Here is a 57,671-nt window from a genome sequence, read left to right on the forward strand (position 1 = left end):
CGCACTCGAAGCCTGGATCAAGACCTGGAACACCGACGCCCGGCCCTTCCACTGGACCAAGACCGCCGACCAGATCATCGACCGCATCTGCCACTACTGCACACGAATCTCCGGACCAGCTCACTAGTCGAACCGCTCCAGATCCCGCAACCACGCCCGCGCGGAGCCGTCGCTCGGTGCCCGCCAGTCGCCGCGCGGCGACAGCGAGCCGCCCGCCGAGACCTTCGGTCCGTTCGGCATCGCCGAGCGCTTGAACTGGGCGAACCCGAAGAAGCGGCGGCAGAACACCTCCAGCCAGCGCCGGATCTCGGGCAGGTCGTACGCCACGCGCTTGGCCTCCGGGAAGCCCGGCGGCCAGGCGCCCGCCGCCGCGGAGTTCCAGGTGTGCCACGCCAGGAACGCGATCTTCGACGGCCGGAAGCCGTACCGCAGCACATGGAAGAGCGTGAAGTCGTGCAGCGCGTACGGCCCGATCTTCGACTCGGTGGACTGCATCTCCTCGCCCGGCACCAGCTCCGGACTGATCTCGGTGTCGAGGATCGCGGTGAGGATCTCCCCGGTCTCCGCGTCGAACTGCCCGCTGCTGACCACCCACCGGATCAGATGCTGGATCAGCGTCTTCGGCACCCCGGAGTTGACGTTGTAGTGGCTCATCTGGTCGCCGACGCCGTACGTCGACCAGCCGAGCGCCAGCTCCGAGAGGTCGCCCGTGCCGAGCACGATGCCGTCGCGCTGGTTGGCGAGCCGGAACAGGTAGTCGGTGCGCAGCCCGGCCTGGACGTTCTCGAAGGTGACGTCGTAGACCGGCTCGCCGGAGGCGAAGGGGTGGCCCATCTCCTTCAGCATCAGCCGCGCGGTCGGCGTGATGTCCAGCTCGGCCGCGGTCACCCCGAGGGCCCGCATCAGCCGGTGGGCGTTGTCCTTGGTGTGGTCGCTGGTGGCGAAGCCGGGCAGGGTCCAGGCCAGGATGTCGCTGCGCGGCCGTCCCGCCCGGTCCATCGCGCGGGCGGCGACGATCAGCGCGTGCGTGGAGTCGAGGCCCCCGGACACCCCGATGACCACCTTCGGCCCACCGATCGCCGCGAGCCGCTGCTGGAGCCCGGCGACCTGGATGTTGTACGCCTCGTAGCAGTCCAGGGCGAGCCGGTCGGGGTCGGCCGGCACGAACGGGAACCGCTCGACCCGGCGCCGGAGCCCGAGGTCGGTCACCGGGGGGTCGAGCTCGAACGACACCGTCCGGAAGTCCGACGTACGGGCCGTGTGGGTACGGCGGTTGTCGTCGAAGGTGCCCATCCGGTGCCGCTCCTGCCGCAGCAGGTCGAGGTCGACGTCGGCCACCGCGAACTGGTCGTCGAGCGGGAAGCGGTCCGACTCGGCCAGCAGCACGCCGTTCTCGTAGATCAGGGTCTGGCCGTCCCAGGACAGGTCCGTGGTCGACTCGCCGAGACCGGCCGCCGAGTAGACGTACGCGGCGAGACAGCGCGAGGACGCCGAGCGGCACAGCAGCTTGCGGTCCTCGGCGCGGCCGACCGTGATCGGGCTGCCGGAGAGATTGGCGAGGACCGTCGCGCCGGCCAGGGCCGCCTCCGCGCTGGGCGGCACCGGCACCCACATGTCCTCGCAGATCTCCGCGTGGAGGACCAGCCCGGGCACGTCCCGCGCGGCGAACAGCAGGTCCACGCCGAACGGCACGCTGACGCCGTCGACCCGGATGCTCCCGCCGCGCTCGCCGGCGCCCGGGGTGATCTGCCGGCGCTCGTAGAACTCCCGGTAGTTCGGGGGGTACGACTTCGGCACGACCCCGAGGACACGGCCGCGGTGCACGATCACCGCGCAGTTGTGGATCCGGTCGCCGTGGCGCAGCGGGGCGCCGACGACCAGCACCGGCAGCAGGTCGGCCGATCCGGCGACCACGGTCCGCAGCGCCTCCTCGACCCCGTCGAGCAGCGCGTCCTGGAGCAGCAGGTCCTCGATGGAGTAGCCGCACAGCCCCATCTCAGGGAAGACCGCGACGGCGACCCCTTCCTCGGCGCACCGGCGCGCGTGGCGCAGGACCGCTTCGGCGTTGGCGGGCGGGTCCGCGATGACGGTGTGACCCGTGCAGGCGGCTACGCGTGCGAACCCGTGCTGATAGATGGACCAGAAGTTCGACTGAGGCACGGGATCAGTGTAATCGTCAGAGCGACACTATGGGCTCCGGGGTGTGAGCGACTCAACCCGCGCGGTCCGTTGCCGGATTGTCATGACCTTGCCTTCAATGGGAGGTATGACGGGCATGGGTGACGACCGTACGGACCGTACGGCGGGATGGGGCCGGTTCCTGGCCTGGCTCCTGGTGGGGGCGTGCGCCGGCATCGGTCTGGCGGCGATCCTGACGGTGGGGGCGCTGTTCCTCGTACTCGCCGCGGCGGCCTCGGTGTTCCTGCTCCGCAAGGGACCCCGAGGCGCCCTCGCGGGAGCCGTGGCGGGTGTGGCGCTGCCGCTGTTCTACCTCGCGTACCTGAACCGGGGCGGCCCGGGAGAGGTGTGCCACGCGGTGTCGGGCGGCCAGACCTGCACCGACGAGTACACGCCGGTTCCGTTCCTCGTGATCGGGGCGCTGCTGCTGGTCGCGGGTCTCGTGACCCACGTGATCGCGGGGCGCCGTACGCGATAGCCCGGCGGGACATGCGCGAGGGCCCGGTGGTGCATGCGCGAGGGCCCGGCCCCGAAGGTTCTCGGGACCGGACCCTGTGGACGCGTGTCCGTGTCAGTGCTTGCCGTACGACTGCACGTAGCCGTTCGCGGGCGTGCCCACGCCCGTCACGTCGTCGTATCCCTTGACCGCGGACAGCGAGCTGTCCTTGCCGAGGGAGCGGACCGAGGTGAGCAGACCGCCCGAGGCGTCATAGCCGTTGGTGAAGTCGATGCGGGCCACGGCGAGTCCGGACCCCGTGGGGTTGTCCGTGACGTCGTGGAACACCTTCGACCCGTACTTGGCGTAGATCGACGGGTTGGCGAAGCCGATCGCCTTGCCGCCGCGCGCCTCCTGCGCCAGCGCCTGTACGGCCGCGATCACCGGCGAGGCCAGAGAGGTGCCGCCGATGCGGTACTCGCTGTACTGCTGCGAGCCGTCGGGGAAGGTCTGCGTCTGACCCACCAGGAAACCGGTGTTGGGGTCGGCGATCGCGGAGATGTCCGGGACCACGCGGTTGCCGGCGGCGTTGTTGGCCGTGGCGAGCGCGTTCGGGACGACACCCTTCTGGTAGAAGGGCTCGGCGACCGTCTTGCTGGTGCCGCCGCCCGCACCGGAGGTGAACGCGCCGGGGAAGTCCGTCCAGCTCTTGCCGTCGGCCGACAGGCTCGCCTTGTCGGTGCCCCAGCCGGTCTCCCACAGGTACTTGTCGCCCTTGCCGACCGCCAGCGAGGTACCGCCGACCGCCGTCACCCACGCCGAGTTGGCCGGGGTGTCGACCTGCTTCGTACCGGTGTTGGCGACCTCGTCGCCGTTGTCGCCGGAGGAGAAGTAGAAGCCGATGCCCTCGACCGCGCCGAACTGGAAGACCTGGTCGTAGGCGGCCGCGAGGTCCGGCGTCTGGTTGGCCTCGATGTCGCCCCACGAGTTGGAGACGATGTCGGCCAGGTGGTTGTCGACGACCTTGTTGAGCGAGTCGAGCAGATCGTCGTCGTAGCAGGACGCGGCGCCCACGTACGTGATGTTCGCGTCCGGCGCGACCGCGTGCACGGCCTCGACGTCCAGCGTCTCCTCGCCGTACCAGCCGGCGGCGCTGCACTCGTCGGCGCCGGTGTGCGTGTAGCCGTCGGGCAGGACCTGCTTCAGCTGGCTGGTCCGGTAGGCCGCGTCGCCGTTCTTCTTCGCGTAGTTGGCCGCGTCGAAGGCGATGGTCGGGGAGGCGTACGCGTCGGTGATCGCGACCCGCACCCCCTTGCCGGTGTACTTGCCGGCGCCGTAGGCGGAGCGCAGCTGCTTGCCCGTGTAGCCCTTGATCGCGTACGGGATCTTCTTGCCGTAGGCCTTGGGCAGGGTGCTCGCGGTGTTCGAGCCGTAGTACGAGGAGAACGGCCCGGCGTTCTTGAACACGGCGTCCGGCGGCGGCAGTTGGTCCTTGCTGCTGGCCTTGTGCGGCGCGTTGTCCAGACCGGTCACGGTCAGCACGGCGCCGTCGAGGGCGGCCGGCGCGGACGCGGTCTTCGACGGGGCGCGGTAAGTCCGCGAGCCCTTGGCGTAGTTGTGCAGCTGGGTCCCGAACGCCTTCTCGGCGGCGGCCACATCACCGGTGACGGAGACGTAGTGCGCGGTGGTGCCCGTGACCTTCAGACCGGCCGCGGTCAGCCAGGACTTCACCGCGGCGACCTGAGCCTTCGTCGCACCGAAGCGGGACTGCGCCTGCTCGGCGCTCAGGTACTTGCCGTACGACGCGGACGTCGGGTCGGCGACGGCCTTGGCGTACGCGGCGAGGCCGGCGGCGTCCTTGCCGGCCAGGTAGACCCGGGCCGAGACCTGCGAACTGTCGGACGTCGCACCCTTGTCGGCCTTGGCCGTGGCCCACGCGGGCTTGGTCCCGGCCAGCGTGTCACGGCTCGGGCTGTCCGCGGCGTGGGCCGCGGGTATACCGAGCGCCAGCGCGCCCGCGAGCATCGGCAGTGTCGCCGCCATGCTCGCCGCGGCACGGAGTTTGGCGCGGTTGGATCTCATGGAACCCCCTGAATGCGGTTCATCGCGAGTGATCACTCGACGGTGTGGCCACTCTTGCGACGAACTCTTCATGCAAGGGGAATGCGCATGCCAAGAAGAGCCCAATTAACCTAATGAAAAAGGCTGGTTCGAGGGTTAACCCTCTATGATCGCGGCTTCGCGCCCCGCTCCTTCAGCATGCCCGCCATCAGGTCGATCTCCGACTGCTGCGCCTCGACCATGCCCTGCGCGAGCCGCTTCTCCACCTTCACCGTGCAGCGCTGCGCACAGCCCTTGGCCATGTGGACGCCGCCCTGGTGATGCTCCGTCATCAGCTGGAGATAGAAGATCTCCGCCTGTTTGCCGTTGAGGGTGGCGAGCTTCTTCATCTCGCTGTCGGTGGCCATGCCCGGCATCAGCGAACCGTCCCCCGCGGAGGGCATGTCGCCCATGTCCATCCACGTCATCGGCGGATCGGCGGACACCTTCGGCAGCCCCCACAGATCCAGCCAGCCCAGCAGCATGCCGCGCTGGTTGGCCTGGGTCTGCGCGATGTCGTAGGCCAGCCGCCGCACCTCGACGTCCTTGGTGCGGTCGCGCACGATGTACGACATCTCGACGGCCTGCTGGTGGTGCACGGCCATGTCCCGCGCGAAGCCCGCGTCCGCCGAATCGGCCGCGGGCGTGTCCGCCGAACCGCCGTCCTCGGCCACCGCGTAGGTGACGGCACCGGCCGCGACGAGCACCCCCGCCACGGCCACCGCCACCCCGGCGAACCTCACTGCGACAGACCGTTCGTGCACGCCGCGCCGGGCTCGGGCGTCTGCTCGCCCTGCACGAACTTCTCGAAGAACTTGTCGACGTTCGGGTCGTCCGCCCCGGTCACCGTCCGCTGGTGGCCCCACGCCGTCAGCATGATCGGGTCCGCCTGCTTGTCGTCCGGGCTCATCAGCGTGTACGGCGTCTTCTTCACCTTGGCCGCGAGCGCGTCGACGTCCGCCTTCTTCGCCTTGCTCGTGTACGTCACCCAGACCGCGCCGTGCTCCAGCGAGTGCACGGCGTTCATGTTGTTGAGCGCCTTGGTGTAGACGTCGCCGTTGCAGTTCATCCAGACCTGGTTGTGGTCGCCGCCGACCGGGGGCTCCATCGGGTAGTTCACGGTCTTGACCACATGGGTGCGGCCCAGGGTGCCCTTCCAGGTCTTCACGCCGTCCGAGCCGGTCACGAAGTGCCCCGACCCCTTGGAGTCGGCTGCCGTGGCGGAGTCGTCGGACTGCGACTGCACCAGGACGACGGCGCCGGCGACGAGGCCGGCCACGGCCACCACGCTCGCGGCGATGATCGCGATCCGGTTGCGGCGCTCACGGGCCTGTTCGGCGCGGCGCATCTCCTCTATGCGCGCCTTGCGGGCCGTGCTGCTGCTCTTGTTGGCGGAACCCATGAGGTGTGTCCTTCTGGGGGAAAGGGGCCGGATGACAGGGACGGGCGGTGCACTGATCGTAGTGGCAGCGGGCCGGGCATTACGTATGTCAGTCCGAGCAGGCAAGATGGGCGGCGGAGCAGTACATCCGCCGGACGTGAGGCGTTCACCCCCGGGTCGCCCGGACGATCATGGTCGGCAACGCGCATGAAATGGTGTTGTGGTGTGATGCTCAGGTGCCCGACCGCCTCCTGCGGGATCCGGAGACAGGCGGCCTGACCAGCAAGGATGGGGAAGCGGAAGATGGACAAGCAGCAGGAGTTCGTGCTCCGGACCTTGGAGGAGCGCGACATCCGGTTCGTACGCCTGTGGTTCACGGACGTGCTGGGCTTCCTCAAGTCCGTCGCCGTGGCCCCGGCGGAGCTGGAACAGGCCTTCGACGAGGGCATCGGCTTCGACGGCTCCGCGATCGAGGGATTCGCTCGTGTGTACGAGTCCGACATGATCGCCAAGCCGGACCCGTCGACGTTCCAGATCCTGCCCTGGCGCGCCGAGGCCCCCGGCACCGCCCGGATGTTCTGCGACATCCTCATGCCGGACGGCTCCCCGTCCTTCGCGGACCCCCGCTACGTCCTGAAGCGGGCCCTGGCCCGCACCTCGGACCTGGGCTTCACCTTCTACACCCACCCGGAGATCGAGTTCTTCCTCCTGAAGGACCGCCCGCTGGACGGCTCGCGCCCGACCCCGGCCGACAACTCCGGCTACTTCGACCACACCCCGCAGAACATCGGCATGGACTTCCGCCGCCAGGCGATCACCATGCTGGAGTCGATGGGCATCTCGGTCGAGTTCTCCCACCACGAGGGCGCCCCGGGCCAGCAGGAGATCGACCTCCGCTACGCCGACGCCCTCTCGACGGCCGACAACATCATGACGTTCCGCCTGGTCATGAAGCAGGTGGCGCTGGAGCAGGGCGTCCAGGCGACCTTCATGCCGAAGCCGTTCTCGGAACACCCCGGCTCGGGCATGCACACGCACCTCTCCCTCTTCGAGGGCGACCGGAACGCGTTCTACGAGTCGGGCGCCGAGTACCAGCTCTCGAAGGTCGGCCGCTCCTTCATCGCGGGCCTGCTCAAGCACGCGGCGGAGATCGCCGCGGTCACCAACCAGTGGGTCAACTCCTACAAGCGCATCTGGGGCGGCTCCGAGCGCACCGCAGGCGCCGGCGGCGAGGCCCCCTCCTACATCTGCTGGGGCCACAACAACCGCTCCGCCCTGGTCCGCGTCCCCATGTACAAGCCCGGCAAGACCGGCTCGGCCCGCATCGAGGTCCGCTCCCTGGACTCCGGCGCCAACCCGTACCTCGCCTACGCCCTCCTCCTGGCCGCGGGCCTCAAGGGCATCGAAGAGGGCTACGAACTCCCCCCGGGCGCCGAGGACGACGTCTGGGCCCTCTCCAACTCCGAGCGCCGCGCGATGGGCATCGAACCCCTGCCCCAGAACCTCGGCGAGGCCCTCACCCTCATGGAACGCAGCGACCTGGTCGCCGAGACCCTGGGCGAACACGTCTTCGACTTCTTCCTCCGCAACAAGCGGCAGGAGTGGGAGGAGTACCGGTCCGAGGTCACGGCGTTCGAGCTGCGGAAGAATCTGCCGGTGTTGTAAGAGCAGGTCAGAGCCGGTTTCCTGCTGTTTTGGCGTGTGGGGCCGACGGTCACGGACCGTCGGCCCCACGGCGTCTCATCCCTCCTGGGCCGTCTCTGGGCCGTCCGGCGCAGGATCGGTGCCGTCGTACAGGCTGTCCACGGCGTTCCGGGCCCGCGCGTCGCTGCTCGGCATGAGGTGCGTGTACACCCGGAGCGTGAAGCCAGGGTGGGTCTGCCGCACGATCGGGTGTCATTCGGGTTGTTCTGCGTCGGGAACTTCTTCGCACCGCTATCAGCACGCGCGTCAGCGTGGTGTCCGGCTCGACGTGGTCAGCGTGCTCGCGGTGTGCCCAGACGTCCCGCCCCGGTCTGCTCATGCTCTCTTCGTGCCAGAGGTGAACTGCGTCGTCAGGAACGGTGATCAGCTCGTCGCAGTAGCGGCAGAAGCCTTGGGTTCATGCCACACCCGCGATGCGCGCGTGACAAGGACAGTCGCAGCGTCGTACCAGGATCAGGCCCGCTCCGTGGGGCAGCGGGATGTCCTTGGTCTGGCGGCATTCGTCGTGCAGTCCCTCGTAGCCGTCCCGCGAAGCCAACGCGCACTCAGCGGAGCGCATCGAAATGTCGTCCATGGCCGTGGTCACGGGCGCTCGCCGAGGTTCTCGTAGTGGTCGCACAACGCGTTCAAAGTGCGTGCCAGACGTCGGGCATGGCCGACTTCTGCGCCGAATCTGCGGCTCGGCTCGGCTCGAAGCTTTCCCCGAGCCTCGCCCACGCAGGCGAGTGCGCAGTACCGGTGGATGCTGTCCTTCTTCAGCAGTCTGACGGACTGCTCGACCTCGGGGATGAGTAGCTCCAGGTGACCCCGAATCGTCTGTGTCAGCGTCTCCAGTTCGTCAGCCGCCGGGGGCAGCACCACGGCATCCGGGTCCAGCAGAATCTGCACGGTCTCGCGCATGACGGTGATGTCCGGGCGAGGGGCTTGCCGTCGCTCAGTACCTTCGGATGCCGCTGTGATGCGGTTCGCCATGTCGCCCCCTGCCCAGTCGGCCACGCCCCGGGGCCGTTCGCATGGTCGCCGGGTCTCCTTGTGCCCCTCGAAGCTAGGGATGCGATAGACACCTACGCCAGTGATGTGCAGATCTTTGCATCCATGCCAACCTGCCGTGGTTCTGTCGAGTTCGGCCTCTTGACCAACTACGCCGTCTGCCGGAGCGTGTCGCAAAGAACTGCACATCTCATGGATGGAGTAGGTCATGTCGCTACGGTTCATTGGGATCGACCCCGACACCAAGACCGGGGACTCACCGACCGTGTGGGTCGACCAGGAGAAGGGCGAACTCGTCTTCCAGGGATGGAAGCCCGATCCTCAACTCGAAGCAGAGTGCGCCGCGTTCGAAGTGCCGGGCCATGCCGTCGGCATCCCGGCGGACGAGGCCGTCATCCGCATCCCTGCCAGGATGGTGCACATGATCAGGGAGGCGTGCGATGTCCTCGATCGTTCCGACGATCGCTGAACTCATGGGCAGGTGCACACACTCCGCTGTGCACCTTGAGATGCGAGATCACTACGGGGTGGCCGCAGAGGCCGACGACTTCCGGACGTGGCTGGAGACCGGCCGTCTCGACAACGACCCCGGATCGCCCGACTGGGCACCCTGGGTGGACCTGGTCTCCCGTGCCGTGGCGCGTGGTGTCGCGGTGCGGCGCGCCCGGATCGTGTCTGAACCCGTTTCGGACTACATCCGCTACGAACACGCCTCCACCGGCGTCAACGTGCGCGCCGGCGAACAGGTGCGCTGGTTGCCCCGCCGTCGCGCTTCGGACATCGCCTTGCCCGGCAATGACTTCTGGCTCTTCGACGACCAGGTGATCCGGTGGGGCTACTTCTCAGGCGACGGGGCCATGATCGGCCACGAAGTCTCTGAGGACCCTGCCGCCGCGAAGCTGTGCGCCGAGTCCTTCGAGGCCGTATGGGCGCGTGCGGTTCCCCACGACCAGTACCAGATCCACTGACCAGAAAGCACCGGCAGCCAACCCATGCCCGCCTCGCCCTCCTCGTCTGCCCAGGCCGCACGTGAAGCCGTCGCCCACCGGCTGCGCGACCTCCGCAAGGAAGCCGGCCTGACGGTCGTCCAGTTGGCGGCCGCGTGCGGCTGGCACTACTCCAAGACCTCGCGCATCGAGAACGCCCTCACCGGGCCGTCAGCGAACGACATCCGACGCTGGTGCACCGCAACTGGTTCGGACGGGCATGCTCAGGATCTCGTCGTACAGTCCATCAGCGCCGAGTCGATGTACCGGCAGTGGCGTGACCAGGTCCGTGCCGGCCTGCGGCACATCCAGGACAGCCGGGTGCAGGCGTCCCGCGAGACCGAGACCTTCCGGATCTACTCGTCCAGCATTGTCCCCGGACTGTTGCAGACAGAGGGCTACGCGCTCGCCGTCCTCGGTATGGCCGCGGGCATCCACGACTTGGACATCGACGACAGCGCGGAGGCCGCGCGTGCTCGGCTCGAACGCTCCCGAATCATCCACGAACAGGGACACCGGTTCGTCGTGGTCGTCGAGGAGTCGGTCCTCCACTCCCAGGTAGCTGACACCGACGCGATGGCAGCACAACTCGGCTACCTCCTCACCGCTGGCGCCCTACAGGCCGTCTCCCTGGGCGTCATCCCGATGAACATCCGCCGGACACACTGGCCCGAGGAGACCTTTCACATCTACGACGACAAGCACGTCTCGGTCGAGCTGGTGTCGGCGGAAGTAAATGTCACCCAGCCCTCCGAGATCGCCCTGTACATGAAGACGTTCGAGCAGCTGCGCAGCATGGCCGTCTACGGCGCGGACGCCCGAACCCTGATCGTGAAGGCGATCGAAGCCCTGCGCCAAGCCCGATAGAACTTTCCTTACGCCATCAAGGCGGCTCGCTCCGCTCCCCGCGCGCGGCACGGGCGCCGGCCGGGCCTGCGCTCCTGTCTCCGCCCCGCTCCAGCCCGGCCGGCGCCCGTGCCGCGCACACAGCATGCAGCCGCTTGCCGTCAGAGAAGGGTGCATCGTGGCTGGGGCGGTCGGCTCCACGGCTTTACGGAGCCGCTTTGGGGGGAGCCTCGAAGATCATGGCCCCAACGTCGTGCTTTACCGGGCAGGTCCACAGACTGCCCGACGCGCCGGAAGCTTACGGGGCCATGATCACTCGCGCCAAAGTAGCGCCACCCCAAAGCCGCTCCGCCGACCTTGTGAATCTCCCTCACAAAGCGCGGTCACCGGTAGTCATGCAGCCCAATATGATCCACAATAAACCTGAAATTCACTCCATCGATAGCAAAGTAGATTCGCCCACAATGGGAAGGATCCTTCGCGTCGTCGACCTTTACATGGGGGATAGCCTTCAGCCCTTCTAGGGTACGGCCGTCAACCACGACGTCACTCGGAGAAAGCTTTGCATCAAAAAGAGCTATCTCAATTTCGCATTGAGTCATGGAAAAATCTGCCAAGGCTGCACCCAACCGTCCCTTAAGGGTGAAATAGGAGTCAGCCACACGTTCGAGCTTGGTAACAAATTTAAGCATTCGGGCGGGGTTCGGGTAGGGGTTACCGGGCAACATCTTGAGCGCTCGATCCGTCAGCACGAAATGAGGGCCAACTAGATTACTGATTCGATCGGCAGCATCAGCCCAATTCACAACATCGGAAACCCGGGAGTCGTCCTCCTCTATGGGAGAAATCTCGACCAAATGCATCGACAACTCCGCGAGATGTTCATCGAACGACATCTCGGCACTTCTTGTACCAAGAAGGTCCGCCTTAGCACCCGGCTTCGCCGCCAAATAGGGCGCAGTGAATACCTCAGGATTTGCGACCCAGTCAACCCAAACGAGCAGGGCGCTAGGGGGCCGACTCTTCAACTCTTTCACAACCTGCGAGATGGAAGATTCGGGATTCGGCCTAATATCCAAATCAATCTCACGCAGACCGGCCACGAGTCTCATTTCTCGTTTCCAATGGGCCCGTGGGGAATTTTCGTCCTTAGATCCCCCGAGGAGGGCAACCACCTTCTTCCAAGGCTTCCCGCCAGGCTCCGCTTGCGCTTGAAAACCAATAGCGGCTACTTTGAACAGTTGAACAATTTCAGATTCCGCCTCCTCTAGACTCTCGAACCACTTATCCGAGAGTGACAGAAGTTGCGTACTTCCAAACCTCAAGCCATGTTCAACTGCAACAAGTCTCGCGACTCCAAAGATCGTCGAACCGGTGGGATGCTTAACTCCAACAGCAAGGCCGAGGGCTCGCGGGTTCTCGCGACGAAACTTTTCCGGCTGACTACCAAGTTCTACGAGTTCTCCATCGTCAGGCCGCTGCATAGGAAACACCATCGCCGGACTTCCAAGGAGGAGCGCGCGGCGCCCACGTGATTCCACGCCGCAGCCCGGTAGGCTATCGATATCGTCGTAGGCCCGCCTTAGTCCCTCCATATCGCCGGGGAGAACCAGCGGACTCTCACCCGGCACATGCAGCTTCTTTTTGGGAACTACGACTCTCGGCCACTCGTTCGGATCGGCTGGAGCAGGCGCATAAATCTGCTTACGCTCAATGAGATCCCTTAGCGTATGCACAACACACCACTACTCTTCGAAGAGGTAGCCGACCGGAATGCAAATTTTGCGGAGTTCGGACTCCGGCATACGTTCAATAGCTTCATGTAGCCGTTGGCGTAGCGTCGCCGCTGAATACACTGCGCTCTTCGATGCCTGCCCGGTGAAGAACTGCACAACGTCGCGATCATGCGTGTGCTTTAGTGGACTCTCTGCTACGCGCCTATTAGCCCCCTTGACAGGAGCCACTGCCTCTTCGGGCTGTTGTGACATTGCAGGTTGAGCAGAGGAAGGAACTTGGTTGATCTGTACTGACGTAAGACGGCTATCGGAGTCCCGCCACTTGAGCGCCTCCGTATAAACCCTTTCACGCAGGGTGTTGTGCCACCGGTTCAACAGATTAGGGAAGCTGCGAAGAACAACCACGAAGTACCTAGCAGGGTGTTCACTTTTTAGCGCCTCGGTGAGAACACGACTCACTTCTGGGTCTGTCACGAGGAGGGCAAAATCCCTCATCCAATCCAGTTGTTGCTGGCGCGAGATTGGCTTGATCTCAACAAAACCCGATGGATTATCGGAAATCTTTGTTCGCGCTTCCGCGTACCGAGTCGGTTCAAGTGGCGCAGGTTCTGTTGGCAGCGTTACGACTCGATCCTCATTCAGGACATAGAACCGCGAAGTCCGCGGGTTCCAATCCGAAAATGCTTTCCAGAGGTCGGGGCGCATCCTTGCAGTAGAGCCAGCTTCAGCAGTCGCTCCAGGAATCGCCACCGATACGTCGCCGGGACGGTCACGATCAATCTCAACGTAGCCGCGCGCCTCGGCGTCATCCAAAAAATCTCGAAATCGCTTGTATCCCACGCGTTTTGGATCGAACCCCCCGTAGGTGCGTCGGCCCATCTCCAGCCGCACCGCACTACCGGTCGCCGATGACGCGCCGGCTTGAGACAGGGATGCAATCGCGTCAGCGAGAACATTGAAGGCTGCGGCTTTTTCCTCGGCCTGAACGTCACTCGGCGCGTTAGAAGCAGACGTAGACGTCTGCGGGACAGAGTGAGAACTCGTCGTCATCAGCTACTCCAGCAGTGAGCTAGGCCGTGGTCCCACAAAGTGGGACCACGGCCTAAGCCAACATTTATGGATGTAGCACCGGCGACAGCTAGTAACCGACCACGCTTCCCCGCAGGGGCCTCACTTCGCCTATGGGACACCTACTGTGCGTCAGTGACCCGGCGTCATGAAGCTGATCGTCTACTCACGCCCGGTCTCCTTGGGCCTTATGCCAAGTTAACCAAGCTCCAGCACTCTCCAATGGCAGTGTCAGGGGCCTGGCTCTCCAAGTCAAGTGGGACAAGCTGTCCAGGCCCTGACCGGCCACGGGCGGCCGTCACCGAGCACAGCACTGACGTGCGCTCATGACGGGTAGTAGCGAGCTGCGGGCCTGGTTAGGCTGTCGTGCGCTACCCTCCGTCGCTACGCTGATCTACGATCACGGAGGGTAGCGCACGACAGCCGAGATGAACTCATTTCTTTGCTTAAAATTTACCAAACTAGCCACTGAGAAAAGGGGTGTCAGCACAGATCTCGGCACCCTACGCCGGGCGTCGCGTGCCTTGGTGTCGGTGCGAATCACGTTGGCAGCCGTCGCGACGGCATCGATCCCATCCGTGTGCCTGGCCCGTGCAGCGTCCGAGCAAGACGACCTGCGGATCTTGATAGACGCTCCTGGCCGAGTTGCGCAGCAGGGAAGTCATGGCGCAGCGGTGAGTGTCTAACTGCGGGACAACGCAAGCGGACAACGGCGAACAACCGCGGACGCCTGCGGACCCTCCGCGCAGGTGAGAACCCCATGCCCTGAAGGCGCCACCCCCACCCAAGTTGCTTCGGGACGAAGAGGTCCTCGGTGCTGCTGCGGGCATCAACGACGCTGACTGACCCGTCCCTTTTGCGGGAACTGCTACATCTAGGGGCGTGACGTCGGGGGGCTGATGATCGATCAAGTGCTGATCTGGTTACTGCTGGCAGTAGCGGGCGCCGCCGTCCAACGTGTCAGTGACCTCATCTTTGGCGAGCCCATCGAAAAGCTCGTGTACTCCCTTCTCGTCCGACGCCACACTGCGGAGGTCTCACTCGCAGGTCAGTGGCACAGCTCCTTTGAGTGGATCTCCGATGACGACGGAAGCGCACTCATCGATCGCAGGACCCTGCGCGCAACGAAGCGCGGTCGACGAATAACCATGAGTGACCCAGGGGGCCCCGACCGCTCCCGCCTCAAGCTCCAGGGAACAGTCACGGCTGGAGGCGTCTTCTCCGGAGAATGGGAGGAGTGGGCCATGTCGGGGCGTCACTACCGCGGCGTATTCCAGTTCCTCCTGGCACGGCCCGGGAGCGAGCTACGCGGGCAGTGGGTTGGATTCAACCGATACGACACTGTCCAGAACGGTAGTTGGGTCCTCAGCAGAAGCTGATGACACGGCGCCGGGGACTCAAGCAAGGGCCGCACCACGGGCGCACCAGATGGGGCGGGGAACAGCGGGGAATCACGGGGAACGGGGGCGGTGCCGTCTAAACCGCAAGGCCACCGTTCGCCCAGCTCAGCACCCCGACCGGCCCCAAAATGCCTCAGCTTCCCAAGCTGATGTCCAGAGCCGAACTGGGGATTGATGGGCGGCCTCGCCGGGCCGTCTCTGGGCCGTCGAAGGGGGACCCACAGCGACCAACAACGGCCAATGACAACCCCTCGGCCGCAGGTCAGCGAGGCGCCAACGTCTATCGCCCAAGGTCGCTCCGGGCCAACGTCACTTCCTGCGCAACAAGCGCCAGGAGTGGGAGGAGTACCGCTCCGAGGTCACGGCGTTCGAGCTGCGGAAGAACCTGCCGGTGCTGTAGTGCCGTAGTGCCGTAGGGAAGCGCCGAAGGGCGCGGGGTATGCCCCCGCGCCCCTGGCCTCGACCACTACTGCTGCTGCTGCCCCGCCTGCTTCGCCAGGACCTCGTGCAGCGGTTCCGTCTCCCTGCGCTTGTACTCCTGGATCGCCCAGCCGTTGCCGTCCGGGTCCTTGAAGTACATGAAGGTGGCGCCGTCCTGCGGGGCGAACTGCACCGGCTCGGAGACGTCCAGGCCCCGGGAGATCAGGTCGTCGTAGGCGGCCTTCGCGTCGGTGACGCAGAGCTGCATGCCGTGGTAGGTGCCGGGCTGGGGGGCTCCCGTGGGGATCTGGAGGCCGTCCACCAGGGCGATCGAGCAGCCTGAGCCGGGAGGCGTGAGCTGGACGATGCGGACTCCCTCCATCACCTCGCCGTCGAGGTCCACGTGGAAGCCGACCTTGTCGCGGTAGAACTCCTTGGCCCGGTCCACGTCCGTGACCGGCAGCGTGATCACTTCGAGGCTCATGTCCATGGCGTGACTCCCTTGTCGACGTCAGTACGGCCGTCCTCAGAAGCGCCACCGCGTCTGGCTGAACGGCTGTCCCTTACCGAAGCCGAAAACCGTGCGCGGCGCCACCGCAAAAACCACCGCGTGTCCCGCGCCGTGGTGGAAGCGGCCCTCGCGCACCTCGAAACGCCAGAAGTCGCCGTACTTCGCCTCCCACGCGGCGGCCAGCTCCCGGAGCCGGGCGTCGTCGGACACCCGCACCGCCTCGCCCTCCACCACCAGGTCGTAGCCCTTGTCCCAGATGTTGGTGCCGGTGGTGAGGCTGACATGCGGGTTGTGCGCGAGGTTCCGCGCCTTGCGCTCCTCCGGGCCCGTGCAGAAGTGCAGCGCGCCGTGCGCCCACACCCCGGGCAACGGCGTGACGTGCGGGCGTCCGTCGGGTCGTACCGTCGAGATCCAGAACAGCTCGGCCGAGGCCAGCAGCGACTCGGCGTCGGCCCAGGCGGTCGCCCTGGCCTCGGCGTCGCTGTAACGGGGGTCGAGGTGGGTCTCGGGTTCCTTCTCGGTCATCACGGACTCTCCGGCTCGGGGAACACCCGGGCCACCGCGGCGGTCCGGCTCGACACTCCCAGTCTGCCGAAGGCGTTCTCCAGATGCTTGCGAACGGTACTGGTGGAGACCACCAGCTGCTCGGCGATCTGCGCGGTGCTCATGCCGAGGGCGACACAGCGCAGGACGTCCAGTTCACGGTGGGTCAGCCGGACGGGACTCCGGCGGCGGCGGGCGGCCTCCTTGTAGAGGTCGTACAGATGCGGGGCCAGCATGCGCAGCGTGGTCATCTCGTGCTCGGTGAACGACCGCGCGCCGGTCCGGAAGAACAGGAAGACCCGGGTGCGGTTCGGTGCAGTGGGCAGGGCGACGGACGCGATGGTCGGGTGCGGGGCCAGGAACTCCGTGTAGATCGGGAGGTTCCGCAGCTCACGGACCGGCATGAAGTCCGTCATCTGTGTCGTCTCGGGGGAGTCGTGCGGCCGGCAGACCTGCCGGCACTGGTGGTACTGGTGCCGCCAGCGCCAGTACCCCTCCATGCCGCAGTCCTCTTCCTCCTCGTACATCTCCTGCGCGTTCAGGATCCGCCGGGTCGGGATGTCCAGCTCGGAGAAGCTGGCGGAGTCGCACGGGACCAGCCGCTGGAGCCCGGGCAGCAGGGACGTGGGAGGCACGCCGCTCGTGAGGTCCTGCCGGGCCTCCGCCAGCACGTCCGCCATCCGCCGCAGATGCGTCTGGGCGGTGGTGCGGGGTGGGGTCATGTCGGCCTCCCCGGGCCGGTTCCGGTGCCTGTACCGACGCTACGCCGGGCCTGTGCCCGTCGCCGCGGGATTCGCCAAATGACGAATGGGCCCGGGCCGTCGGAGCGCGCACGCTCGTCCGTGAGTGACCGGCCCGGTCACCGACGGACACGGAGACCTCCCATGCGTTCACATCCACGCCGCCGTCCCATCCGTACGCGCCACCCCGCGGCCCTCGTCGCGGGCGCCGCCGCCCTCCTGGCCACCGGCTGCCACACCACGTCCACGGCGGAGGCCACCGACACACCCTTCTCCGTACGGTTCACACTGGGCGCCCGCGGTGACGTCCAGGTCGGCGGCCCCGGTCGTACGGCGGTCCGCGCGGCCGGCGACCGTGCGGTGACCGGGGGCCGCGCGTACCCCTTCGACCGTCCCGCAGGCCAGGTCCTCGTGGTGCTGCGGCACTGGCGGCAGGAGGAGCGTGCCGCACGGGGCGCGGTACGCCGGATGCCGCCGCCGGAGGAGGCCGCGATCGAGAGCGCGTACCTCGTCGACACCGGGGGCTGGGCACTGGCCGAGCTGGACGGACACCCGGTGCGGTGGCTGCGCCGCGACACGATCCGCGTCGACGCGACGCGGGCGGGCGCCGGGCAGCGCGTGAGCCTCACCCTGTCCGGGCCGCACGGGGGTCGGCCCGGACAGGTGACGCCGCCGCTGGAGGCCCGCGGGTGCGCCGCCGTCGAGCCCGGCGTGAACCGGCCCCTGGTCCTCCCCGAGGTGGAGCCGGGTGCCGCCGTGACCGACGTGCTCACCCGCCTGCGCGAGCGGTGCCTCGACGTGCAGTACGTGTCCATGCCGGGCGGGGTGTACCGGGGCACGGTGTGGTGGGTCGAGATCCCGGTCGCGGGCCACGCGGCCCCGGTGGCCACGCTCCCGCCCACCGACGGCGACCGCACCGAGGGCCCGCGTCCGGGCGACACGATCCTCACGGATCCGTCCCGGCCCACGACGGTGGTGCTGGTCCGCTGAGACACAGAGGTGAGACACAGAGGTGAGACACGGAGGTGAGGAGCAGAGGTGACACGCAGAGGTGAGGCGCAGCTCTGACACCCGCCTCCGACGCGCACTCCCAGGACACCGCCCCCCACCCCACCGAAACCACCCACCCGCACCCCAGCGCTTCTCTCCCGCTCTCCGGTTACGCTCAATCGACACGACCTTGATCGGACGGGAGGCCGGGGATGACGTCGGCGCCGGGGCGCAGGAGCAGTACCTTCACGCGGCTGCTGCGGCACGGTTTCACCGATCCGTCGGCCGCCGAGCGGCTGTTGGAGAGCGCGGAGCTGAGCGCCGTACGCGACGATCCGGTGCTGCTGGAGGCGCTCGGGGCCACCGCCGACCCCGATCTGGCGCTGCTCGGACTCGTCCGGCTCCTGGAGGCGCAGTCCGACCGGGAGCTGCTGGACACGGTGATAGCGGCGAAGCCGTTGCGCGACCGGCTGCTCGGGGTGCTCGGCGCGTCCGAGGCGCTCGCCGAGCATCTGGCCCGGCACCCCAGGGACTGGCACGCGCTGGTCACCTACGAACCGCGCGATCTCCACCCCGGCGTCGAGGAGTTCGAGCGCGGCCTGGCCGAGGCCACCGACCCCGTCTCGCTGCGCGTCGCCTACCGCCGCTGTCTGCTGTCCATCGCCGCCCGTGACGTGTGCGGCACCACCGACCTCGCCGAGACCGCCGCCGAACTCGCCGACCTCGCCACCGCGACCCTGCGCGCCGCCCTCGCCATCGCGCGCACGGCCGCACCCGAGGACGCCGCGCTGTGCCGGCTCGCGGTGATCGCGATGGGCAAGTGCGGTGGCCACGAGCTGAATTACGTCTCCGACGTGGACGTGATCTTCGTGGGGGAGGCCGTCGACGGGGCCGACGAGGGCAAGGCCCTGCGCGCCGCCACCAAGCTCGCCTCGCACATGATGCGGGTGTGCTCCGAGACCACCGTCGAGGGGTCCATCTGGCCCGTGGACGCCAACCTGCGGCCCGAGGGCCGCAACGGCCCGCTCGTCCGCTCCCTCGCCAGCCACCTCGCCTACTACCAGCGCTGGGCCAAGACCTGGGAGTTCCAGGCCCTCCTCAAGGCCCGCCCGGTCGCCGGTGACATCGAACTCGGCGAACAGTACGTCGAGGCCCTCGAACCCCTCGTCTGGAAGGCCGCCGAGCGCGAGAACTTCGTCGCCGACGTGCAGAAGATGCGGCGCAGGGTCGTCGAGAACATCCCCGTCGCCGAGCTGGACCGGCAGCTCAAGCTCGGGCCCGGCGGACTTCGGGACGTCGAATTCGCCGTACAGCTCCTCCAGTTGGTGCACGGCCGGGAGGACGGCTCGCTGCGCAGCGGCACCACCCTGAACGCCCTCCAGGCCCTCGCCGCCGGCGGCTACGTCGGCCGCGCCGACGCCGCCCAACTGGACGAGGCCTACCGCTTCCTGCGCTCCATGGAGCACCGCATCCAGCTCTACCGGCTGCGCCGCACCCACCTCGTCCCCGAGGACGACGCCGACCTGCGCCGCCTCGGCCGCTCGCTCGGCCTGCGCGCCGATCCGGTGACCGACCTGATCCGCGAGTGGAAGCGGCACGCCTCCGTCGTACGACGGCTGCACGAGAAGATCTTCTACCGGCCGCTGCTGGACGCCGTGGCCCAACTCGGCCCCGGCGAGGCCCGGTTGAGTGCCGGGGCGGCCCGCGAACGGCTCGTCGCGCTCGGGTACGCCGATCCGGCCTCCGCGCTCAGGCATCTGGAGGCCCTCGCCTCCGGAGTCACCCGCAAGGCCGCCATCCAGCGAACCCTCCTTCCGGTACTGCTGGGTTGGTTCGCCGAGTCCGCCGACCCGGACGCGGGACTGCTCAACTTCCGCAAGGTGTCGGACGCGTTGGGCAAGACCCCCTGGTATCTACGGCTGTTGAGGGACGAGGGCGCCGCCGCCGAGAACCTCGCCCGGGTCCTGTCCGCCGGACGCCTCGCCCCCGACCTCCTGATGCGCGCCCCCGAGGCCGTGGCGCTCCTCGGGGACGGCGACGGCGGCGGGCTCGAACCGCGCGGACGGGCCGGTCTCGAACAGGAGATCCTCGCCGCGGTCGGCCGCGCCGACGGAGCCGTGCAGGGCGTCACCGCCGCCCGCGGGGTCCGCCGCCGCGAACTCTTCCGTACGGCCGCCGCGGACATCGTCGGCTCCTACGGCACCGAGACCCAGCCCGCCGAACCGGACCAGGGCGCCCTGATGGACCGGGTCGGCGGCGCCGTCTCCGACCTCACCGCGGCGACCCTCGCCGGCACCCTGCGCGCGGTCGTGCGGGACGGCTGGGGCGACACCCTGCCCACCCGGTTCGCTGTCATCGGCGTGGGCCGCTTCGGCGGTCACGAACTCGGCTACGGCTCCGACGCGGACGTCCTGTTCGTCCACGAGCCCCGCGAGGGCGTCGACGAGCGGGTGGCTTCCGACGCGGCCAACAAGGTCGTCTCCGAGATGCGCCGACTGCTCCAGATCCCGAGCGCCGACCCGCCGCTGCTCATCGACGCCGACCTGCGCCCGGAGGGCAAGTCGGGGCCGCTGGTACGGACGTTGACGTCGTACGCCGCCTACTACCGCCGCTGGTCCCTGGTCTGGGAGTCGCAGGCGCTGCTGCGGGCCGAACCGGTCGCCGGGGACGAGGAGTTGGGGCGCCGGTTCGTCGAGCTGATCGACCCGCTGCGGTACCCGGAGGCGGGGCTCGGCGACGACGCCGTACGGGAGATCCGGCGGCTCAAGGCACGCATGGAGTCCGAGCGGCTGCCTCGCGGCACCGACCCCAAGCTGCACACCAAGCTGGGGCCGGGCGGGCTGTCGGACGTCGAGTGGACGGTCCAGCTTCTCCAGATGCGGCACGGGGCGGGTGAGCCGGGGCTGCGGACCACGCGTACCCGCGCGGCGCTCGCTGCCGCGCAGGGCGCCGGGTTCCTTTCCGCGGAGGACGCCGCGACCCTCGACGAGGCGTGGGTGCTGGCCACGCGGGTGCGCAATGCCGTGATGCTGGTGCGGGGGCGGGCCGGGGACACGTTCCCTTCCGAGGCACGTGAACTGGCTGCGGTGGGGCGGTACTTGGGGTACGAGGCGGGGCATGTGGGGGACATGCTGGACGACTACCGGCGGACTGCCCGGCGGGCCCGGGGAGTTGTGGAGGAACTGTTCTACGGGGCGTAGTGGGGTTCGGTCTTCGGCTGCGGGACGGTGGGGGCTGGTCGCGCAGTCACCCGCGCCCCCAAGTGGGTCAGCGCAATCCCCGTCAACACGATCCCCATGCCCGTCAGCACTCGTAGCCCGACGCGTTCGTCCAGCGCCGCCGCCCCCAGGGCCACCGACACGACCGGCAGCAGGTAGCCGACCGTCGCCGCCGCGACCGGGCCCTCGTCCGCGATCAGGCGGTAGTTGAGGTAGAAGGTCACGCCCGTACCGAGGACGCCCAGGGCCGTCACCGCCCCGAGCGCCGTGAGGTCGGCGTCCACCGGTCCCGCGACAGGCAGTGACAGGGTCGTCCACGCCGTAGCCATGAGGAGCTGGGCCGCGGAGTACGCCAACGGGGCGTCGCCCGACGTGAGTTTGCGGGCCATGTACGCGAAGGCCACCGCGTAGCTCGCCGCCGCGGCCAGGAGGGCCAGGGCGCCCCAGGTCAGCAGGCCCGAGCGGTGCCAGGGGGCGAAGATCAGGACCGTACCGGCGAAGCCGAGGAGCAGGCCGGTCAGGCGCGGTGGGCGCAGGGCGCGGTCGGTGCCGAGGAGGACGCCGATCAGGAGGGACCACAGGGGAGTGGTCGCGTTGAGGACGCCCGCGATGCCGGAGTCGACGGTCTGCTCGCCGATCGCGAACAGGGCGAAGGGCACGGCGTTGCAGAACAGGGCCGCCACGGTCAGGTGACCCCAGGTGGCACGGGAGCGCGGCAGGCGCTGGCCGGCCGCGCGGGCGAGGAGGAACAGCACCGCCGTGCCCAGCACGCAGCGCGCGATCGTGATCTGGGCGGGGGAGAGGCCGTGGTCGAGGGCCAGCTTGATCCAGAGGAAGCCGGAGCCCCACAGAAGCGCGAGGACGGCCATGCGGAGAGTGGAGGAGGGGGACATGCACTCCACCCTCCCGGCCCGGATGTGTGAGGACAAGTGAAAGATCTTGGACTCATCGTTAAGCTGGACTGCATGCTTGATGTGCGACGCATGCAGATGCTGGCCGCCGTGGTGAGCAGTGGCTCCGTGACGGCGGCCGCGGCCCGGCTCGGCTACACGCCCTCCGCGATCAGCCAGCAGGTGGCGGCGCTGGAGAAGGAGGCCGGGACCGAGCTGCTCGAACGGGTCGGACGAGGGGTGCGGCCCACCGCCGCCGGGCTGTTGCTCACCGAGCACGCGGACGCGATCGGCCGCCGGGTCGCCGAGGCGGAGACGGCCCTGGGGGATCTCCTCGCGGGCCGCACGGGACGGCTCTCGGTGCGCTACTTCGCCACCGCCGGGGCCCGTCTGGTCGCCCCCGCGGTGGCCCGGCTGCGTGCCGAACAGCCGGGCGTGCGCATCGAGTTGAGGCTGGCCGGCCCCGACCCGCTGCCGGAGGTACGGGAGGGGCGGGCGGATCTGGCGCTGGTCGTCGGACCGGGCGAGCACGACGGCGTACGACTGCTGCACCTGCTGGACGATCCCTACCTGGCCGTGCTCCCGAAGGGTCACCCCCTCGCGGACCGCCGCAGCCTGCGCCTCACCGACCTGGCCGGTGAGCCCTGGGTCGGCAGCGAGTGGCCCGGCCCCTGTCTCGACGCCCAGCTCACCGCCTGCGCTGCGGCCGGATTCCAGCCGCGCTTCGTCGTCGACAGCGAGGACTACGCCACGGCACAGGGCTTCGTGGCGGCGGGACTCGGGGTGACCCTGATCCCGCGGCTCGGCCTGGCCGGACGCCACCCCGACATCGTCGTACGACCGCTGAAGAGCCCGGAACCCACCCGGGCGATCCTCGCGGCCGTACGCGAGACGGCGCTGCCGCAACCGGCGCTGGAGGCGTTCGTCGCGGCGCTGCGGGAGGCGGCCGCGGGCTAGGGACTGCCGTGAAGGTGGCGTCTGCCGCGCGGCGCCCGGCACGCTCCCCCGCGGCCTCAGGGGCGGGGGGAGGTGCCAGTTTCGCCACAGGCCCTCGTCAGAGCAGGGAGCGCCGCTCCGGTACCACCCTCGGCAGCCGGTACGGCAGAGCGCCGTACCAGAGGCGGGCCACCGTGAAGCCGAACAGGAGGCACAGGACGCCGCCCACCGCGTCGAGCCAGAAGTGGTTGGCGGTGGCGACGATGACCACGAGCGTCGCCGCCGGGTAGAGCAGGCCCAGGATCCGCACCCAGGGGACCGACGCCAGGGTGAAGATCGTCAGGCCGCACCACAGGGACCAACCGATGTGCATGGACGGCATCGCGGCGTACTGGTTGGACATGTGCTTGAGGTCGCCGGAGGCCATCGAGCCCCAGGTCTGGTGGACCATGACGGTGTCGACGAAGTGCCCGCCGTTCATCAGCCGCGGGGGCGCGAGGGGATACAGGTAGTAGCCGACCAGCGCCACGGCCGTCGTCGCGAACAGCACCAGACGGGCCGCCGCGTAGCGGCCGGGGTGGTGACGGAAGAGCCAGACGAGGACGGTCAGCGTCACGATGAAGTGCAGCGTCGCGTAGTAGTAGTTCATCCCGACGATGAGCCAAGTCGCCGAGTTGACCGCGTGGTTGACGGACTCCTCGACGGCGATGCCGAGATGGTGCTCCATCCGCCAGATCCAGTCGGCGTTGCGCAGCGCCTCCGCCTTCTGCTCCGGTACGGCGTTGCGGATCAGTGAGTACGTCCAGTAACTCACCGCGATCAGCAGGATCTCGAACCACAGGCGCGGTCGGCGCGGAGTGCGCAGCCGACGCAGCGGGCCGGGCTTGGCGGAGGCCGTGCCGGAGTCCGGGAGGGCCACGTTCTCGCGGTCTTCCAGACTGGTCACGGTCGGGTCACCCATAGACACAAAGTCTGCCAGAGAAGCCTTGACCCCTCGATCATCCCAAGGTCTGGTTCGACCCGCATGTCCTACGGCGGGCGGACCGTCCCTTTCTCCTCCCCACGGACGAGATGCCCCGACCCGTGCTCCCCGGGTGCTCCCTAGGGACGACCGGGTGCCGAGGCCGTCGAACCCCGTACCACCAGCTCCGGCATGAACACGAACTCGCTGTGCGGCGCGGGCGTTCCGCCGATCTCCTCCAGCAACGTCCGTACCGCCGCCTGTCCCATCGCCGGCACCGGCTTGCGGACCGTGGTCAGCGGCGGGTCGGTGAAGGCGATCAGGGGGGAGTCGTCGAAGCCCACGACCGAGACGTCCCGCGGCACTTCCAGACCCCGCTGCCGGGCCGCGCGTATCGCGCCCAGCGCCATCATGTCGCTCGCGCACACCACCGCCGTGCAGTCACGGTCGATGAGCGCGGTCGCCGCCGCCTGACCACCCTCAAGGGTGTACAGCGAGTGCTGCACCAGCTCGGCCTCGATGTCCGCGGCCGGCAGGTTCAGCTGGTCCTGCATGGCGCGCACGAAGCCCTCGATCTTGCGCTGCACCGGCACGAACCGCTTGGGGCCCAGCGCCAGGCCGATCCGGGTGTGCCCGAGCGACACCAGATGCGTCACCGCCAGGGCCATCGCCGCGCGGTCGTCGGGGGAGATGAACGGCGCCTGCACCTTGGGGGAGAAGCCGTCCACCAGCACGAACGGCACGCCCTGCGCCCGCAGCTGTTCATAGCGCTGCATGTCCGCCGAGGTGTCCGCGTGCAGCCCGGAGACGAAGATGATGCCCGCCACGCCCCGGTCGACGAGCATCTCGGTGAGCTCGTCCTCCGTGGAGCCGCCCGGGGTCTGGGTGGCCAGGACCGGGGTGTAGCCCTGCCGGGTCAGCGCCTGCCCGATCACCTGGGCCAGCGCCGGGAATATCGGGTTCTCCAGCTCCGGGGTGATCAGCCCCACCAGGCCCTCGCTGCGCTGCCGCAGCCTGACCGGACGTTCGTAGCCCAGCACGTCCAGAGCGGCCAGCACGGACTGGCGGGTGGTGGCGGCGACGCCGGGCTTCCCGTTGAGGACGCGGCTGACGGTCGCTTCGCTCACCCCCGCCTGGGCGGCGATGTCGGCTAGCCGTGTGGTCACGGCACCGGACTGTACCGGCCGTATCGTCATCGCGGTCCCTCAGTTCTGGTCGGCTCCCCTTGTCCCGCAAGGGATGATTCCCGTACGGGTGGGGGATGGCAAGAGCTTGCAGAGTCTTGCACAGCCGCTCCCGAACGGCTTCATCCCTGTAAACAAGCGTCTCACGAGGGTCGCCGACAGGTCACGCCCGGATAACTTCGACGTCTTCTTGCAGTTTTTTTCTGCAAGGTCTTTCGTGTGGCTTACAACGCTGTTACGTTCGGCCACGCCCGGCGGAGAAGGCGGACGGGACCCCCTTCGCAGCACAGCAGCACAGCAGCACACGGGCCATCACCCTCAAGGAGATCTCATGCGGCGTGGCATAGCGGCCACCGCGCTGGTGGCGTCCTTCGCCCTCGCGGCGACGGCCTGCGGCGGAAGCGACAGCGGCGACAAGGCCGACGGTCCGACCACCATCACCTGGTGGGACACCTCCAACGCCACCAATGAGGCGCCGACGTACAAGGCCCTGATCAAGGAGTTCGAGGCCGCCAACAAGGACGTCAAGGTCAAGTACGTCAACGTCCCCTTCGACCAGGCGCAGAACAAGTTCGACACCGCCGCCGGCGCGTCCGGCGCCCCCGACGTGCTGCGCTCCGACGTCGGCTGGACCCCCGCCTTCGCCAAGAAGGGCTACTTCCTGCCGCTCGACGGCACCGAGGCCCTCGCCGACCAGGCCAAGTTCAAGCCGAACCTGATCGAGCAGGCCAAGTACGAGGGCAAGACCTACGGCGTGCCGTTCGTCACCGACACCCTCGCCCTGGTCTACAACAAGCAGCTCTTCCAGAAGGCCGGCGTCGAGGCCCCCAAGACCTGGGACGACCTGAAGAAGGCCGCCGCCACCATCAAGGCGAAGACCGGCGTCGACGGCTACTGGGGCTCCACCCAGGCCTACTACGCCCAGACCTTCCTCTACGGCGAGGGCACCGACACCGTCGACACCGCCGCCAAGAAGATCACCGTGAACTCGGCCGCCGCCAAGAAGGGCTACGGCACCTGGCTGAGCCTCTTCTCCGGCAAGGGCCTGCACAAGGCCGACACCACCGCCGACGCCTACGCCCACATCCAGGACGCGTTCGTCAACGGCAAGGTCGCCGCGATCATCCAGGGCCCCTGGGAGATCACGAACTTCTACAAGGGCACGGCCTTCACGGACAAGGCCAACCTCGGCATCGCGACCGTCCCGGCCGGCTCCACCGGCAAGTCCGGCGCCCCGACCGGCGGCCACAACCTCTCGGTCTACGCCGGCTCGGACGCCGCCCACCAGAAGGCCGCCGAGAAGTTCATCAACTTCATGACGTCCGCCAAGTCGCAGACCGAGATCGCCCTGAAGAACTCCACGCTGCCCACGCGTGACGACGCCTACACCGCCGAGGTCAAGGCCGACCCGGGCATCGCCGGCTACCAGACGGTCCTCTCGGCCGCCCAGCCCCGCCCGGCCCTGCCCGAGTACAGCTCCCTGCTGACCCCGCTGGACACCGAGCTGCTGAAGATCGCCGGCGGCAAGGAGTCCCTGGACAAGGGTCTGAGCAACGCCGAGGTCGCCATCGCCAAGCTGGTGCCCGACTTCAGCAAGTGAGCCCGCGTGGCCGCCGGATCCCCCGATCGTGGGGGGAGGGATCCGGCGGCCGCCGGCCTGTGCCCAGGCCCGTCCCCTGAACCTCCAGAAGGTGTCGAGAACCATGACAGTCGCCATCGACCGCGCGACCGGCAAACGCCGCGGTGACCACGGGCCCCGCCCCGGGCTCGGCCAGCGTCTGAAGCACGGATACCAACGGCACTGGTACGCCTACGCGATGATCGCCCCGGTGGCCGTCGTGCTCGGCGTCCTCGTGCTCTACCCCCTGGTCTACGGCGTCTACCTCACGCTCACCGACGCCAACAGCCTCAACACGGCCCGCACCATCGGCGTCAACCACATCGACGCCACCTACAAGTTCATCGGCCTGGACAACTACGTCGACATCCTGTGGGGCCCCACCGCCTACGACCGCTTCTGGTCCCACTTCATCTGGACGATCGCCTGGACCGCCCTGTGTGTCGCCCTGCACTACTGCATCGGGCTCGGCCTCGCGCTGCTGCTCAACCAGAAGCTGCGCGGCCGCACCCTGTACCGGCTGATCCTCGTCCTGCCGTGGGCCGTGCCGACCTTCGTCACCGTCTTCGGCTGGCGGTTCATGCTCGCCGACGGCGGCATCATCAACACCGCCCTGGACGCACTCCATCTGCCGTCACCGGCCTGGCTGGAGGACACCTTCTGGCAGCGGTTCGCCGCGATCATGGTCAACACCTGGTGCGGTGTGCCGTTCATGATGGTCTCGCTGCTCGGCGGACTCCAGTCCATCGACGCCTCCCTGTACGAGGCCGCCGAGATGGACGGCGCGAGCGCCTGGCAGCGGTTCCGCTACGTCACCCTCCCGGGCCTGCGCTCGGTCAGCTCCACCGTCGTACTGCTCGGCATCATCTGGACGTTCAACCAGTTCGCCGTGATCTTCCTGCTGTTCGGCAACACCGCCCCGGACGCGCAGATCCTCGTCACCTGGGCCTACTACCTGGGCTTCGGACAGCAGCCGCGCGACTTCGCGCAGTCGGCGGCGTACGGCATCCTGCTGCTGGCCATCCTGATCGTCTTCACCTCCTTCTACCGCCGCTGGCTGAACCGCAATGACCAGCAGCTCGCGATCTGAGGCGGGAGCCCCCATGAGTACGACCACAGCCGAGACCCCCGCCACGGTGAACGACCGGCCCGCCGAGGCACCCCGCCGGACCCGCGGCCGCGGTGACGCAAGCCTCGCCGGCTCGCTCGTCTCGCACGGCATCCTGATCGTCGCGAGCCTCGTCGCGCTGTTCCCGATCCTCTGGCTGATCTTCCTGTCCCTCGGCCCGGACAAGGACGACTACCTCCACCCGGGCGGCATCTGGAAGAAGATGACGTTCGACAACTACTCGTTCGTCCTCCAGCACACCGAGTTCTTCAGCTGGCTCAAGAGCTCGCTGATCGTCTCGCTCGGCACCACGGTCATCGGCGTACTGATCGCCGCGACCACCGGGTACGCCGTCTCCCGGATGCGCTTCCCGGGCTACCGGAAGTTCATGTGGGTGCTCCTGGTCACGCAGATGTTCCCGGTAGCCGTACTCATGGTGCCGATGTACCAGATGCTCTCGGACCTGAAGCTCATCGACAGCTACCTTGGACTCGTCCTCGTGTACTGCTCGACGGCCGTGCCGTACTGCGCCTGGCTGCTCAAGGGGTACTTCGACACCATCCCGTTCGAGATCGACGAGGCCGGACGCGTCGACGGGCTGACCCCCTTCGGCACGTTCGCGCGGCTGATCCTGCCGCTCGCGCGACCCGGACTCGCGGTCGCGGGCTTCTACAGCTTCCTGACCGCCTTCGGCGAGGTCGCGTTCGCCTCCACGTTCATGCTGTCCGACACCAAGTACACCTTCGCGGTGGGCCTCCAGAGCTTCGTCAGCGAGCACGACGCCCAGCGGAACCTGATGGCGGCGACGGCCGTGCTGATCGCGATACCGGTGTCGGTGTTCTTCTATCTCGTGCAGAAGAACCTCGTGACCGGACTCACGGCGGGCGGCACGAAGGGGTAGGCGGCCGTTGTTCTCCGGCTGCGGCCCTCGCCGTGGCCGGTCGCGCCCACGCGGCGGAGCCGCACTTCGATACAGCCCCGCGCCCCCAAGGACCCGAGGTGGCCGTGGTCTCCATCCGACCCCGCTGTGGCTACGGCCACCTCGTCACTCTTCTCACCTCTGACCCCATGACCCCGTTACGTACCAAGGACGCCATGAGCCAGCAGCACTCCGCCACTGACCCGGCACCGACCTCCCCCCTCGCCACCGCCCCGCGCAGGGACTGGTGGCGGGACGCGGTGATCTACCAGGTCTATCCGCGCAGCTTCGCCGACAGCAACGGCGACGGCATGGGCGACCTGGAAGGCATCCGCACCCGGCTCCCGTACCTGCGCGACCTCGGCGTGGACGCCGTGTGGCTCAGCCCCTTCTACGCCTCCCCGCAGGCCGACGCCGGCTACGACGTCGCCGACTACCGGGCCGTCGACCCCATGTTCGGCAACCTCCTCGACGCCGACGCGCTGATCCGCGACGCCCGCGGGCTCGGCCTGCGCATCATCGTCGACCTGGTGCCCAACCACTCCTCCGACCAGCACGAGTGGTTCAAGCGCGCCGTCGCCGAGGGCCCCGGATCATCGCTCAGGGACCGCTACCACTTCCGCCCCGGCAAGGGCGAGAACGGCGAACTCCCGCCCAACGACTGGGAGTCCATCTTCGGCGGCCCCGCCTGGACCCGCGTCACCGAACCGGACGGCTCGCCCGGCGAGTGGTACCTCCACCTCTTCGCCCCCGAGCAGCCCGACTTCAACTGGGACCACCCGGCCGTCGGCGACGAGTTCCGCTCCATCCTGCGGTTCTGGCTCGACATGGGCGTGGACGGCTTCCGCATCGACGTGGCCCACGGCCTGGTCAAGGCGGACGGCCTGCCCGACCTCGGCTCCCACGACCAGCTCAAGCTGCTGGGCAACGATGTCATGCCGTTCTTCGACCAGGACGGCGTCCACGAGATCTACCGTCAGTGGCGCCTGATCCTCGACGAGTACTCCGGCGAGCGCATCTTCGTCGCCGAGGCATGGACCCCGACCGTCGAACGCACCGCGAACTACGTCCGCCCCGACGAACTCCACCAGGCCTTCAACTTCCAGTACCTGTCGACGGAATGGGACGCGAAGGAACTCCGCGCGGTCGTCGACCGCACCCTGGAGGCCATGCGCCCGGTCGGCGCCCCGGCCACCTGGGTCCTCTCCAACCACGACGTCACCCGCCACGCCACCCGCTTCGCCAACCCGCCCGGCCTCGGCACCCAGATCCGGCTCGCGGGCGACCGGGAACTGGGCCTGCGCCGAGCCCGCGCGGCCACCCTCCTCATGCTGGCCCTGCCGGGCTCGGCCTACGTCTACCAGGGCGAGGAGCTGGGCCTCCCCGACGTCGTCGACCTGCCCGACTCCGTGCGCCAGGACCCGGCGTACTTCCGCGGCGCCGGCCAGGACGGCTTCCGCGACGGCTGCCGGGTGCCGATCCCGTGGACGCGCGAGGGATCGTCGTACGGCTTCGGCGCGGGCGGCAGCTGGCTGCCCCAGCCGTCGGACTGGGCCGAGCTGAGCGTGGAGGCACAGACCGGCGACCCGGACTCCACCCTGGAGCTGTACCGCACGGCCCTGTCCGTCCGCCGCACCCACCCGGACCTCGGCGCGGGCTCCTCCGTCGAGTGGCTCCGCGCCCCCGAGGGCGTACTCGCCTTCCGCCGCGGCGAGTTCGTCTGCGTCACCAACACCGGCACCGAGTCGGTGACGACTCCGGCGTACGGCCGCCTCCTCCTCGCGAGCGGCGAGGTGGCCGAGGTCGACGGCGACGCGAAGGTGCCGGGCGACACGACCGTGTGGTGGACGACGGCCTGAGCGGAACGGAGGATCACCGGGCTCCCACGGGGGCCCGGTGATTTTTCTGCCGGGCGTGTCGATCGGCGGGACCCGCGATCGACGCTTGGGTGAGAGGGCGAACAGCGCCCCCCACCCGAGGAGAGACCATGCGTATCCGAGCCCGCCTGAGCATGAGCGCCGACGGCTATGTGACCACCCCGTCCGGCTGGCCCGCCCTGACCGCCGACCCGGCGTTCGTCTCCGGCCAGAGCCACGGGATCCGCGAGTTCCTGGCGGACTGCGAGGCGGCCCTCATGGGCCGTACGACCTTCGAGCCCGCCCTCACCAACAGCCGCTGGCCCTGGCCCGACCTGAACGTCTTCGTCCTCGGCTCGCACCGCCCGGAGGGCACCCCCGACCACGTCACCACCGACAGCGACCCGGTCCGCCTGCTGGAGAAACTCCGTGCGGCCAACCACGGCGGAGACGTCCACCTCATCGGCGGCCCCCGCACGATCGGCACCTTCCACGCCCTCGGCGCCCTCGACAGCCTCGAACTGGTCGTCCTCCCCCTGCTGTTCGGCGGCGGCACACAACTGACCCCCGCGCTCAGCGCGGAGGCCGGCCTGACCTTCCAGAGCCAACGGGCCCTGCCCGGAGGGTCGGTGGAGATCGTCTACTCCTGCGGGGGCAGCCGAAGCGGCCTTCCGGGCAAGCCTGCCAGTCAGAGGTGAGCTACTTCCAGGTGTCGCCGGTGGAGTAGCCCGACGAACTGCCCGTCGTGTACCAGCGGTTGGCGCCGGACTCCCACGTCACGTTCCCGGAGCCGTCCTTCTTTATGAATTTGTACTCGAAGGACGTGCTCTTCGGGACGATCGCCGACTTGCTCCAGGTCGGGTAAGCCGCCGAGGACAGCGGGATCGCGTCCGCCGTGTTCCAGGAGCCCAGGGAAGCGAGGGAGCCGACGACGTAGACGTTGGTGCCCAGGGTCGTCGTGGCGTTGACGTTGAAGGTGACGTCGGTGGCGTCGGCGCTCGCCACGTTCCAGGAGGTGTTCAGGGTCAGGCCCGAACTCGTCGTGGCCGCCGCTCTGTTGGCGTTGGACTCCCAGGTGACGTTGCCGGCCGCGTCTTTCTTTATGTATTTGAACTCGAACGACGCGTTCGTCGGCACGCTCGCCGTCCCCGACCAGATCGGGTAGCCCGACGACGACAGCTTGATCGCCTTCGACGTGTCCCAGCCGCCGAGGGCCGCGACGGAACCGACCACGTAGACGTCCTGGCCGGTGGTGGTGGAGGCGTACTCGTTGAAGGTAGCCGTCACGGTCGTACCGGAGTCGCCGTCGCCCTCGCAGGTCGTGCACGGGGTGAACTGGCCGTTGTGGAAGGCGATCGCGCTCTTCGCGGGGATCGTGAGAGACGCGCTGCCGCCCGACACCGTCACCGTCGTCGCCCCGTTGTCGATGACATTGGCGTACGTCCCGTCGGCCATCCCCGTCGCGAAGGCGTAAGTCGCCGCCGAGGAGCCGTTGTTGATCGCGATGTAGCCGGCCGACCCGCGCCCGAAGCCGATCACGCTCGACGACTTGGTCGACCAGTTGGACACCGCTTCCGAGCCGACCGCGTTGTGCCACTTGACCATGCCGGTGATCGCGGTGTCCCGCTGGAGGCAGTACCAGCCGTTCGAGCAGTTCGTGTCGGTGACGAAGCCGCCCGAGTTCGGCGGTCCCTGGTCGGTCGAGGACCACTCGAAGCCCGAGTAGATCGTCGGGGTCGCCCACTTGTAGGCCAGCTCGAAGACGTTGGCGAGCCGGTAGGTGTCGCCGTCCTTGTAGCTCATGTGCAGGCCGTTGCGCTCGGTGTCGTGGTTGGTCACGAAGGACACCGAGTTGGCGGCGGGCAGCACGCCGGAGGAGGACAGCGACTCCAGGTCGCTCACATTGCCCTGGAACGCCGACTTCAGCTTGCTCGCGTAGGTGAAGTCCAGGACGTCACCCGAGGAGTAGTAGTCGGAGGCGGCCGGGGTCGAACCCGGGTACACCTCCTGGAAGATGTACGGCGCCGCACCGGACGTCGTCGAACTCAGCTTGGCCCAGATCGCGTTGAGGTCGGTCACCGGGATGTGCTTGGCCGCGTCGATGCGGAAGCCGTCCACGCCCAGCGCGATCTGTTTGTTGAGGTAGGCCGCGATGCCCGAACGGACGTCGTCCGCCTCGGTCTTGAGGTCCGGCAGGCCGAGCAGCTCGCAGTTCTGGATCTCACTGAGGTTCGACCAGTCGTCGATGATCAGGTCGGAGTCGTTGCACTGCGCCGAGGTGTGGAAGTCGTCCGGGTCCCAGTCCGGGGTGTCGTACTTGTTGGTGAGGACCGTGCCGTTGTAGCCGGTGCCGGTCTGGGCGGCGGTGTGGTTGATCACCGCGTCCGTGTAGACCTTCACCCCGGCGGCGTGGCAGGCCGACACCATCGACGCGAACTCGGCCGCCGTACCGAAGCGGCTGTTCAGGTCGTAGGAGTACGGCTGGTAGACGTCCCACCAGTAGTGGTTCGGCTGCTTCAGGGACTCCGCGGGCGGGGCCACCCACACCGCGCCGTAGCCGTTCGGCCCGAGCACGTCTCCGCACTCGGAGGCGACCGAGTCCCAGTTGTAGGACCAGAGGTTGGCGATCACGTCGCCGGAGGCCGTGGCGTCGGCCCGGGCGGACGCGGCGGGCAGGGCGGTGACACCGGCGAGGGTCAGGGCGCCGACCGCCACGGCTCTCGCGGTGCGGCGCAAAGCACCCGTTCTGAAGGTCATGTGCGGCTCCCAAGGACTCCGAACCAGTGGGACAGACTTCAACAACTGGTGAGCGTGCGGCAGTTGAGAAGCGCACGTCAAGAGACCGTGTGAAAGTTCTTGCTGTGAGTTTCAAGGCTATTGCTGTAAACATTTCGTTGGCGGTACGTTCTCGCCGGCGCCCGGCAAAGACGCCTGGCCGTCACGCAAGGAGAACCCCCACGTGATATCGAGAAGCTCCGTCACCGCGACCGCCGTCGCCCTCGCCGCCACGGTCGCCGTCCTCACCCCCACCACCGCCCAGGCCTCCCCGCCGGGCACGAAGGACGTCACCGCAGTCCTCTTCGAGTGGAACTTCGCCTCGGTCGCCAAGGAGTGCACCAACACCCTCGGCCCCGCCGGCTACGGCTACGTCCAGGTCTCCCCGCCCGCCGAGCACATCCAGGGCTCGCAGTGGTGGACCTCGTACCAGCCGGTCAGCTACAAGATCGCGGGGCGTCTCGGTGACGCCACCGCCTTCCGGAACATGGTCAGCACCTGCCACGCGGCCGGGGTGAAGGTCGTCGTCGACACCGTCGTCAACCACATGTCCGCGGGCAGCGGCACCGGTACCGGCGGCTCGTCGTACACGAAGTACAACTACCCGGGCCTGTACTCCTCGGCCGACATGGACGACTGCACGTCCACCATCACCGACTACACCAACCGCGCCAACGTCCAGAACTGCGAACTCGTCGGCCTCGCCGACCTGGACACCGGCGAGGAGTACGTCCGCGCCACCATCGCCGGCTACATGAACTCCCTGCTCGGCTACGGCGTCGACGGCTTCCGCATCGACGCGGCCAAGCACATCCCGGCCACCGACCTCGCCAACATCAAGTCCCGCCTCTCCAACCCCTCCGTGTACTGGAAGCAGGAGGTCATCTACGGCAGCGGGGAGGCCGTCCAGCCCACCGAGTACACGGGCAACGGCGATGTGCAGGAGTTCCGTTACGCCTACGACCTCAAGCGGGTCTTCAACAACGAGAACCTCGCCTACCTGAAGAACTACGGCGAGGGCTGGGGCTACCTGAGCAGCTCGGTCGCGGGCGTCTTCGTCGACAACCACGACACCGAGCGCAACGGGTCGACCCTCAACTACAAGGACGGGGCGAACTACACCCTCGCCAACGTCTTCATGCTGGCCTATCCGTACGGTGCCCCCGACATCAACTCCGGCTACGAGTGGTCCGACACGGACGCCGGGCCGCCCAACAACGGCTCCGTGACCGCCTGTTGGCAGGACGGCTGGAAGTGCCAGCACGCCTGGCCGGAGATCCTCCGCATGGTCGCCTTCCGCAACGCGGTCCGCGGTGAGTCCCTCTCCAACTGGTGGGACAACGGCGGTGACGCGATCGGCTTCGGGCGGGGCGCCAAGGGCTACGTCGCCATCAACCACGAGTCGAGCAGCCTGAGTCGGACGTACCAGACCTCGCTGCCCGCCGGGACGTACTGCAACGTGCAGAACAACACGAGCGTGACGGTGAACTCCAGCGGCCAGTTCACGGCCACCCTCGGCTCCAACACGGCCCTCGCGATCTACGCGGGCAAGTCCAGCTGCTGAACACCCCATGGGGAACGTGGGATTGACGCTCACCGAGTGTCGTCCTACGTTCCCCGTGACATATGGGAGCGCTCCCATGGAGGGAAGCAGCTATGCAGCGCAGACACGGCACCTGGACGATCGCCTCGCTCACGGCCCTGCTCGCCGTCGCCGCCACCACCGCGGCCGCACCACCCCAGGTCACGGCCACCACGGCGACCGTCAACGGCGCCACCACCTACCAGCCCATCGACGGCTTCGGCTTCTCCGAGCACTTCGGACGCGCCGACATCATGCACGGCTCGCAGGGGTTGCCGGCCCAGAAGCAGCGCGAACTCCTCGACCTGCTGCTCGACCGCACCACCGGCGCCGGCCTCAGCATCCTGCGCCTCGGCATCGACTCCGGGATCCAGCCCACCGACCCGGGCGGCCCGAACGCCACCCCCAAGTACACCTGGGACGGCTACGACAAGGGCCAGGTGTGGCTCGCCAAGGAGGCCAAGGCGTACGGCGTGAACCGCTTCTACGCCGACGCCTGGACCGCGCCCGGCTATATGAAGACCAACGGCACGGATGCCAACGGCGGCACGCTCTGCGGGCTCTCCGGCGCCACCTGCGCGAGCGGGGACTGGCGCAGGGCGTACGCCGATTTCCTGGTGCGGTGGGCGAGGTTCTACGGCCAGGAGGGCATCGGCATCACCGACATCGGCTTCATCAACGAACCCGACTGGACGGCGACGTACGACTCGATGCGGCTGACGCCCGCCCAGGCGACGGAGTACGTGAAGTTCTTCGGGCCGATCGCCAACTCGGCCGGATACAAGGTGGCTTGCTGCGACTCCTTCGGCTGGAACCAGCAAAAGGCCTACACGAACGCGATCGAGGCCGACGCCACCGCCCGCGGCTACGTGACCACCCACACCGGCCACAACTACGCCAGCCAGGTGGACAGTCCGCTGCCGACGCAGAAGCGGACCTGGATGTCGGAGTGGTCGCCCAACGGCACCGCCTGGAACGAGAACTGGGACGACGGCAGCGGCTACGACGGCTTCACCGTGGCCGCCGCGGTCCATGACGCCCTCACCAAGGGCAACACCAGCGGATACGTGTACTGGTACGGCGCCTCGACCGGCGCCACCCGGGGCCTGATCCAGATGGACGGCGCCAACTACCATGTCTCCAAGCGGCTTTGGGCGCTCGCGAACTACAGTCGCTTCATCCGCCCCGGCGCCACCCGGATCGGCAGCACCACCCCCGACGCGAACCTCAGGCTGTCGGCGTTCCGCAACACCGACGGCTCGGTCACGGTCGTCGCGCTCAACGCGGGCACCGGCGCCCAGCAGGTGACGTACAGCCTCCAGAACACCGGCATCACCACCGGTACGGCGACCCCGTACCTGACCGACGGCTCCCACAGCATGGCCCGACAGGGCGCGGTCGCCGTCAGCGGGGGCTCGATGACGGCCACGGTCCCGGCTCGCTCGCTCGTCACCTACACCATCAGGCGCTGAAAGTTCTTACCGGCTGTTTCAGGACTCTTGCTGTAAGCCTTACGGCGGCGATACGGTCGCGCGGGGTCGGACCCACAGAGCCGCATCGCAAGGAGTCCACGTCAGTGATACCGAGATGGCCGGTGCCGTCGAGGCGCCTCAGCACGCACGCCGGACGGGTCGCCGCGGTCACCGTGACCGCGCTGGCCGCAGCGCTCGTCCAGCCGCTGTCCGCCCGGGCGGACACCCCGCCGCCACCGCCCTCCGACGCGAAGCTCGCCGCGGAACCGGCCCGGCACGACGACACCCGTGAGCAGTTCTACTTCGTCCTGCCGGACCGTTTCGCCAACGGCGACACCTCCAATGACCGGGGAGGGCTCACCGGTTCACGGTTGAGCACCGGCTACGACCCCACCGACAAGGGCTTCTACCAGGGCGGCGACCTCAAGGGCCTCACCAAGCGGCTCGACTACATCAAGGGCCTCGGCACCACCGCCATCTGGATGGCCCCCATCTTCAAGAACAAGCCCGTCCAGGGCACGGGGGCCAACGCCTCGGCCGGCTACCACGGTTACTGGATCACCGACTTCACCCAGGTCGACCCGCACTTCGGCACCAACAAGGACCTGGAGACCCTGATCTCCAAGGCCCACGCCAAGGGCATGAAGGTCTTCTTCGATGTCATCACCAACCACACGGCCGACGTCGTCGACTACGAGGAGAAGTCCTACGACTACCTCTCCAAGGGCGCCTTCCCGTACCTGACCAAGGACGGCGAGCCCTTCGACGACGCGGACTACGCGGCCGGCGACCGGAGGTTCCCGGCGGTCGACGCCGACTCCTTCCCGCGCACACCGACGGTCACCAGCGCGAACGCCAAGGTCCCCGCCTGGCTCAACGACCCGACGATGTACCACAACCGCGGTGACTCGACCTACGCCGGCGAGTCCACGACCTACGGTGACTTCTCCGGCCTCGACGACCTGTGGACCGAGCGTCCCGAGGTCGTGAAGGGCATGGAGAAGATCTACGAGAAGTGGGTCCGCGACTTCGACATCGACGGCTTCCGGATCGACACCGTGAAGCACGTGAACATGGAGTTCTGGACCCAGTGGGCCACCGCGCTCGACGCGTACGCGGCCAGGCAGGGCCGCAAGAACTTCTTCATGTTCGGCGAGGTCTACTCGGCCGACACCTCGATCACCTCGCCGTACGTCACCCAGGGCCGCCTCGACGCGACGCTGGACTTCCCCTTCCAGGAGGCGGCCCGGCAGTACGCCTCCCAGGGCGGCAGCGCGCAGAAGCTCGCCGGCGTCTTCGGCGACGACTACAAGTACACGACCGACAAGGCCAACGCGTACGAGCAGGTCACCTTCCTCGGCAACCACGACATGGGCCGCATCGGGTACTTCCTGAACCAGGACAACCCGAAGGCCACCGACGCCGAACTGCTCGCCAAGGACAAGCTCGCCAACGAGCTGATGTTCCTCAGCCGCGGCAACCCCGTCGTCTACTACGGCGACGAGCAGGGCTTCACCGGCGCGGGCGGCGACAAGGACGCCCGCCAGACGATGTTCGCGTCCAGGACCGCCGACTACCTCGACGACGACGAGATCGGCACCGACCGCACCCACGCGAGCGACTCGTACGACACCAGCGCCCCGCTCTACCGGCAGATCGCCCAGCTGGCCAGGCTCCGCACGGCCAACCCGGCGCTGACGGACGGCGTCCAGGAGGAGCGGTACGCGGCGGACGGGGCCGGGGTCTACGCCGTCTCCCGCACCGACGCGAAGAGCGGCCAGGAGTACGTCGTCGCCTTCAACAACGCGGGCGAGGCCAAGTCGGCCTCCTTCGCGGCCGGTTCGGCGGGCATGACCTACCGCGGGATCTACGGCACGGACGCCACGGTGAAGTCCGGCGCCGACCAGAAGATCACCGTCACCGTCCCGGCCGGCTCCGCGATCGTCCTCAAGGCGACCGGCAAGCCCGCCAAGCCCGCCGCCAAGCCCACGATCACCCTCAAGGCCCCGGCGACCGGCGCCACCGGCACCGTCGACCTCACCGCCGACGTGGACGGCGGACAGCTCAACCGGGTCGTCTTCGCCGCGCAGGTGGGCAACGGCAAGTGGCGGACGCCGGGTTCGGCGGACCACGCCCCCTACAAGGTCACCCAGACCATCGGCGAGGACGTCCCCGCCGGAACAGCCCTGCGCTACAAGGCGGTTGTCGTCGACTCCGCCGGACGCACATCGAGTGCGACCGCCGCGAGCAGTACCGGCACCCCGCCCGCCGAGGAGACCCCCACCGCCTCCTCCCGCGACTACGCGGTCGTCCACTACAAGCGCGCCGACGGCGACTACGACGACTGGGGCCTGTACGCCTGGGGCGACCTCGCCGACGGTGAGGCCACGACCTGGCCCGCCGGCCACCCGTTCGTCGGCCGGGACGCCTATGGCGCCTTCGCCTACGTCAAGCTGAAGCCCGGCGCCTCCAACGTCGGCTTCCTCGTCATCGACAAGGACGGCGACAAGGACGTCTCCACCGACCGCACGATCGACGTCACCAAGACCGGTGAGATCTGGATCGAGCAGGGCAAGGAGACTGTCCTCACCGAGAAGCCCGACTACCCGGCGCAGGACAGGACCAAGGCGGTCATCCACTACCACCGGGCCGACGGGAACTACGACGGCTGGGGCCTGCACGTCTGGACGGGCGCCGCGAACCCCACCGACTGGTCCAAGCCCCTGGAGCCGGTGAGGACCGACGCCTATGGCGCGGTCTACGAGGTACCGCTCAACGACGGGGCCACGAGCCTCAGTTACATCCTCCACAAGGGCGACGAGAAGGACCTGCCCACCGACCAGTCCCTGGACCTCACGGCGAACGGCCACGAGGTGTGGCTGTTGAACGGCCAGGAGAAGTACCTGCTCCCGCAGCCCGCCGGGTCCGCCGCCGCGCTCGACCTGACCACCTCCAAGGCGGTCTGGATCGACCGGAACACGGTCGCCTGGAACGGCGACGAGGCTGCCGCCTCCACCCAGTTGGTGTACTCGCACGACGGCTCGATCGCCGCCGACAGGGGTGCGCTGACCAGCGACGACGAGCGCTGGCTGCGGCTCACCAGGACCGCGCTCACCGACGCCCAGAAGGCGAGGTTCCCGTATCTGAAGGACTACACGGCCTGGTCCGTGGACCCGCGTGACCGGGACTGGTTCAGGGAAGCCCTCAGCGGCCAGATCGTGGCGTCCCAACGCGCCGCGAACGGCGCGGTGTCGGCGGCCACCGGCGTCCAGATCGCGGGCGTGCTCGACGACCTGTACCCGAAGGCGACGAAGGCCGACCTCGGGCCGACGTTCAGCAAGGGACGCCCGACGCTCTCGGTCTGGGCGCCGACCGCGCAGTCGGTGAAACTCGAACTCGGCGGCTCCACGGTCGCCATGAAGCGCGACTCCACCACCGGCGTCTGGTCCGTCACCGGCCCCAAGTCCTGGAAGGGCAAGGCCTACCGGTACGTCGTGAAGGTCTGGGCACCCAGTGTCCGGAAGGTGGTCACCAACAAGGTCACCGACCCCTACTCGGTCGCCCTCACCACGGACTCCGAGCGCAGTCTCGCCGTCGACCTGGACGACAACTCCCTGGCCCCGAAGGGCTGGACGAGCTACACCAAGCCCAAGGCCGTCCCCCTGAACGACGCCGAGATCCAGGAACTGCACATCCGGGACTTCTCGGTGGCGGACAAGACCGCGCCCGCGAAGGACCGGGGCACCTACCTCGCCTTCACCGACAAGGCGAGCGACGGCTCCCGGCACCTACGGGAACTGGCCAAGTCCGGCACCTCCTACGTCCACCTGCTGCCCGCCTTCGACATCGCCACCATTCCCGAACGCCGGGCGGACCAGGCGGCCCCCGACTGCGACCTCGCCTCCTACGCGGCCGACTCCGACAAGCAGCAGGAGTGCGTGGCCAAGTCCGCCGCCGAGGACGCCTACAACTGGGGCTACGACCCGTACCACTACACGGTTCCCGAGGGTTCGTACGCCACCGACCCGAACGGCACCGGCCGTACCGTCGAGTTCCGCGAGATGGTCAAGTCGCTGAACGAGGACGGCCTCAGGGTCGTCATGGACGTCGTCTACAACCACACGGCGGCCAGTGGACAGGCCGACACCAGCGTGCTCGACCGGATCGTGCCGGGCTACTACCAGCGGCTCCTCGCCGACGGCTCGGTCGCCAACAGCACCTGCTGCGCCAACACCGCGACCGAGAACGCCATGATGGGCAAGCTGGTCGTCGACTCGATCGTCACCTGGGCCAAGGAGTACAAGGTCGACGGCTTCCGCTTCGACCTCATGGGCCACCACCCCAAGGCCAACATCCTGGCCGTACGCAAGGCCCTCGACGCGCTCACCTTCAAGAAGGACGGCGTCGACGGCAAGAAGATCATCCTCTACGGCGAGGGCTGGAACTTCGGCGAGGTCGCCGACGACGCCCGCTTCGTGCAGGCCACGCAGCAGAACATGGCCGGCACCGGCATCGCCACCTTCTCCGACCGCGCCCGTGACGCCGTACGCGGCGGTGGCCCCTTCGACGAGGACCCCGGCGTCCAGGGCTTCGCGTCCGGTCTGTACACCGACCCCAACTCCTCGAAGAACAACGGCACTCCGGAGGAGCAGAAGGCCCGCCTCCTGCACTACCAGGACCTCATCAAGGTGGGTCTGTCCGGCAACCTCGCGAAGTACCGCTTCACCGACACCGACGGCAAGGAGGTCACCGGTGCCCAGGTCGACTACAACGGCCAACCCGCCGGATACGCCGACGCGCCCGGCGACGCCCTCGCCTACGCCGACGCGCACGACAACGAGTCGCTGTTCGACGCGCTGACGTACAAGCTGCCCGCGTCCACCAGCGCGGACGACCGCGCCCGTATGCAGGTCCTCGCCATGGCCACGGCCACCCTCTCGCAGGGCCCGGCGCTCTCCCAGGCGGGCACCGACCTGCTGCGCTCCAAGTCCCTGGACCGCAACTCCTTCGACAGCGGCGACTGGTTCAACGCCGTCCACTGGAACTGCCAGGACGGCAACGGCTTCGGCCGCGGACTGCCCATGGCGGCCGACAACGCGTCCAAGTGGCCGTACGCCCAACCGCTGTTGGGCTCGGTGAAGGTCGGCTGCGCGCAGATCCAGGGGGCCTCGGCCGCCTATCAGGACCTGCTGAGGATCCGTACGACAGAGAAGGCGTTCTCGCTCGACACGGCGGACCAGGTGCAGTCGAAGCTGTCCTTCCCGCTGTCCGGGAAGGACGAGACGCCCGGTGTGATCACGATGGAACTCGGTGATCTGGTCGTGGTGTTCAACGCGACGCCCCAGGCGCAGAGCCAGCGGGTCGCCGATCTTGCCGGAAGCTCCTACCGGCTGCACCCCGTGCAGACGGCGGGCGCGGACTCCACCGTCAGGAAGGCGTCCTACGAGCGGGATTCCGGCACCTTCGGCGTCCCGGCCCGGACCGTGGCCGTATTCGTCCGCAATCCCTGAATGAGCGCATAACCTTGGTGGAGCAGAGCCCGAACCCCGCTCTGCTCCACCGGTGTTGCCCGAGGGGTGACAGATGGACGTCAAAGGCAAGCTGACCGGCACGACCGTCATGGTCGTGGACGACTTGGAGGCCAGCCGGTACGCCATGGGCACCGTGCTGACCCGGGCCGGGCACCGGGTCGTCCCGGTCGCCTCCGGCGGCGAGGCCCTCGCCGAACTGGACGAGCGGCTGCGCAAGGGCACCCTGCCCGACGTGGCCCTGGTGGACGTGGGCCTGCCCGACATGAGCGGCTTCGATCTGTGCCGCATGTTCAAGGAGCGCCCGCACTCCGCCGGGATGCCCGTGGTGCACTTCTCGGCCTCCGCCGTGCCCCCGGCCGTGCACTGCGCGGGCATGGACATGGGCGTCGAGGCCTATCTGCGGGTGCCCGCCGAGCCCCTGGAGATCGAGGCGGTCGTCCGGGCCGCCGTACGCAACGCCCAACTGCGCGCCGGAGACCGGGCGTTGGTGCGACGGCTCACCCTCCTGTCGGAGACGATCGTCACCATCCAGGCGGCCCGCACCCTCCAGGAACTCTCCGACGCGGCCGCCGAGGGCGTCTCACGGCTCACCGGCACCCCCGCCGCCGTCTTCGTCCTCGACCAGGACGACCAGCTCTACCGCGGCCTGTCCCGCGACCGCATCCCGGTGTCCCTGCCCGACGAGGCCGCCGACCGGTCCGTGGCCGCCCTGCTGCGCCGGCTCACCCGGGGGCAGGCCGGGGTGCAGCTGACGACCGTGCCCGCGCCGCTGTGGCCCGCCGGGTTCTTCCGGCCCGGAGTCGAGCACGACGCCCGGCTCGCGCTGGTCGTCACCCAGGACGGCCGGGCCCCGGTCTGCCTGGCCGCGCCCGCGCGCGGGATGCGCAGGGTCGGCCTGGAGGGCGAGACCCTGCTGGCCCAGCTCGCGCAGGCCACCGCGCTCGCCGCGCAGCCGCTGCTCATGTACAAGGTCGAGCGGCATGTCGCCCTCACCCTCCAGCACAGCTTCCTGCCCCAGCCGCACCGGCTGCCCGACCTGCCGGGCATGGAGGTCGTGGTCCGGTACGTCCCCGCCTCCCGGCAGACCGAGATCGGCGGCGACTTCTACGCCGCGCTGCGGGTGGAGGAGGGCGCGCTCACCGCGGTCGGCGACGTCGTGGGGCACTCGCTGGACGCGGCCACCGTCATGGTCGAACTGCGGCACGCGCTGCGGGCCTACGCCGTCGACGAGAGCGACCCGGCCGTGCTCGCCGAGCGCCTCGACCGGACGCTCCAGCGCTACCACCCCGACACCACGGCCACCGTCTGCCTGGCCCTGATCGACCCGGAGACCGGGCGCACCCGGATCGCCAACGCCGGGCACATCCCGCCGCTGATCGTCCGGGACACCGGCAGCGCCGACTACGTCAAGGCGTCCGGCCCGCTGCTCGGCATCGGCCTGCCCCATCCGCCGGCCACCGAGCTGTTCCTCGAACCCGGCGACCGGCTCCTCATGGTCACCGACGGCCTCATCGAGACCCGCGGCACCGATCTCTCGGCCTCCCTGGAGCACCTGCGGGCGGCCGCCTCCGGTGCGCTGCCCGGCCTGGACGCCCTGTGCGACACCCTTCTGGACACCTTCGGTCACGACCGGGAGGACGACATCGCCATGCTGGCGCTGCGGCTAGGGTGACCTGTGACGTCGTAGAACAGGAGTGCCCATGCCGCAGATCACCGTCGACCACTCGCGTTTCGTCTCCTTCGACCGGGAGGAGTTCGCTCGGGGCCTGCACACCGCCCTCGTCGAGATCGCGGCCGCCAAGCCGGAGGCGTGCAAGACGCAGTTCCGGGCGAGCGAGGTCACCGCGTTCGGCTACGACGACCCGGGGGACGACGGCCACGCCGTCGTGCACGTCACCATCGGCCTGCTCGCCGGCCGCACCGACGAGACGAAGGCGAAGCTCACCGAGGCGGTCCTGGAGCTGCTGCGCGAGCACATCGAGGACGACGGGGGAGTCGTCCTGCACGCCTCGGCGGAGGTCCGCGACCTCGACGCGTCGTACCGGAAGTTCGAGCGCTAGAGCGCTTTTCTCCGGACTGTTCAGGACGCCAGGGAGATGAGCCGTGCGGCGAGGTCGGTGAACGGTCCGTCGTGCGGCTCGTCCTTGAGCATGTGCCGCAGCAGTGCGGTCATCTCCTCGTCGTAGGCCGCGCTCACGGCGGCCAGCGCGGCGAAGTCGTGGACGAGCTGTGTCTCCAGTTCGGCGCGCGGGATGCGCCGGCCGTCCAGCCAGATCAGGGCCGTCGACTCGACGAGCGAGATCCAGGAGCGGATGAGGAGTTCGAGGCGCGCGGGCGGGTCGTCCACCCGCAGATGCGACAGGATCTGCTCGTAGGCGACCTGCCGTACGGAGTCGACGAGCGCGTTCGTCGCCGAGGAGCCGACCGCGGGGCCGCCGCGCATCAACGCCGAGAAGCCGGGCCCGTGTTCGTCCACGAAGTCGAAGAAGCGGCGCATCACCCGCAGCAGCCGCCCGCCCAGCGAGCCTTCGTGCGGCTCCTCGAAGCGGCTCGCCAGATCCTCGGCCGCACGCTTCAACGCGGCCTCGTACAGGCTGAGTTTGCCGGGGAAGTAGTGGTAGACCAGCGGCCGGGAGATACCGGCCGCCGACGCTATCTCGTCGATGGAGACCTCGTCGGGCGAGCGACGGGCGAACAGTTCGAGGGCGACGCCGATCAACTGCTGACGCCGTTCCTCGACTCCCATTCTTCGGCGGACCCCGGTAGTCATGCGAACACCTTACCGATCGGATCCGGCCCCGAACGGACCGGTCCGGCCAGGCGTGTTCACATGTCCAGCACCAGTCGGCCACTTCGCGCCCGCGACACACAGATCAGCATCGAGTCGCCGCGCTCGGCATCGGTCAGCAGCTCGTCCCGGTGCTCCACCTCGCCCTCCAGCACCCGCTGTTGGCAGGTCCCGCAGAACCCCTGTTCGCAGGAGTACGCGGTGCCCGGCAGCTCCTCGCGTACGGCGGCCAGCACGGACGAGTCCGCCGGGACCGTCAACGTCCGCCCGCTGCGCCGGAGTTCGACCTCGAAGGCGCCGCCCGACAGGGCCCGGGGCGCGAACCGCTCCAGATGGACCCCCGGCCACCTCGCCTCCACCGCGGCCATCAGCCCTTCCGGGCCGCAGCAGTAGACGGCGGCACCCTCCGGGACCTCCAGCGCGTCGAGATCGGGCACCCCTTCCACGACGGTGCCGCCCAGCCGCTCGACCTCCGCCAGGAACGGCATCGACTCCCGCTCCCGCCCGCAGTACAGCAACCGCCACTCCACACCGTCCGGCAGCGCCCGCAGCATCGGCAGGATCGGCGTGATCCCGATGCCGCCCGCGACGAAGACGTACGACGATGCCGTGACCAGCGGAAACCGGTTCCGAGGCCCCCGCACCTCCAGCTCCGCGCCCACCCGCACCCGCTCGTGCACCTCGCGCGAACCGCCCCGCCCGTCCTCGACCAGCCGGGTCGCCACGGTGTACGACGAGGTGTCCGCGGGGTCCCCGCACAGCGAGTACTGCCGCACGCGCCCCGACGGCAGCACCAGGTCGAGATGCGCGCCGGGCTCCCAGCGCGGCAAGTCCCGTCCCTCCAGCCGGAGTTGTACGACCCCGTCGGCGACCGTCTCACGCGCGGTCACCGTCAGCCGGAGCGCCCGCGACCGGGGCCGCCCGGACACCGGCTCCTCCAGCGCGGGCATCGGCCACAGCGGCGAGACCCGGATACGGCGGCGCAGCGCCCTGCGGGTGAGCAGCGCGGCACCGGCGACGACCGCGACGGTCAGCGGCTTCGGCATCAGGAGGCGCCCTTCTCTACGGCGGAGGCGGCAGCGGTGGCGGCCGGCGACGAGGCCAGATACGCGACCGCCTGCGCGGTGGAACCCTCCTGCGAGGGGTGGTAACTCCGGCTCAGATAACGGGGGATGGAGGCGGCCATGGCCCCGGCCGACGGCAACAGCCCACGCCGGCCCCGCACATAGAAGTCCTTGAAGCTCGCCTTCCCGTCGGTGAGCGTCGGGTCGTTCGCCATGAAGAACCGCGCCCCGCGCTGCCACAGGAACACCAGCGTGGTGAAGGCGGTGGCCCAAGTCCGGGCCCGGCGCGCGTAGTTGCCGTCGAGATGCATGAACAGCTCGAAGGCGACCGACCGGTGCTCGACCTCCTCCGCGCCGTGCCAGCGCAGCAGGTCCAGCATGGTCGGATCGGCGCCCCGGCGGTCCAGCTCCTCGGCGTTCAGCACCCAGTCGCCGAGGAACGCCGTGTAGTGCTCGATCGCGGCGATGAGCGCGACCCGCTCCAGGAGCCACCACTTGCGGGCCCTGCCCGGCGGCAGCGTGCGGTCGCCGAGCAGCTTCTCGAAGAACCAGTCCACCTGCGCGGTGTACGGCGTCGGGTCGAGCCCCTGCTCACGCAGATGCGGCAGCACCTCGTCGTGGGCCTGGGAGTGCATCGCCTCCTGCCCGATGAACCCGATGACGTCCTCGCGCAGCCGCTCGTCCCTGATGTACGGCAGCACCTGCTTGTAGACGTGCACGAACCAGCGCTCACCGGCGGGCAGGAGCATGTGCAGCACATTGATGGTGTGCGTGGTGAACGGGTCCCCAGGCACCCAGTGCAGCGGGGTGTCCTCCCAGGAGAAGGACACCTTCCGGGCCTTGAGGGGCACCCGATCCGCTTCGTGCGTGTTAGACATGGCGTCAATGTACTGACGGGTAGGCCGGGGGTGAAGCCCCGTGCAAGGTCTTATTTACGAATCTGTCAGCAAGGCCCGAAGGCCTGATCCGCGGGTCCGGCCTTCACCGCAGCCCCGTGACCGCCCGCCCGTCCGTCAGTGTCCCCGCGAGCTCGGCCTGAGCCCCCTGCTTCGCCCTCACGGCCAGCAGACCGCCCTGGGCCGACCCCTGCACCCCGCCCGTCGCGCTGATCGACGCCGTCCCCTTGCTCCCCGCCGACAGCAGGTACCAGGAACCCGTCCCCGACTTCCACAGCACCCCGGCCAGCACCTGCGGGTCCTTCGCCCCGCACGCCGGGACGTTCTCCGCCTTCGCCACGACCGCGCCGTACGCCCCGCCCGGCGTGTGGAACTGGGCCAGCACCCGCTCCCCGCCGCCCTGCCAGGTCTCGCCCCGGGTGCACACCCAGTCGGCCGTCCCGCTCGCGTCGGGCAGCGGCTGCGCCGCGTACGTCCAGGCGTTCACGCTCCGCACCCCGGAGGACCGCATCGCGCCCAGCGAGCAGGCATACGGTGCCCAGTCGCGCAGCGCCGACGCGCCGGACGCGTCCTTCACGGAGCCGGGGCGGCCGGTGGTGAGGTGGGCCGGGACCAGCTCGCCGAGGTCGGTCAGCAGCCGGGTGCCGGTGGAGTCGGTCAGCTGGAGCACGTTCCAGGAGGTGCAGGCGCCGCCCTGGCCGCCGGGGCCCGCCATCGGCGAGGTCGCCCCGTCGGTCAGCGTGAGGGCCATCGCGCCCGCGGCCGGCTTCATCAGGTCCCGCTCGGCCGCCTTGGTCACCCAGGGCGCCATCAGATAGCGGACGTTGCCGTCGGCCCGGCCCAGGACGACCGCGCTCGACCCGGCCCGGTCCGCGCCGTCGACCCGGGCGAAGTCGAGGGCCGCGCCCGCGGTGCCGTCCTTGGGCTCGGCGTAGCGGACGATCCGCAGACCGTCGTAGAGGATCACCACGCGCGCGCTGTCGACGACCCCGGCGTACAGCAGCTGCGGCGGTCCGGACGGGCCGCCCGAGGGGGTGCCGGGGGTCGCGGAGACCTGGACGGTGCCGCCGGGGCGGGCCCAGACGGCGAGGGCGCGGCGCAGGAGGGCCGAGTCGGCGGTGAGGCCGCCGCGCGCGGGCCAGACGGAGAAGTCGGTGCGGGCGGAGGACTCCCACGCGGCGGCCGGGATCCGCACCAGGCGGGCCGGGTCGAGGGCGGCCTGGGCGGCCGGGTTCTGCGCGTAGGCGGGCGCGGCGGCACCGTCGGGGCCCCAGCCGTCACCCGGCATGCCGAGCAGCGCCCCGCACACCACGACGGCCGCGGTCGCGGCGAGCGCGGCCTTCATGTGCTGCCGGCGCCGCATGAGGTCGGTCGGCCGGGCCTGGAGCGAGCAGGGGTCGAACTCGGGGGAGTCGAGCAGGGCGTACTGGGCCTTCTCGGAGTCGGCCTCGTCCAGCGCCGCGTCCACGTCGGCCACGCCCGCCGCCGCCAGCACCTTGCGTACGTCGCCGTCGGGCAGCTTCTCCAGGCCGCGCAGGACGTAGGCGGCGCGGGCGGGTCCGGTCAGGGCCGAAAGGCGCTGGTCCAGGGCGAGTTCGTCGGCGCCGCCGGAACGCGGGAAGAGACGCAGGCCCCAGACCTGGGGGAGCAGCGGCGGCAGCTGGGAGCGCTTGGGCCACGCCTTGCGCTTGAGCGGCAGGCCCGCCTCCAGCGCCGTACGCACCACCTGGAGGCGGACGAAGGCGTAGCCGGGGTCGCCCTCGCGGCCGGCCGACTGGGCCGGGATCACGGGCGTGCTCTTCCGGCCGCGGGGCAGGGCGCGCTGGGTGAGGGCGTGCGCGGTCAGGACCCGGCGGTTGCGGCCCAGGCCCGGTGGCAGCACCAGATAGGCGAGCCGGACCAGCCGGGGGTAGTGCTCGACGAGCGCGGCCTCGGCCTGTTCCACGTCGACGACGGGGTCGGAGGCCGAGCCTGAGGCGGGTGCGGGGCGCGGGGCGACATCCTGTGACTGCACGTTCAGCAGAACGAGCGAATCGTGAGGAGGTCACCGCCGACAGGCGAACCCGCGTAACCGAGTTCAGCCTTCCGGGTCGACCAGCGCACGCGCGTAGTTCGCCATCGACCGCTGGTAGCGCGGCAGATGAGGGGCGAGCGCGCCAAGGACCAGGGAGAGGCCCTCGCGGTCGCGGCCGAGGCTGGACAGGCACAGGGCGAGCGTGGCGCGTACGGCGTCGTCCAACTCGTCGGAGGGGGCGTCCAGTTCGGGAGTCAGCAGCTCGACGCCCTCGTCTGCCCGGCCGATGTTCCGCAGCGAGCTGGAGAGTTGGATCTTGGCCCGGCGGCCCTTGTACCCGGACAGCCCGTTCGCCAGGGCCTCCCGGTACAGCGGGGCCGCTTTGTCGGAGTGGCCCGTGGAGTCCCAGGCACAGGCCCGCTCGAACGGCCCGAGCGGGCTGTCCTCCGGCAGCTCGGCCACGAGCGCGTCGACCAGCGCCCGGAACTCGGCCGCCCGCTCCTCCGGATACTCGTCGAAGGCCGCCCAGACGGCGTCGACCCGCTTCTCCCAGTCCTCGTTCACCGGCACACTTTCGCACAGCCGTACCCCGAGTGACACCCGCATTTGAGCGCCCCGCGCCTCCCAGCCGTATGAGAGGAGACGGGTCCCCGCCGGGACCTGTCCGACGCGACCGTGACCGGAGGAACAACAGATGAGGTTGACCCGACCGATGCTCGCGCTGACCGGCGCGGCCGCGGTGCTGGCGCTGGCGGGCTGCGGGTCCGGTGGTGACGCGAAGGCCGTCGCCGCGGTGCCGTCGGCGGCCACCGGCAGCCTGGAGCACCTGGCCGCCGAGGTGAAGTGCACGCCCAACATCCAGATCGACGCCGACGAGCTGCGCCAGGCCGTGTGCAAGAAGTCCAAGGACGCGGACGGCAAGTTCATCCTTGCCACCTTCGCCACCGACCGCGGCCAGCGCGAGTGGATCAACGGCGCCAAGGACTACGGCGGCCACTTCCTGGTCGGCCGCAAGTGGGTCGCCGTCGGTGACACCACCCAGACGGTGACCGTGCTGCGCAAGACCCTCGGCGGGGACATCGAGGAGGGCGTGGACCACTCGAAGATGGGCGGCGGCGCCTCGCACTCCGCGCACTGAGAAGTCTCCCGGACACACGAAAGCCGGCGGTGAGGAATCCTCACCGCCGGCTTTCTCAGTGTGTCACTGGCAGTTCTTGCCGGTGTTGATGCAGTTGACCATCTTGTTCATCGTGTTCGTGGAGAAGAAGTTGATGAAGTCGTTGTGGTCGGTCACCGGCTTGTGCAGGTTCTCCGGGAAGGTGTCCACCGCGTACGGGTTGACGACCGTGCCGTTCTGCAGCTTCGGGGCCGGGACGTTGTAGACGAGCCGGACCTGGAGTTGCGGGATCGCCTTGAAGCCGTTGGCGCAGGCGCCGTTCGCCTGGACGAACGACACGTGGGTGCGGTGGTTGGCGCTGTCGATGTTCTGACCGTCCCAGCAGCTCTGGAAGTTGGTCGTGCGCACCACCTGGCTGCCCTGCGGGCAGATCGGGTACTTGTCGTGCAGCTGCACCTTGTTCTCGAAGCCGGTGCAGGACCAGTTCACGTTGGCGTTGGCGTTGCCGTTGACGAAGGCCTTGGCGTCACCGGTGATGATCCGCAGAGCGGTCGGCATCGCGACGACGTTGCCGGTCTTGTTGCCGACGAACTTCAGCTGGGCCTGGGCCGGCTGGAGGATCTTGCCGACGTTGCCCTCCTTGCCGCCGCCGTCGTTGTTCTGGTCGAAGTCCTGCGTACCGTCCTGGAGACGCAGCACCGGCCAGAAGTACGAGGACTTGTCGCCCTGGTTCTGGCAGCTGGTCTGGGCCGCCTCCAGCTCCTGGTCGCTCGCGAAGGCGTCGTTGCTCTGGTTGCCGACGTAGTCGTGCAGGTGGTGGGCGCCGTTGGCGACACCCGGGGCGACGATCACGTTGTCCGTGTTGTGGTTGTCGTTCCCGTTGGTACCGCACTTGGTGGTGAAGGTGCCGCGCGAACCGGAGTTGCCGTTCGCGGGGAGACCGTTCTGGCCGACACCGAGCTGGGCGTTGCCCTGGACCTTCGTGATGTCCACGAAGTCGGCCGCGACCGGGCCGTTGCCGCCCTGTCCGCCGCCGCCCTGCTGCTGGCCGCCGCCCTGCTGACCACCGTTGTTCTGGCCGCCGTTGTTGTTCTGGCCACCGTTGTTGTTCTGACCGCCGTTGTTCTGGCCGCCATTGTTGTTGTTCTGACCGCCGTTGTTCTGCTGGCCGCCGTTGTTGTTCTGGCCGCCGTTCCCGCCGGCATTGGTCTGCGCGGCCTGCGTGGTGCACGCGGCCAGCTGGCTGAGCGAGTTGTTGAACTGACCCCCGACCCGCTGGATGTCGATGCGGATCCGGTCGATCGTGGCCGCCCGCTTCTCCTTGAGGGGGCCGACGATGGCGTTCTGGACGAAGCCCGAGTCACCCGCCTGTGCCTGGCGCGTCGAGGCGAGCCGGGCGTAGGCCTCGGTGATCTGCTTGTCCAGGTTGGCCAGTTCCGTTGCCACACCCTGACGCGCCGACTGGGGCACGTTCGTCAGCTTCTGGCCGACGTCCGGGCAGGAGATGGTCGCCACCTGGGCGGCCGCGGCCTTGGTCTGGTTCTGCTGCCAGCCGTTGTTGTTGGACTCGTGCGCCGAAGCGTAGAAGTTCGCCCAGATCAGCCCGCCCCCGCCGAGCGCTAGGGCCGCCGACGCGGCTATGGCCTTGGTGGCCATCGACGAGCGGCGTTTACGTGTGTTGCGTCCCATGGAACTCCTCTGACTTCCTTTTTCGGGGCATCGAGGCGCCCGACAGGAGTGAAGCGGCTCCCTCCCTTACGGATGTGGCCCCAAGGGTGTTCAGCCGCCCCACAAACAAATCAGAGGTTTGCTCGGCCGCCGCATATCAACAGGCCCTTGAGCAGCAGGAGTTACAGAGAATGAAAGGCCGGTCACCGGCCCCGGTCCAGAAACGCGAGTACCGCCAGAACGCGGCGATTGTCGTCGTCCGACACCTCAAGACCCAGTTTGGCGAAGATGTTGGCGGTGTGCTTGGCGATCGCCCGTTCCGTGACGACGAGTTTCCCCGCGATCGCCGCGTTCGTCCGCCCCTGCGCCATGAGTTCCAGTACCTCCCGCTCCCGGGGCGTGAGCCGGCCGAGCGGCTGGTCGTCGGCGGCCCGCCGGGTCAGCAGCTGCTGGATCACCTGCGGGTCCATCGCGGTACCGCCCGCCGCGACCCGTCGTACGGCGTCCACGAACTGCTCCGCGTCGAACACCCGGTCCTTGAGCAGATACCCCACCCCGCCGCTGCCGTCGGCCAGCAGCTCGCGCGCGTACAACTGCTCCACGTGCTGGGAGAGCACCAGCACCGGCAGCCCGGGTCTGTCCCGGCGGGCGTTCAGCGCGCACTGCAAGCCCTCGTCGGTGTGCGTCGGCGGCAGCCGTACGTCGACCACGGCGACGTCCGGCTCCAGCTCGGCCAGCGCGCGGGCGAGCTCGGGGCCGGTCTCGACGGCCGCGGCGATCTCGAAGTCATGGGCCTCCAGGAGCCGTACGAGCCCGTCCCGCAGCAGGAAGAGGTCTTCGGCCAGGACTACACGCAAGGGATCTCCATGGTGACCATGGTGGGACCGCCCGCGGGTGAGCTGACGGCCAGGACGCCGTCGAATGTACCCAGCCGCCGCTCGATTCCGGCGAGCCCCGAACCGGCCCCGGTCACCGCGCCGCCCCGGCCGTTGTCGGTGACGGCGATCCGCAGCATCCCCTCCCGGTGGTGCAGGTCGACCCAGATCCGGTCGGCGCCGGAGTGCTTGACCGCGTTGGTGAGGACCTCGCTCACCGCGAAGTACGCGGCCGACTCCACCGGCGCGTCCGCCCGTCCCGGCAGCTCCACCGTCACCTCGGTCGGCACGGGCAGCCGTAGCGCCAACGCCCTTACCGCGTCCCCGAGTCCGCGCTCGGCCAGCACCGGCGGGTGGATGCCGCGGACCAGGTCGCGCAGTTCGGCGAGCGCGTCCACGGACGACTGGCGGGCCTGCGCGAGCAGCCGCCTGGCCTGCGCGGGGTCCTTGTCGAGGAGCACCTCGATAGTGCCGAGGTCCATGCCCATGGCGACCAGCCGGGCCTGCGCCCCGTCGTGCAGGTCCCGCTCGATGCGCCGCAGTTCGGCCGCCGAGGTGTCCACCGCGTCCCGCCGGGTCTCGGTCAGCACCCGGACCCGCTCGGCCAACTCGCCCTGTCCGGCGCCGAGTACGGCCCGGGTCAGGCGGAAGTGCGCGGTCAGCAGCCGCGGCCCGAGGGGAGCGAGGGCCAGCAGGGCGAGGCCCAGGGCGCCCGCGGCGAGCCCGGTGACCTGGTCGGTGACATGGACGAAGCCGTACCAGTAGCCGCCGCCCAGCTCCGACAGCGGCCGCCACAGCCCGGCCGCGACCGCGAGCCCCTCCAGCGGATAGAACACGAGCACCGCAGGCAGCAGGGCCGTCACGAACCCCGCCGTCATGTCCACCTGGAGCCAGCGCAGATCCCGCCAGGTCGCCGGGTCGCGCAGCAGCGCGTAGGTGCGCGCCCAGGTGTTGGCGTCCTCCGGTACCGGCCGGTACGCCGACGGGATCCGCACCCCGCTCCACTCGGCCGCGACCACCCGCCGCCAGTCCGCGAAGCCCCGCACGGCCTTCAGCGCCCAGGGGGTGGTGTACGCCCCGATCCCGACCGGCACGAGCGAGATGGACACCAGGCTGAGCGTGAACAGGAGCAGCGCCCCCGGCAGCGTCACCAGCGCCAGCGCGAGCCCCCGTACGGCCGCGAGGCCCATGGCCCGCACCCTCTTGCCCCGGCTGCCGTTCCCCGTCTGCATGGTCATACGGCCAGTCTGGTCGAGGGGGAGACCGGGGTCACTGGGTCTGGCCGCCCGGTCGGGGGGTGGTGCCAGGTACACCCTGTGCCGCGCGGGACCCCTTCGCCGCGCTCACACAGTGAATCGCGCCACAGCACCACCAGGTAACACGGGGTTCACATTCGAGCAATGACCGGGAAATCGCCTGTTGACAGGCTCGCGGGCATCGAGAGGCGGCGTTTCAGTGCCGCAGCGCCGCTGCACCCGCAAGTGCGCCCAGACACACCCCCGAAGGATGTGGCCCGTGAGCTTCAAGGCTGAGTACATCTGGATCGACGGCACCGAGCCGACGGCCAAGCTTCGTTCCAAGACGAAGATCCTCGGCGACGACGCCAAGGGCGCCGAGCTGCCGATCTGGGGCTTCGACGGGTCCTCCACGAACCAGGCCGAGGGGCACTCCTCGGACCGTGTCCTCAAGCCGGTCTTCTCCTGCCCGGACCCGATCCGCGGCGGCGACGACATCCTCGTCCTGTGCGAGGTCCTCAACATCGACATGACGCCGCACGAGTCCAACACCCGTGCCGCGCTGGCCGAGGTCGCGGAGAAGTTCGCCGCGCAGGAGCCGATCTTCGGCATCGAGCAGGAGTACACGTTCTTCAAGGACGGCTACCCGCTCGGCTTCCCCAAGGGCGGCTTCCCGGCCCCGCAGGGCGGCTACTACTGCGGTGTCGGCGCCGACGAGATCTTCGGCCGTGACGTCGTCGAGGCGCACCTCGACAACTGCCTCAAGGCGGGCCTCGCGATCTCCGGCATCAACGCCGAGGTCATGCCCGGCCAGTGGGAGTTCCAGGTCGGCCCGGTCGCCCCGCTGGAGGTCTCCGACCACCTGTGGGTGGCCCGCTGGCTGCTCTACCGCACCGCCGAGGACTTCGGCATCTCCGCCACCCTGGACCCGAAGCCGGTCAAGGGCGACTGGAACGGCGCGGGCGCGCACACCAACTTCTCCACCAAGGCGATGCGCGAGAACTACGACGCGATCATCACCGCCGCCGAGTCCCTGGGCGAGGGCTCCAAGCCCCTCGACCACGTCAAGAACTACGGCGCCGGCATCGACGACCGCCTCACCGGCCTGCACGAGACCGCCCCGTGGAACGAGTACTCCTACGGCGTTTCCAACCGCGGTGCCTCGGTCCGTATCCCGTGGCAGGTCGAGAAGGACGGCAAGGGCTACATCGAGGACCGCCGCCCGAACGCCAACGTCGACCCGTACGTCGTGACGCGCCTGCTCGTCGACACGTGCTGCTCCGCGCTGGAGAAGGCCGGACTGGTCTGATCCCGCTCACCGCTTCCCGAGGGGCGCCCACCGACCGGTGGGCGCCCCTCGGCGCGTTGTCAGTGGCGGCTGGCATGGTGGGGGCATGGAGATCGAGGGGGGCCTGGCCGTCAGGGCCTGGACCGAGAGCGGGCGGACGTACCTCCGGATACCGGCCGAGGAACTGCGCGCCGCCGTGACCGGACTCGGGGGCGCGGGCAACCGCTTCCTCGTCGCACAGCGCGTCCCGGACCTGCCGGACGTGTTCGCCCAGGTGTGGCACGAGACGGGCGGCGACTACCAGCTGGAACACCGCGTCGGCAAGGACGCCTTCTTCGGCACCCGCCTGACCGACCCGGACCGCGTGGCGGACCTGCTGACCGGCTGGGCCCGGCAGGAGGACGGCTGGGACGCGGGCGTGGCGTGGGAGCCGGTGGACCTCGGGCCGGGGGAGGAGGTCCCGGACCTGCCGGACGAGATCCGCCAGCGGGTGGAGGATCGCGTACGACTCCTGCTGCGCTGCGGCTACGACGACCGGGCCCGGCTCACCGAGGACGCCGAGGAGTGGCTGGTCGACGGCGACGTACAGCCCGTGTCCCCGGCCCAGGCACGGCAGTTGGTCGACCGGCTGTGGCTGGAGCGGGTCACCGAGCAGCGGACCTGGCCACCGAGCCCGACGGACCCCGACCGGCTGACCGGCGCCTTCGACGCGCTGAACGCCCAGGGCATCACCGCCCGGGAGAACTTCACCTGCTGCCGCCCCTGCGGCACCGCCGAGATAGGCGGCGAGCGCGCCGAGGGCGACCGCGGCTTCGTCTACTTCCACACCCAGTGCACCGAGAGCGCCGCCGAGGGCCACGGACTGACCCTGCTCTACGGCGGTTTCGACGGCTCGGCCGGGACCACCGCGGCGGTCGGGCGCGAGGTCGTGACGGCCCTTGAGATGGCCGGGCTGTCCGCAGTGTGGGACGGCAATCCGGACAAGGCGATCGAGGTCAGACCCCTGACCTGGCACAAACACCTGGTGGGGTGAGCGGGGCCACGTCAATTTCACGCCAAGGAAGCGTCCAAGCAGTGAGAGGAGACTCCTGTTGCGGGCCTGTGTCTGCTTCAATGGGCGCATGGCCAGCTTCCAGAACCCCACCGCGACAGGTCGCCATGACCTCGAGCCGTTCTGGCCTTCCCGTCAGCACCACGACTTCGACCGGGTGTGTTGCCGCGCGGTGAACGCGCCGGCCCTCTAAAGCCGTACACCCCGGCCTTCGGCCAGCGCGCAGTCGACGTACGTCTCCCGCAGACCTCCTCGCGCGAAAGAGCTGACCTCTCATGGCGACCACTCGTACCCTCTCCACCGCCACCCTCACCAACCCGGCCGAGAACGGCGCACGGCACCGGCTCAGGGCCGTCGGCCCGGACGAGGTGCCGGACGTGGCGGAGTTCCTGCCGCCCGGAGCCACCTGGCTGCCGGCCCCCCAGCACACCCTCCCCGTCCTGCCGGGCCAGCCGCCGATGATCGGCTACCTGGTGCTCGTCCCGGCCGACCAGCGCCCCCCGTTCCTGCCGGAACCGCCGGTGGCGCGGGGCGACGACTTTGGCGAGCCGCTCGTCCGGATCGACACCGTGCAGCGCACCGCCGAGGTGAACGGCGCGGAACTCGACCTCACCTACCTGGAGTTCGAGCTGCTCGCCCACCTCGTCCAGCACCCGCACCGGGTGCACACCCGCGACCAGCTGGTCACCACGGTCTGGGGCTACGGCCACGTGGGCGACGGCCGTACCGTCGACGTCCACATCGCCCGGCTGCGCCGCAAGCTGGGCGCGGACCTGCGGGGCGCGATCCAGACCGTGCGGCGGGTCGGCTACAAGTACACGCCGCCGACCGGCGACTGACCCTCCGCGCACGCCACACCCGCCACACACGCCGGTCCTGCCGCTCGTGGCCGCGAGCGGCAGGACCGTGACACGTACCGGCGGCGGTGGCCCGCCGCCTCAGCGGGTCAGGACGCGAACGGCATCACCCCACCTTCTCGATCAGCGCCCGGCGGATCAGGAACTTGCCGGGCTCCCGCACCTGTTCGAAGGCCGCGTTGTTGAGCAGCGCGCAGCTGCCGGAGACCGAAGTGACCTCCACCGTCGTGGACTTGTTGTTGTCCAGGTTGGTGACCTTCAGCTTCGTGCCGGCCGGGAACTGGTTGCTGGACGCGGCGGGCGCGCCGGCCTCACCGGAGAGCGTCACGGTCGAGCCGTTGCAGACCTGCTGCCCGGACCCGGCGTCGTCCGCCGGGGGAGCCTGGGAAGCGGGTGGTGCCTGGGACGCGGGCGGCGCCTCCTGGGAGCCGGCGGGCGCGGACGCTGCCTGCGAGGGCTGTCCAGCGGCGGCCTGGGAGTCCTGAGCCGACTCCCCGACCACACAACCGGACGCTTCCTGCTGCACCTTGATCTGTGCGATCACCGCGTCCCGGTTGGCGATCCGGGCCGCCGACTGCGCGTCGGGGTTGGCCCGTTGCCCCTCGATGAACCGCTGGTTGTTGCCGAGCGCGGTGGCGAGCCCCTGGCAGACCGTCGACTCCGCGGCCGTCTGCGGGCTCTGCGCGGCGTTGGAGGTGCTGGCCATCACAAAGGCCCCACCCCCCGCCACCGCCGCCGC

47 protein-coding genes and 1 pseudogene (1 of these 48 running past the window's edge) are annotated in these 57,671 nt (G+C 69.1%); 24 read left to right on the forward strand and 24 right to left on the reverse strand.

Annotated elements, in window-relative coordinates; translation table 11 throughout:
- Window positions 1-123: 123 nt before the first annotated feature.
- Window positions 124-2,160: an NAD(+) synthase gene (locus G3I78_RS43110; protein ID WP_164435279.1), complete on the reverse strand. Its 2,037-nt coding sequence runs from the start codon at window positions 2,158-2,160 to the stop codon at window positions 124-126.
- A 115-nt stretch (window positions 2,161-2,275) separates the two neighbouring features.
- Here G3I78_RS43110 and G3I78_RS43115 point away from each other — a divergent pair, with 115 nt between their 5' ends.
- Window positions 2,276-2,656, forward strand: a complete 381-nt coding sequence (locus G3I78_RS43115; RefSeq protein WP_239158391.1) for a hypothetical protein — start codon at window positions 2,276-2,278, stop codon at window positions 2,654-2,656.
- A gap of 93 nt (window positions 2,657-2,749) precedes the next feature.
- On the opposite strand, the gene G3I78_RS43120 is transcribed toward G3I78_RS43115, so the two are convergent.
- The 3 genes from G3I78_RS43120 to G3I78_RS43130 all read right to left on the reverse strand — a co-directional run bounded on the left by G3I78_RS43120 (window position 2,750) and on the right by G3I78_RS43130 (window position 6,116).
- Entirely contained in the window at window positions 2,750-4,696 is a 1,947-nt protein-coding gene (locus G3I78_RS43120; protein ID WP_164435282.1) for a S53 family peptidase, read from the reverse strand.
- Between the two features lie 143 nt (window positions 4,697-4,839).
- Window positions 4,840-5,457, reverse strand: a complete 618-nt coding sequence (locus G3I78_RS43125; RefSeq protein ID WP_164435284.1) for a DUF305 domain-containing protein — start codon at window positions 5,455-5,457, stop codon at window positions 4,840-4,842.
- Window positions 5,454-6,116 (reverse strand): DUF3105 domain-containing protein, encoded by a 663-nt coding sequence (locus G3I78_RS43130; RefSeq protein WP_164435286.1) that lies wholly within the window; start codon window positions 6,114-6,116, stop codon window positions 5,454-5,456. The genes G3I78_RS43125 and G3I78_RS43130 overlap by 4 nt, the downstream gene beginning before the upstream one ends.
- A 282-nt stretch (window positions 6,117-6,398) precedes the next feature.
- Between G3I78_RS43130 and glnA the strand changes: the two genes are divergently transcribed.
- Window positions 6,399-7,760, forward strand: coding sequence for a type I glutamate--ammonia ligase (gene glnA, locus G3I78_RS43135; RefSeq protein ID WP_164435288.1), 1,362 nt, complete (start codon window positions 6,399-6,401; stop codon window positions 7,758-7,760).
- 436 nt (window positions 7,761-8,196) lie between these two features.
- Here glnA and G3I78_RS43145 read toward each other — a convergent pair whose 3' ends face one another.
- Together G3I78_RS43145 and G3I78_RS43150 are read right to left on the reverse strand one after the other, a co-directional pair.
- Entirely contained in the window at window positions 8,197-8,358 is a 162-nt protein-coding gene (locus tag G3I78_RS43145) for a hypothetical protein (RefSeq protein ID WP_164435277.1), read from the reverse strand.
- Between the two features lie 23 nt (window positions 8,359-8,381).
- Window positions 8,382-8,771, reverse strand: coding sequence for a DUF6415 family natural product biosynthesis protein (locus G3I78_RS43150; RefSeq protein WP_164435290.1), 390 nt, complete (start codon window positions 8,769-8,771; stop codon window positions 8,382-8,384).
- Window positions 8,772-8,997: 226 nt separating this feature from the next.
- Between G3I78_RS43150 and G3I78_RS43155 the strand changes: the two genes are divergently transcribed.
- The 3 genes from G3I78_RS43155 to G3I78_RS43165 are packed head-to-tail and all read left to right on the forward strand — an operon-like array spanning window position 8,998 to window position 10,642.
- Complete coding sequence (locus G3I78_RS43155; RefSeq protein WP_164435292.1) at window positions 8,998-9,258, forward strand: hypothetical protein; 261 nt, start codon at window positions 8,998-9,000, stop codon at window positions 9,256-9,258.
- Entirely contained in the window at window positions 9,230-9,757 is a 528-nt protein-coding gene (locus G3I78_RS43160; protein ID WP_164435294.1) for a DUF6879 family protein, read from the forward strand. The genes G3I78_RS43155 and G3I78_RS43160 overlap by 29 nt, the downstream gene beginning before the upstream one ends.
- Window positions 9,758-9,781: 24 nt before the next feature.
- Window positions 9,782-10,642, forward strand: a complete 861-nt coding sequence (locus G3I78_RS43165) for a helix-turn-helix transcriptional regulator (protein WP_164435296.1) — start codon at window positions 9,782-9,784, stop codon at window positions 10,640-10,642.
- A gap of 362 nt (window positions 10,643-11,004) precedes the next feature.
- On the opposite strand, the gene G3I78_RS43170 is transcribed toward G3I78_RS43165, so the two are convergent.
- Together G3I78_RS43170 and G3I78_RS43175 are read right to left on the reverse strand one after the other, a co-directional pair.
- Window positions 11,005-12,105, reverse strand: coding sequence for a hypothetical protein (locus tag G3I78_RS43170; RefSeq protein WP_164435298.1), 1,101 nt, complete (start codon window positions 12,103-12,105; stop codon window positions 11,005-11,007).
- A gap of 261 nt (window positions 12,106-12,366) precedes the next feature.
- Window positions 12,367-13,407 (reverse strand): UPF0158 family protein, encoded by a 1,041-nt coding sequence (locus G3I78_RS43175; RefSeq protein ID WP_164435299.1) that lies wholly within the window; start codon window positions 13,405-13,407, stop codon window positions 12,367-12,369.
- A gap of 917 nt (window positions 13,408-14,324) precedes the next feature.
- Here G3I78_RS43175 and G3I78_RS43180 point away from each other — a divergent pair.
- Both G3I78_RS43180 and G3I78_RS43185 read left to right on the forward strand, forming a co-directional pair.
- Window positions 14,325-14,804 (forward strand): hypothetical protein, encoded by a 480-nt coding sequence (locus tag G3I78_RS43180; protein ID WP_164435301.1) that lies wholly within the window; start codon window positions 14,325-14,327, stop codon window positions 14,802-14,804.
- Window positions 14,805-15,138: 334 nt separating this feature from the next.
- Window positions 15,139-15,225, forward strand: a pseudogene (locus tag G3I78_RS43185) (glutamine synthetase); the annotation flags it as partial.
- Window positions 15,226-15,291: 66 nt separating this feature from the next.
- On the opposite strand, the gene G3I78_RS43190 reads toward G3I78_RS43185, so the two are convergent.
- From G3I78_RS43190 to G3I78_RS43200, 3 genes are read right to left on the reverse strand one after another with little or no spacing between them, the layout of a single operon-like run.
- Window positions 15,292-15,735 (reverse strand): VOC family protein, encoded by a 444-nt coding sequence (locus G3I78_RS43190; RefSeq protein ID WP_164435303.1) that lies wholly within the window; start codon window positions 15,733-15,735, stop codon window positions 15,292-15,294.
- 36 nt (window positions 15,736-15,771) lie between these two features.
- On the reverse strand, window positions 15,772-16,281 hold the full coding sequence (locus G3I78_RS43195; RefSeq protein ID WP_164435305.1) for a pyridoxamine 5'-phosphate oxidase family protein: 510 nt from the start codon (window positions 16,279-16,281) through the stop codon (window positions 15,772-15,774).
- Complete coding sequence (locus G3I78_RS43200; RefSeq protein WP_164435307.1) at window positions 16,281-17,021, reverse strand: helix-turn-helix transcriptional regulator; 741 nt, start codon at window positions 17,019-17,021, stop codon at window positions 16,281-16,283. Before G3I78_RS43200 ends, G3I78_RS43195 begins: the two co-directional genes overlap by 1 nt.
- Window positions 17,022-17,183: 162 nt before the next feature.
- Between G3I78_RS43200 and G3I78_RS43205 the strand changes: the two genes are divergently transcribed.
- Together G3I78_RS43205 and G3I78_RS43210 are read left to right on the forward strand one after the other, a co-directional pair.
- Complete coding sequence (locus G3I78_RS43205) at window positions 17,184-18,029, forward strand: hypothetical protein (protein ID WP_164435309.1); 846 nt, start codon at window positions 17,184-17,186, stop codon at window positions 18,027-18,029.
- A 212-nt stretch (window positions 18,030-18,241) separates the two neighbouring features.
- The gene (locus tag G3I78_RS43210) at window positions 18,242-21,229 is read left to right on the forward strand and encodes a bifunctional [glutamine synthetase] adenylyltransferase/[glutamine synthetase]-adenylyl-L-tyrosine phosphorylase (RefSeq protein WP_164435318.1); all 2,988 of its coding nucleotides are present in this window, start codon (window positions 18,242-18,244) and stop codon (window positions 21,227-21,229) included.
- Here the strand turns inward: G3I78_RS43210 and G3I78_RS43215 are convergent.
- The gene (locus tag G3I78_RS43215; protein WP_203616318.1) at window positions 21,217-22,140 is read right to left on the reverse strand and encodes a DMT family transporter; all 924 of its coding nucleotides are present in this window, start codon (window positions 22,138-22,140) and stop codon (window positions 21,217-21,219) included. The two genes, G3I78_RS43210 and G3I78_RS43215, sit on opposite strands and share 13 nt — an antisense overlap.
- A 72-nt stretch (window positions 22,141-22,212) precedes the next feature.
- On the opposite strand from G3I78_RS43215, the gene G3I78_RS43220 reads away from it, so the two are divergent.
- Entirely contained in the window at window positions 22,213-23,094 is an 882-nt protein-coding gene (locus G3I78_RS43220; protein WP_203616319.1) for a LysR family transcriptional regulator, read from the forward strand.
- Window positions 23,095-23,191: 97 nt separating this feature from the next.
- On the opposite strand, the gene G3I78_RS43225 is transcribed toward G3I78_RS43220, so the two are convergent.
- On the reverse strand, window positions 23,192-24,034 hold the full coding sequence (locus G3I78_RS43225) for a phosphatase PAP2 family protein (RefSeq protein WP_164435320.1): 843 nt from the start codon (window positions 24,032-24,034) through the stop codon (window positions 23,192-23,194).
- Between the two features lie 140 nt (window positions 24,035-24,174).
- On the reverse strand, window positions 24,175-25,200 hold the full coding sequence (locus tag G3I78_RS43230) for a LacI family DNA-binding transcriptional regulator (protein ID WP_343243991.1): 1,026 nt from the start codon (window positions 25,198-25,200) through the stop codon (window positions 24,175-24,177).
- Between the two features lie 349 nt (window positions 25,201-25,549).
- Between G3I78_RS43230 and G3I78_RS43235 the strand changes: the two genes are divergently transcribed.
- From G3I78_RS43235 to G3I78_RS43255, 5 genes are all read left to right on the forward strand, one after another.
- Entirely contained in the window at window positions 25,550-26,818 is a 1,269-nt protein-coding gene (locus G3I78_RS43235) for an extracellular solute-binding protein (protein WP_164435324.1), read from the forward strand.
- A gap of 103 nt (window positions 26,819-26,921) precedes the next feature.
- A complete protein-coding gene (locus tag G3I78_RS43240) occupies window positions 26,922-27,926 on the forward strand; it encodes a sugar ABC transporter permease (protein ID WP_164435326.1) in 1,005 nt (334 codons plus the stop codon).
- A gap of 13 nt (window positions 27,927-27,939) precedes the next feature.
- Window positions 27,940-28,845 (forward strand): ABC transporter permease subunit, encoded by a 906-nt coding sequence (locus G3I78_RS43245; RefSeq protein ID WP_164435328.1) that lies wholly within the window; start codon window positions 27,940-27,942, stop codon window positions 28,843-28,845.
- 194 nt (window positions 28,846-29,039) lie between these two features.
- A complete protein-coding gene (locus tag G3I78_RS43250) occupies window positions 29,040-30,722 on the forward strand; it encodes a glycoside hydrolase family 13 protein (protein ID WP_164435418.1) in 1,683 nt (560 codons plus the stop codon).
- 128 nt (window positions 30,723-30,850) lie between these two features.
- The gene (locus G3I78_RS43255) at window positions 30,851-31,417 is read left to right on the forward strand and encodes a dihydrofolate reductase family protein (protein ID WP_164435330.1); all 567 of its coding nucleotides are present in this window, start codon (window positions 30,851-30,853) and stop codon (window positions 31,415-31,417) included.
- 1 nt (window position 31,418) lies between these two features.
- Here the strand turns inward: G3I78_RS43255 and G3I78_RS43260 are convergent, their stop codons facing one another.
- Window positions 31,419-33,476 (reverse strand): carbohydrate-binding module family 20 domain-containing protein, encoded by a 2,058-nt coding sequence (locus tag G3I78_RS43260; protein ID WP_164435332.1) that lies wholly within the window; start codon window positions 33,474-33,476, stop codon window positions 31,419-31,421.
- Between the two features lie 202 nt (window positions 33,477-33,678).
- Between G3I78_RS43260 and G3I78_RS43265 the strand changes: the two genes are divergently transcribed.
- From G3I78_RS43265 to G3I78_RS43285, 5 genes are all read left to right on the forward strand, one after another.
- Window positions 33,679-35,058 (forward strand): alpha-amylase family protein, encoded by a 1,380-nt coding sequence (locus G3I78_RS43265; protein WP_164435334.1) that lies wholly within the window; start codon window positions 33,679-33,681, stop codon window positions 35,056-35,058.
- Between the two features lie 92 nt (window positions 35,059-35,150).
- Complete coding sequence (locus G3I78_RS43270) at window positions 35,151-36,548, forward strand: glycoside hydrolase family 30 beta sandwich domain-containing protein (protein ID WP_164435336.1); 1,398 nt, start codon at window positions 35,151-35,153, stop codon at window positions 36,546-36,548.
- Window positions 36,549-36,670: 122 nt separating this feature from the next.
- A complete protein-coding gene (gene pulA / locus G3I78_RS43275; protein ID WP_343243992.1) occupies window positions 36,671-42,058 on the forward strand; it encodes a pullulanase-type alpha-1,6-glucosidase in 5,388 nt (1,795 codons plus the stop codon).
- Window positions 42,059-42,131: 73 nt separating this feature from the next.
- On the forward strand, window positions 42,132-43,751 hold the full coding sequence (locus G3I78_RS43280) for a fused response regulator/phosphatase (protein WP_164435341.1): 1,620 nt from the start codon (window positions 42,132-42,134) through the stop codon (window positions 43,749-43,751).
- A 28-nt stretch (window positions 43,752-43,779) separates the two neighbouring features.
- Entirely contained in the window at window positions 43,780-44,139 is a 360-nt protein-coding gene (locus G3I78_RS43285) for an isomerase (RefSeq protein ID WP_164435343.1), read from the forward strand.
- Between the two features lie 20 nt (window positions 44,140-44,159).
- Here the strand turns inward: G3I78_RS43285 and G3I78_RS43290 are convergent, their stop codons facing one another.
- The 5 genes from G3I78_RS43290 to G3I78_RS43310 form a co-directional block, all read right to left on the reverse strand.
- Window positions 44,160-44,849, reverse strand: coding sequence for a TetR/AcrR family transcriptional regulator (locus tag G3I78_RS43290; protein ID WP_203616320.1), 690 nt, complete (start codon window positions 44,847-44,849; stop codon window positions 44,160-44,162).
- 56 nt (window positions 44,850-44,905) lie between these two features.
- Window positions 44,906-45,913, reverse strand: a complete 1,008-nt coding sequence (locus G3I78_RS43295; protein ID WP_164435345.1) for a PDR/VanB family oxidoreductase — start codon at window positions 45,911-45,913, stop codon at window positions 44,906-44,908.
- Window positions 45,913-46,809 carry a metal-dependent hydrolase gene (locus G3I78_RS43300; protein ID WP_164435347.1) on the reverse strand — a complete coding sequence of 299 codons (897 nt, stop codon included), beginning with the start codon at window positions 46,807-46,809 and terminating at the stop codon, window positions 45,913-45,915. Before G3I78_RS43300 ends, G3I78_RS43295 begins: the two co-directional genes overlap by 1 nt.
- A 103-nt stretch (window positions 46,810-46,912) precedes the next feature.
- Window positions 46,913-48,841, reverse strand: a complete 1,929-nt coding sequence (locus G3I78_RS43305; RefSeq protein WP_164435349.1) for a hypothetical protein — start codon at window positions 48,839-48,841, stop codon at window positions 46,913-46,915.
- Window positions 48,842-48,904: 63 nt separating this feature from the next.
- On the reverse strand, window positions 48,905-49,447 hold the full coding sequence (locus tag G3I78_RS43310) for a tetratricopeptide repeat protein (RefSeq protein WP_203616321.1): 543 nt from the start codon (window positions 49,445-49,447) through the stop codon (window positions 48,905-48,907).
- Between the two features lie 88 nt (window positions 49,448-49,535).
- On the opposite strand from G3I78_RS43310, the gene G3I78_RS43315 reads away from it, so the two are divergent.
- Entirely contained in the window at window positions 49,536-49,979 is a 444-nt protein-coding gene (locus G3I78_RS43315; protein WP_164435351.1) for a hypothetical protein, read from the forward strand.
- 63 nt (window positions 49,980-50,042) lie between these two features.
- Here G3I78_RS43315 and G3I78_RS43320 read toward each other — a convergent pair whose 3' ends face one another.
- The 3 genes from G3I78_RS43320 to G3I78_RS43330 form a co-directional block, all read right to left on the reverse strand.
- A complete protein-coding gene (locus tag G3I78_RS43320) occupies window positions 50,043-51,647 on the reverse strand; it encodes a DUF1996 domain-containing protein (RefSeq protein ID WP_164435352.1) in 1,605 nt (534 codons plus the stop codon).
- Window positions 51,648-51,829: 182 nt separating this feature from the next.
- Window positions 51,830-52,483: a response regulator transcription factor gene (locus G3I78_RS43325; RefSeq protein ID WP_164435353.1), complete on the reverse strand. Its 654-nt coding sequence runs from the start codon at window positions 52,481-52,483 to the stop codon at window positions 51,830-51,832.
- The gene (locus G3I78_RS43330; protein WP_164435354.1) at window positions 52,474-53,739 is read right to left on the reverse strand and encodes a sensor histidine kinase; all 1,266 of its coding nucleotides are present in this window, start codon (window positions 53,737-53,739) and stop codon (window positions 52,474-52,476) included. The genes G3I78_RS43325 and G3I78_RS43330 overlap by 10 nt, the downstream gene beginning before the upstream one ends.
- Window positions 53,740-54,016: 277 nt before the next feature.
- Here G3I78_RS43330 and glnII point away from each other — a divergent pair, with 277 nt between their 5' ends.
- From glnII to G3I78_RS43345, 3 genes are all read left to right on the forward strand, one after another.
- Window positions 54,017-55,045, forward strand: coding sequence for a glutamine synthetase (gene glnII, locus G3I78_RS43335; protein ID WP_164435355.1), 1,029 nt, complete (start codon window positions 54,017-54,019; stop codon window positions 55,043-55,045).
- A gap of 85 nt (window positions 55,046-55,130) precedes the next feature.
- Complete coding sequence (locus tag G3I78_RS43340; protein WP_164435356.1) at window positions 55,131-56,057, forward strand: hypothetical protein; 927 nt, start codon at window positions 55,131-55,133, stop codon at window positions 56,055-56,057.
- A gap of 293 nt (window positions 56,058-56,350) precedes the next feature.
- Window positions 56,351-56,914 (forward strand): winged helix-turn-helix domain-containing protein, encoded by a 564-nt coding sequence (locus G3I78_RS43345; protein WP_164435357.1) that lies wholly within the window; start codon window positions 56,351-56,353, stop codon window positions 56,912-56,914.
- Between the two features lie 124 nt (window positions 56,915-57,038).
- Here the strand turns inward: G3I78_RS43345 and G3I78_RS43350 are convergent, their stop codons facing one another.
- Window positions 57,039-57,671 carry the 3' portion of a hypothetical protein gene (locus G3I78_RS43350; protein ID WP_164435359.1) on the reverse strand. The gene runs 54 nt beyond the window's last position, so 633 of the gene's 687 nt are visible here — the last part of the coding sequence; the start codon falls outside the window, past its right edge — the gene reads right to left on this strand; its stop codon occupies window positions 57,039-57,041.

This window comes from Streptomyces sp. SID13726 (assembly GCF_010548375.1).
GTDB lineage: Bacteria > Actinomycetota > Actinomycetes > Streptomycetales > Streptomycetaceae > Streptomyces.

Bases quoted from the DNA above. Each gene is read 5' to 3' on its own strand.
- G3I78_RS43270 (WP_164435336.1), top strand. From the start codon at position 35,151: ATGCAGCGCAGACACGGCACCTGGACGATCGCCTCGCTCACGGCCCTG.
- G3I78_RS43245 (WP_164435328.1), top strand. From the start codon at position 27,940: ATGAGTACGACCACAGCCGAGACCCCCGCCACGGTGAACGACCGGCCC.
- G3I78_RS43255 (WP_164435330.1), top strand. From the start codon at position 30,851: ATGCGTATCCGAGCCCGCCTGAGCATGAGCGCCGACGGCTATGTGACC.
- G3I78_RS43320 (WP_164435352.1), bottom strand. From the start codon at position 51,647: ATGGGACGCAACACACGTAAACGCCGCTCGTCGATGGCCACCAAGGCC.
- G3I78_RS43235 (WP_164435324.1), top strand. From the start codon at position 25,550: ATGCGGCGTGGCATAGCGGCCACCGCGCTGGTGGCGTCCTTCGCCCTC.
- G3I78_RS43155 (WP_164435292.1), top strand. From the start codon at position 8,998: ATGTCGCTACGGTTCATTGGGATCGACCCCGACACCAAGACCGGGGAC.
- G3I78_RS43280 (WP_164435341.1), top strand. From the start codon at position 42,132: ATGGACGTCAAAGGCAAGCTGACCGGCACGACCGTCATGGTCGTGGAC.
- G3I78_RS43240 (WP_164435326.1), top strand. From the start codon at position 26,922: ATGACAGTCGCCATCGACCGCGCGACCGGCAAACGCCGCGGTGACCAC.
- G3I78_RS43145 (WP_164435277.1), bottom strand. From the start codon at position 8,358: ATGCGCTCCGCTGAGTGCGCGTTGGCTTCGCGGGACGGCTACGAGGGA.
- G3I78_RS43285 (WP_164435343.1), top strand. From the start codon at position 43,780: ATGCCGCAGATCACCGTCGACCACTCGCGTTTCGTCTCCTTCGACCGG.
- G3I78_RS43200 (WP_164435307.1), bottom strand. From the start codon at position 17,021: ATGACCCCACCCCGCACCACCGCCCAGACGCATCTGCGGCGGATGGCG.
- G3I78_RS43315 (WP_164435351.1), top strand. From the start codon at position 49,536: ATGAGGTTGACCCGACCGATGCTCGCGCTGACCGGCGCGGCCGCGGTG.
- G3I78_RS43120 (WP_164435282.1), bottom strand. From the start codon at position 4,696: ATGAGATCCAACCGCGCCAAACTCCGTGCCGCGGCGAGCATGGCGGCG.
- G3I78_RS43250 (WP_164435418.1), top strand. From the start codon at position 29,040: ATGAGCCAGCAGCACTCCGCCACTGACCCGGCACCGACCTCCCCCCTC.
- G3I78_RS43300 (WP_164435347.1), bottom strand. From the start codon at position 46,809: ATGTCTAACACGCACGAAGCGGATCGGGTGCCCCTCAAGGCCCGGAAG.
- G3I78_RS43340 (WP_164435356.1), top strand. From the start codon at position 55,131: ATGGAGATCGAGGGGGGCCTGGCCGTCAGGGCCTGGACCGAGAGCGGG.
- G3I78_RS43220 (WP_203616319.1), top strand. From the start codon at position 22,213: ATGCTTGATGTGCGACGCATGCAGATGCTGGCCGCCGTGGTGAGCAGT.
- G3I78_RS43205 (WP_164435309.1), top strand. From the start codon at position 17,184: ATGCGTTCACATCCACGCCGCCGTCCCATCCGTACGCGCCACCCCGCG.
- G3I78_RS43150 (WP_164435290.1), bottom strand. From the start codon at position 8,771: ATGGCGAACCGCATCACAGCGGCATCCGAAGGTACTGAGCGACGGCAA.
- G3I78_RS43345 (WP_164435357.1), top strand. From the start codon at position 56,351: ATGGCGACCACTCGTACCCTCTCCACCGCCACCCTCACCAACCCGGCC.
- G3I78_RS43160 (WP_164435294.1), top strand. From the start codon at position 9,230: ATGTCCTCGATCGTTCCGACGATCGCTGAACTCATGGGCAGGTGCACA.
- G3I78_RS43330 (WP_164435354.1), bottom strand. From the start codon at position 53,739: ATGACCATGCAGACGGGGAACGGCAGCCGGGGCAAGAGGGTGCGGGCC.
- G3I78_RS43215 (WP_203616318.1), bottom strand. From the start codon at position 22,140: ATGTCCCCCTCCTCCACTCTCCGCATGGCCGTCCTCGCGCTTCTGTGG.
- G3I78_RS43180 (WP_164435301.1), top strand. From the start codon at position 14,325: ATGATCGATCAAGTGCTGATCTGGTTACTGCTGGCAGTAGCGGGCGCC.
- G3I78_RS43170 (WP_164435298.1), bottom strand. From the start codon at position 12,105: ATGCAGCGGCCTGACGATGGAGAACTCGTAGAACTTGGTAGTCAGCCG.
- G3I78_RS43175 (WP_164435299.1), bottom strand. From the start codon at position 13,407: ATGACGACGAGTTCTCACTCTGTCCCGCAGACGTCTACGTCTGCTTCT.
- G3I78_RS43115 (WP_239158391.1), top strand. From the start codon at position 2,276: ATGGGTGACGACCGTACGGACCGTACGGCGGGATGGGGCCGGTTCCTG.
- G3I78_RS43260 (WP_164435332.1), bottom strand. From the start codon at position 33,476: ATGACCTTCAGAACGGGTGCTTTGCGCCGCACCGCGAGAGCCGTGGCG.
- G3I78_RS43225 (WP_164435320.1), bottom strand. From the start codon at position 24,034: ATGGGTGACCCGACCGTGACCAGTCTGGAAGACCGCGAGAACGTGGCC.
- G3I78_RS43210 (WP_164435318.1), top strand. From the start codon at position 18,242: ATGACGTCGGCGCCGGGGCGCAGGAGCAGTACCTTCACGCGGCTGCTG.
- G3I78_RS43195 (WP_164435305.1), bottom strand. From the start codon at position 16,281: ATGACCGAGAAGGAACCCGAGACCCACCTCGACCCCCGTTACAGCGAC.
- G3I78_RS43165 (WP_164435296.1), top strand. From the start codon at position 9,782: ATGCCCGCCTCGCCCTCCTCGTCTGCCCAGGCCGCACGTGAAGCCGTC.
- G3I78_RS43290 (WP_203616320.1), bottom strand. From the start codon at position 44,849: ATGACTACCGGGGTCCGCCGAAGAATGGGAGTCGAGGAACGGCGTCAG.
- G3I78_RS43190 (WP_164435303.1), bottom strand. From the start codon at position 15,735: ATGGACATGAGCCTCGAAGTGATCACGCTGCCGGTCACGGACGTGGAC.
- G3I78_RS43295 (WP_164435345.1), bottom strand. From the start codon at position 45,913: ATGCCGAAGCCGCTGACCGTCGCGGTCGTCGCCGGTGCCGCGCTGCTC.
- glnA (WP_164435288.1), top strand. From the start codon at position 6,399: ATGGACAAGCAGCAGGAGTTCGTGCTCCGGACCTTGGAGGAGCGCGAC.
- G3I78_RS43310 (WP_203616321.1), bottom strand. From the start codon at position 49,447: ATGCGGGTGTCACTCGGGGTACGGCTGTGCGAAAGTGTGCCGGTGAAC.
- G3I78_RS43130 (WP_164435286.1), bottom strand. From the start codon at position 6,116: ATGGGTTCCGCCAACAAGAGCAGCAGCACGGCCCGCAAGGCGCGCATA.